Annotated in this window: 54 protein-coding genes (2 of these 54 cut by a window edge); 19 read left to right on the top strand and 35 right to left on the bottom strand. The window is 65.4% G+C overall.

The window, feature by feature from the left end:
* The 4 genes in view from ILP92_RS02505 to ILP92_RS02490 are tightly spaced (at most 2 nt apart) and all read right to left on the bottom strand, a layout consistent with a single transcriptional unit that may run on beyond the window.
* Nucleotides 1-1063: the 5' portion of a phospholipase D-like domain-containing protein gene (locus ILP92_RS02505; protein ID WP_198914768.1), read on the bottom strand. 485 nt of this gene lie to the left of the window's left edge; 1063 of the gene's 1548 nt are visible here — the first part of the coding sequence; the start codon lies at nt 1061-1063; its stop codon lies beyond the left edge, outside the window.
* Nucleotides 1060-2781, bottom strand: coding sequence for a sensor histidine kinase (locus ILP92_RS02500; RefSeq protein WP_198914767.1), 1722 nt, complete (start codon nt 2779-2781; stop codon nt 1060-1062). The genes ILP92_RS02505 and ILP92_RS02500 overlap by 4 nt, the downstream gene beginning before the upstream one ends.
* Before the next feature lie 2 nt (nt 2782-2783).
* On the bottom strand, nt 2784-3344 hold the full coding sequence (locus ILP92_RS02495) for an RNA polymerase sigma factor (RefSeq protein ID WP_198914766.1): 561 nt from the start codon (nt 3342-3344) through the stop codon (nt 2784-2786).
* Nucleotides 3337-3519, bottom strand: a complete 183-nt coding sequence (locus ILP92_RS02490; RefSeq protein ID WP_235971000.1) for a NepR family anti-sigma factor — start codon at nt 3517-3519, stop codon at nt 3337-3339. The genes ILP92_RS02495 and ILP92_RS02490 overlap by 8 nt, the downstream gene beginning before the upstream one ends.
* A 103-nt stretch (nt 3520-3622) precedes the next feature.
* Here ILP92_RS02490 and ILP92_RS02485 point away from each other — a divergent pair, with 103 nt between their 5' ends.
* Entirely contained in the window at nt 3623-4444 is an 822-nt protein-coding gene (locus ILP92_RS02485) for a response regulator (protein WP_198914765.1), read from the top strand.
* 87 nt (nt 4445-4531) lie between these two features.
* On the opposite strand, the gene ILP92_RS02480 is transcribed toward ILP92_RS02485, so the two are convergent.
* The 4 genes from ILP92_RS02480 to ILP92_RS02465 all read right to left on the bottom strand — a co-directional run bounded on the left by ILP92_RS02480 (nt 4532) and on the right by ILP92_RS02465 (nt 12352).
* Nucleotides 4532-4681, bottom strand: coding sequence for a DUF1328 domain-containing protein (locus tag ILP92_RS02480; RefSeq protein WP_438361539.1), 150 nt, complete (start codon nt 4679-4681; stop codon nt 4532-4534).
* Nucleotides 4682-4817: 136 nt separating this feature from the next.
* A complete protein-coding gene (locus tag ILP92_RS02475; RefSeq protein ID WP_198914763.1) occupies nt 4818-9569 on the bottom strand; it encodes a translocation/assembly module TamB domain-containing protein in 4752 nt (1583 codons plus the stop codon).
* Nucleotides 9570-9607: 38 nt separating this feature from the next.
* Nucleotides 9608-11401 (bottom strand): autotransporter assembly complex protein TamA, encoded by a 1794-nt coding sequence (locus ILP92_RS18815; RefSeq protein ID WP_198914762.1) that lies wholly within the window; start codon nt 11399-11401, stop codon nt 9608-9610.
* A gap of 93 nt (nt 11402-11494) precedes the next feature.
* The gene (locus tag ILP92_RS02465; protein ID WP_198914761.1) at nt 11495-12352 is read right to left on the bottom strand and encodes a formate/nitrite transporter family protein; all 858 of its coding nucleotides are present in this window, start codon (nt 12350-12352) and stop codon (nt 11495-11497) included.
* 77 nt (nt 12353-12429) lie between these two features.
* On the opposite strand from ILP92_RS02465, the gene ILP92_RS02460 reads away from it, so the two are divergent.
* From ILP92_RS02460 to ILP92_RS02430, 7 genes are all read left to right on the top strand, one after another.
* Nucleotides 12430-12693 carry a DUF7218 family protein gene (locus ILP92_RS02460; protein ID WP_198914760.1) on the top strand — a complete coding sequence of 88 codons (264 nt, stop codon included), beginning with the start codon at nt 12430-12432 and terminating at the stop codon, nt 12691-12693.
* 62 nt (nt 12694-12755) lie between these two features.
* Nucleotides 12756-13367, top strand: coding sequence for a ribonuclease D (locus ILP92_RS02455; protein WP_198914759.1), 612 nt, complete (start codon nt 12756-12758; stop codon nt 13365-13367).
* Between the two features lie 75 nt (nt 13368-13442).
* A complete protein-coding gene (locus tag ILP92_RS02450) occupies nt 13443-14051 on the top strand; it encodes a hypothetical protein (protein WP_198914758.1) in 609 nt (202 codons plus the stop codon).
* 5 nt (nt 14052-14056) lie between these two features.
* Complete coding sequence (locus ILP92_RS02445; RefSeq protein ID WP_198914757.1) at nt 14057-14554, top strand: LptA/OstA family protein; 498 nt, start codon at nt 14057-14059, stop codon at nt 14552-14554.
* Nucleotides 14555-15313 (top strand): LPS export ABC transporter ATP-binding protein, encoded by a 759-nt coding sequence (lptB, locus tag ILP92_RS02440; RefSeq protein ID WP_198914756.1) that lies wholly within the window; start codon nt 14555-14557, stop codon nt 15311-15313.
* 236 nt (nt 15314-15549) lie between these two features.
* Complete coding sequence (hpf, locus tag ILP92_RS02435; RefSeq protein WP_198914755.1) at nt 15550-16128, top strand: ribosome hibernation-promoting factor, HPF/YfiA family; 579 nt, start codon at nt 15550-15552, stop codon at nt 16126-16128.
* Between the two features lie 30 nt (nt 16129-16158).
* Entirely contained in the window at nt 16159-16623 is a 465-nt protein-coding gene (locus ILP92_RS02430; protein WP_198914754.1) for a PTS sugar transporter subunit IIA, read from the top strand.
* On the opposite strand, the gene ILP92_RS02425 is transcribed toward ILP92_RS02430, so the two are convergent.
* The 7 genes from ILP92_RS02425 to cysQ form a co-directional block, all read right to left on the bottom strand.
* Nucleotides 16620-18044 carry a nodulation protein NodH gene (locus tag ILP92_RS02425; protein WP_198914753.1) on the bottom strand — a complete coding sequence of 475 codons (1425 nt, stop codon included), beginning with the start codon at nt 18042-18044 and terminating at the stop codon, nt 16620-16622. The two genes, ILP92_RS02430 and ILP92_RS02425, sit on opposite strands and share 4 nt — an antisense overlap.
* A 4-nt stretch (nt 18045-18048) precedes the next feature.
* The gene (locus ILP92_RS02420; RefSeq protein WP_198914752.1) at nt 18049-19746 is read right to left on the bottom strand and encodes a DUF5927 domain-containing protein; all 1698 of its coding nucleotides are present in this window, start codon (nt 19744-19746) and stop codon (nt 18049-18051) included.
* Entirely contained in the window at nt 19743-20753 is a 1011-nt protein-coding gene (locus tag ILP92_RS02415) for a glycosyltransferase family 2 protein (RefSeq protein WP_198914751.1), read from the bottom strand. The genes ILP92_RS02420 and ILP92_RS02415 overlap by 4 nt, the downstream gene beginning before the upstream one ends.
* 126 nt (nt 20754-20879) lie before the next feature.
* Complete coding sequence (locus ILP92_RS02410) at nt 20880-21944, bottom strand: glycosyltransferase family 2 protein (RefSeq protein ID WP_438361543.1); 1065 nt, start codon at nt 21942-21944, stop codon at nt 20880-20882.
* Entirely contained in the window at nt 21944-22927 is a 984-nt protein-coding gene (galE, locus tag ILP92_RS02405; RefSeq protein WP_198914750.1) for a UDP-glucose 4-epimerase GalE, read from the bottom strand. The genes ILP92_RS02410 and galE overlap by 1 nt, the downstream gene beginning before the upstream one ends.
* Before the next feature lie 7 nt (nt 22928-22934).
* Entirely contained in the window at nt 22935-23816 is an 882-nt protein-coding gene (gene galU / locus ILP92_RS02400) for a UTP--glucose-1-phosphate uridylyltransferase GalU (protein ID WP_198914749.1), read from the bottom strand.
* Nucleotides 23817-23873: 57 nt separating this feature from the next.
* Nucleotides 23874-24689: a 3'(2'),5'-bisphosphate nucleotidase CysQ gene (cysQ, locus tag ILP92_RS02395; RefSeq protein WP_198914748.1), complete on the bottom strand. Its 816-nt coding sequence runs from the start codon at nt 24687-24689 to the stop codon at nt 23874-23876.
* Between the two features lie 146 nt (nt 24690-24835).
* Between cysQ and ILP92_RS02390 the strand changes: the two genes are divergently transcribed.
* Nucleotides 24836-25657 carry an ABC transporter permease gene (locus ILP92_RS02390; RefSeq protein WP_198914747.1) on the top strand — a complete coding sequence of 274 codons (822 nt, stop codon included), beginning with the start codon at nt 24836-24838 and terminating at the stop codon, nt 25655-25657.
* On the opposite strand, the gene ILP92_RS02385 is transcribed toward ILP92_RS02390, so the two are convergent.
* On the bottom strand, nt 25654-26253 hold the full coding sequence (locus ILP92_RS02385; RefSeq protein WP_198914746.1) for an alpha-ketoglutarate-dependent dioxygenase AlkB family protein: 600 nt from the start codon (nt 26251-26253) through the stop codon (nt 25654-25656). The two genes, ILP92_RS02390 and ILP92_RS02385, sit on opposite strands and share 4 nt — an antisense overlap.
* Nucleotides 26254-26449: 196 nt before the next feature.
* Between ILP92_RS02385 and dnaK the strand changes: the two genes are divergently transcribed.
* The 3 genes from dnaK (at nt 26450) to radC (ending at nt 30427) form a co-directional block, all read left to right on the top strand.
* Entirely contained in the window at nt 26450-28360 is a 1911-nt protein-coding gene (gene dnaK / locus ILP92_RS02380; RefSeq protein WP_198914745.1) for a molecular chaperone DnaK, read from the top strand.
* A 71-nt stretch (nt 28361-28431) separates the two neighbouring features.
* The gene (gene dnaJ / locus ILP92_RS02375) at nt 28432-29589 is read left to right on the top strand and encodes a molecular chaperone DnaJ (protein WP_198914744.1); all 1158 of its coding nucleotides are present in this window, start codon (nt 28432-28434) and stop codon (nt 29587-29589) included.
* A 79-nt stretch (nt 29590-29668) separates the two neighbouring features.
* Nucleotides 29669-30427: a RadC family protein gene (gene radC, locus ILP92_RS02370; RefSeq protein ID WP_198914743.1), complete on the top strand. Its 759-nt coding sequence runs from the start codon at nt 29669-29671 to the stop codon at nt 30425-30427.
* Between the two features lie 3 nt (nt 30428-30430).
* Here radC and ILP92_RS02365 read toward each other — a convergent pair whose 3' ends face one another.
* The 3 genes from ILP92_RS02365 to secA form a co-directional block, all read right to left on the bottom strand.
* On the bottom strand, nt 30431-31984 hold the full coding sequence (locus ILP92_RS02365) for a phosphate ABC transporter substrate-binding/OmpA family protein (protein WP_198914742.1): 1554 nt from the start codon (nt 31982-31984) through the stop codon (nt 30431-30433).
* Between the two features lie 19 nt (nt 31985-32003).
* Nucleotides 32004-32810 (bottom strand): hypothetical protein, encoded by an 807-nt coding sequence (locus tag ILP92_RS02360; RefSeq protein ID WP_198914741.1) that lies wholly within the window; start codon nt 32808-32810, stop codon nt 32004-32006.
* 118 nt (nt 32811-32928) lie between these two features.
* The gene (gene secA / locus ILP92_RS02355) at nt 32929-35631 is read right to left on the bottom strand and encodes a preprotein translocase subunit SecA (protein ID WP_198914740.1); all 2703 of its coding nucleotides are present in this window, start codon (nt 35629-35631) and stop codon (nt 32929-32931) included.
* Nucleotides 35632-35799: 168 nt separating this feature from the next.
* Between secA and ILP92_RS02350 the strand changes: the two genes are divergently transcribed.
* From ILP92_RS02350 to ILP92_RS02340, 3 genes are read left to right on the top strand one after another with little or no spacing between them, the layout of a single operon-like run.
* The gene (locus ILP92_RS02350) at nt 35800-36633 is read left to right on the top strand and encodes a peptidylprolyl isomerase (RefSeq protein ID WP_198914739.1); all 834 of its coding nucleotides are present in this window, start codon (nt 35800-35802) and stop codon (nt 36631-36633) included.
* Between the two features lie 3 nt (nt 36634-36636).
* Nucleotides 36637-37854, top strand: coding sequence for a bifunctional glutamate N-acetyltransferase/amino-acid acetyltransferase ArgJ (gene argJ / locus ILP92_RS02345; RefSeq protein ID WP_198914738.1), 1218 nt, complete (start codon nt 36637-36639; stop codon nt 37852-37854).
* The gene (locus ILP92_RS02340) at nt 37851-38249 is read left to right on the top strand and encodes a (deoxy)nucleoside triphosphate pyrophosphohydrolase (protein ID WP_198914737.1); all 399 of its coding nucleotides are present in this window, start codon (nt 37851-37853) and stop codon (nt 38247-38249) included. The genes argJ and ILP92_RS02340 overlap by 4 nt, the downstream gene beginning before the upstream one ends.
* Before the next feature lie 58 nt (nt 38250-38307).
* Here ILP92_RS02340 and infB read toward each other — a convergent pair whose 3' ends face one another.
* The 6 genes from infB to pip all read right to left on the bottom strand — a co-directional run bounded on the left by infB (nt 38308) and on the right by pip (nt 45449).
* Entirely contained in the window at nt 38308-40785 is a 2478-nt protein-coding gene (infB, locus tag ILP92_RS02335; protein WP_198914736.1) for a translation initiation factor IF-2, read from the bottom strand.
* Between the two features lie 8 nt (nt 40786-40793).
* Nucleotides 40794-41420 (bottom strand): RNA-binding protein, encoded by a 627-nt coding sequence (locus ILP92_RS02330; RefSeq protein ID WP_198914874.1) that lies wholly within the window; start codon nt 41418-41420, stop codon nt 40794-40796.
* Nucleotides 41417-43036, bottom strand: a complete 1620-nt coding sequence (gene nusA / locus ILP92_RS02325) for a transcription termination factor NusA (RefSeq protein ID WP_198914735.1) — start codon at nt 43034-43036, stop codon at nt 41417-41419. Before nusA ends, ILP92_RS02330 begins: the two co-directional genes overlap by 4 nt.
* Nucleotide 43037: 1 nt before the next feature.
* Nucleotides 43038-43637: a ribosome maturation factor RimP gene (gene rimP / locus ILP92_RS02320; protein WP_198914734.1), complete on the bottom strand. Its 600-nt coding sequence runs from the start codon at nt 43635-43637 to the stop codon at nt 43038-43040.
* Between the two features lie 144 nt (nt 43638-43781).
* Complete coding sequence (locus ILP92_RS02315; protein WP_198914733.1) at nt 43782-44420, bottom strand: CDGSH iron-sulfur domain-containing protein; 639 nt, start codon at nt 44418-44420, stop codon at nt 43782-43784.
* A gap of 57 nt (nt 44421-44477) precedes the next feature.
* Nucleotides 44478-45449: a prolyl aminopeptidase gene (pip, locus tag ILP92_RS02310; RefSeq protein WP_198914732.1), complete on the bottom strand. Its 972-nt coding sequence runs from the start codon at nt 45447-45449 to the stop codon at nt 44478-44480.
* Nucleotides 45450-45511: 62 nt separating this feature from the next.
* Between pip and ubiG the strand changes: the two genes are divergently transcribed.
* Nucleotides 45512-46249, top strand: a complete 738-nt coding sequence (gene ubiG, locus ILP92_RS02305) for a bifunctional 2-polyprenyl-6-hydroxyphenol methylase/3-demethylubiquinol 3-O-methyltransferase UbiG (protein ID WP_198914731.1) — start codon at nt 45512-45514, stop codon at nt 46247-46249.
* Here ubiG and ILP92_RS02300 read toward each other — a convergent pair.
* From ILP92_RS02300 to ILP92_RS02290, 3 genes are read right to left on the bottom strand one after another with little or no spacing between them, the layout of a single operon-like run.
* A complete protein-coding gene (locus ILP92_RS02300) occupies nt 46246-47076 on the bottom strand; it encodes a carbon-nitrogen hydrolase family protein (RefSeq protein ID WP_198914730.1) in 831 nt (276 codons plus the stop codon). The genes ubiG and ILP92_RS02300 overlap by 4 nt on opposite strands.
* A gap of 3 nt (nt 47077-47079) precedes the next feature.
* Entirely contained in the window at nt 47080-47337 is a 258-nt protein-coding gene (grxC, locus tag ILP92_RS02295; protein ID WP_198914729.1) for a glutaredoxin 3, read from the bottom strand.
* Nucleotides 47338-47366: 29 nt separating this feature from the next.
* On the bottom strand, nt 47367-48086 hold the full coding sequence (locus tag ILP92_RS02290) for a double zinc ribbon domain-containing protein (protein WP_198914728.1): 720 nt from the start codon (nt 48084-48086) through the stop codon (nt 47367-47369).
* A 22-nt stretch (nt 48087-48108) separates the two neighbouring features.
* On the opposite strand from ILP92_RS02290, the gene ILP92_RS02285 reads away from it, so the two are divergent.
* A complete protein-coding gene (locus ILP92_RS02285; protein ID WP_198914727.1) occupies nt 48109-48942 on the top strand; it encodes a methyltransferase domain-containing protein in 834 nt (277 codons plus the stop codon).
* Between the two features lie 57 nt (nt 48943-48999).
* Nucleotides 49000-50088 carry a ferrochelatase gene (gene hemH, locus ILP92_RS02280; RefSeq protein ID WP_438361538.1) on the top strand — a complete coding sequence of 363 codons (1089 nt, stop codon included), beginning with the start codon at nt 49000-49002 and terminating at the stop codon, nt 50086-50088.
* A 79-nt stretch (nt 50089-50167) separates the two neighbouring features.
* Here hemH and ILP92_RS02275 read toward each other — a convergent pair whose 3' ends face one another.
* Both ILP92_RS02275 and ILP92_RS02270 read right to left on the bottom strand, forming a co-directional pair.
* Nucleotides 50168-50350 (bottom strand): hypothetical protein, encoded by a 183-nt coding sequence (locus tag ILP92_RS02275; RefSeq protein ID WP_198914726.1) that lies wholly within the window; start codon nt 50348-50350, stop codon nt 50168-50170.
* 149 nt (nt 50351-50499) lie between these two features.
* Complete coding sequence (locus ILP92_RS02270; protein ID WP_198914725.1) at nt 50500-51093, bottom strand: L,D-transpeptidase; 594 nt, start codon at nt 51091-51093, stop codon at nt 50500-50502.
* Nucleotides 51094-51266: 173 nt separating this feature from the next.
* On the opposite strand from ILP92_RS02270, the gene dalA reads away from it, so the two are divergent.
* Nucleotides 51267-51806, top strand: a complete 540-nt coding sequence (gene dalA, locus ILP92_RS02265; RefSeq protein WP_198914724.1) for a divisome-associated lipoprotein DalA — start codon at nt 51267-51269, stop codon at nt 51804-51806.
* A 4-nt stretch (nt 51807-51810) separates the two neighbouring features.
* Here dalA and ILP92_RS02260 read toward each other — a convergent pair whose 3' ends face one another.
* The 5 genes from ILP92_RS02260 to ILP92_RS02240 form a co-directional block, all read right to left on the bottom strand.
* Nucleotides 51811-52311, bottom strand: coding sequence for a L,D-transpeptidase family protein (locus tag ILP92_RS02260; RefSeq protein WP_198914723.1), 501 nt, complete (start codon nt 52309-52311; stop codon nt 51811-51813).
* Nucleotides 52312-52428: 117 nt separating this feature from the next.
* Nucleotides 52429-53643 carry a class I SAM-dependent RNA methyltransferase gene (locus ILP92_RS02255; protein ID WP_198914722.1) on the bottom strand — a complete coding sequence of 405 codons (1215 nt, stop codon included), beginning with the start codon at nt 53641-53643 and terminating at the stop codon, nt 52429-52431.
* Between the two features lie 14 nt (nt 53644-53657).
* Nucleotides 53658-55493, bottom strand: coding sequence for an ABC transporter ATP-binding protein (locus tag ILP92_RS02250; RefSeq protein ID WP_198914721.1), 1836 nt, complete (start codon nt 55491-55493; stop codon nt 53658-53660).
* A 50-nt stretch (nt 55494-55543) separates the two neighbouring features.
* The gene (locus ILP92_RS02245; RefSeq protein WP_198914720.1) at nt 55544-56125 is read right to left on the bottom strand and encodes a LysE family translocator; all 582 of its coding nucleotides are present in this window, start codon (nt 56123-56125) and stop codon (nt 55544-55546) included.
* On the bottom strand, nt 56122-56401 hold the 3' end of the coding sequence (locus ILP92_RS02240) for a CCA tRNA nucleotidyltransferase (RefSeq protein ID WP_368667823.1). The gene runs 869 nt beyond the window's last position; the window shows 280 of its 1149 coding nt (coding positions 870-1149); the start codon falls outside the window, past its right edge; it ends in the stop codon at nt 56122-56124. The genes ILP92_RS02245 and ILP92_RS02240 overlap by 4 nt, the downstream gene beginning before the upstream one ends.

The raw sequence follows: 56401 nt of genomic DNA, 5'->3' as shown, positions 1-56401 counted from the left end.
GCGCATCCGCCTTGTTGCGCCGCTCGAAGGCCACGTCCTCAGGTGCGGCGGGCAGGATGAAGAGCGCCTGCAAATCGGGCTGCGCGCGCCCCGCTGCCGCCACGGCCCGGGCCAGGGCCACGTCGCGGAAGAACTGGGTTTCGAAATACAAGGTCCGGGTCGCGGCGCCGATCCGCTCGATCAGCGTGTCGTTCAGGCCCGACAGAAGACGCTGGGGCCCGAAATTGACGCGTTGCGCGGGGCGCGCGCGCGTCAGGGTCAGCCGCAGCCCGTCGCCTTCAGCTGCCGGTTCGGCCTGCCCGTGGGTGACCGCCACGAAGGCGCGCAGGTGCGCCTCGGCATGGGCCGCGACGGGGCCTTCGGCGATCAGCTGCACGTCGTGCCAGGTCTCTTCGCTGGGGCGATGATGGCGCGTCGTGTCGTAGCGGCGCGGGTTCAGGTCCAGCCCGCCGATATAGAGCGTCTTTCCGTCCACCACGGCCAGCTTCTGGTGGTGCGACACCGGGTGCAGCGGGAACGGCCCGCCCTGGGTCTGGACGATCTTTCCGCCGTCATCCTCGGTCAGCCAGCGGCGCAAACCGGGCAGATCGCGCATCCGCTGGCGGCGCATCTCGGGGTCCAGCGCGTTCAGCCCGTCGGTGATCTCGCGCAGTTCGCTGCGCACGCGGGGCCAGAGCAGCGTCCCCGTCATCCAGCCCACGCGCGCCGGATGCAGGGCCGCCCGCGCGCTCAGGCGATGCCCGGCATCGCCCGCCAGCTCGGCCACCGCGGCCATCTTGCGCAGGCTGGACCACGTCAGCCCGTGCATCTCGGGCGAGCCGATGGCGTCGAAATCGGACAGGGTCAGGTCGATCCGGACACCGCGCTTCAGAAGATGCACCAGCAGGTCCACCCAGTCGTCGCCGATCTCGCGCGCCTCGTCCGAGCGCAGACGCGTCACCGGATCGAAGACGCGGAAGCCCATGACGATGCGATCCTGCGCCGCGAGCACCGCGCGCTCGAACGCGGGATACGCTTCCTCGGCGGTGAGCAAGAGCCGAAATGTCGAGCGCGTGTCTCTCATAATTCCTGGATGAACTCGCTTGTGTCGAATTCCAGCCTGATCGCGTGGGTGGAATCGGTGGACGTTTGCTCCATGCGGCCGTCGAGCTGCATCACGAAGGCCTGCATCAGCTGCGTCCCAAGCCCCGATGCAAGACCCGCGGCGTTGTCCGATACAGACGCGCCGCGCGTGTTGCGGCATTCGAGCGTGACGCGCCCGTCGTTTTCGGCCAGCGTCAAGTCGATGGTGGCGGCGTGGCCATTGGGCTTGCCCACGTATTTCAGCGCATTGGTCAGCACTTCCGTCACCAGCAGCGACAGCGGCACCGCCTGGTCGGGATAAAGCTCGACCGGATCCACCTTGATGTTCAGCGTCACGCCGATTTCCGCCAGCTCGCGGGGATGGGCGATCTGTGACACCAGGTCCCGGATCAGCACGTCGGTTTCGACCCGCGACAGAACGCTCGACCGATACAGATTGCGATGGATCGTCGCCAGCCCCAGGATCCTGTCCTGCAACCGATGCAGCAATTCGCGCGTCTCTTCCGACTTGGTCTTGCGCATCTGCATGTTCATCATCGACGAGATCAGTTGCAGGTTGTTCTTCACCCTGTGGTGCACTTCCTTCAGAAGCACGTCCTTCTCGTGCAGGCTGTTTTCCAGGTCGGCTTCGTCGCGGACGATCCGTTCGGTCAGCTGCTCGAATGCCTCGACCACTTCGCGCAATTCGCTGGGCAGATCGCCGCTCACATCGCTGGGCAGGACGCGGCGGCTGGTGGTGAAGGCGCGGATGCGCTGGCGCAGGCGTCGGATGTGACGCACGACAAGGCGATGGACCGCGAAATAGGCGACCCCGATGCTGACCATCCACATCAGCAGCGGGAACAGGATCGCGCTGGCCGCCGTCAGACCGCCGGTCGATACCGAAGCTTCCCGCCAGATCGAGATGGCATAGACCTCGCTGGGGATGATCGGCACGACAGTGTAGATGTAATCGTTGCCGTCCGGCGCTTCGAGCGTAACGTCCCAGGTGCCGCCGCTCAGCACGACCTGTAGCGTTTCCAACGGCGGGACCAGCGGCGCGAGGTCATCGATCGCGTCCGATAGCGACACGCTCAGGATATCGCCCGCCTTGGTCAGCGTCAGGGTTCCAAGCGGTTGTGTTCCGCGCGGCTCGTTACTTTGCACGCTAAGCGGAGCCTGAGGGACCGACACGCTGAAAAAGCCGATCGACGCGCCCTCGCGGCGTACGGGCTGCACGATGACCACCACGGGCTGATTGGAGATCACGCCATGGGTGCTGGCGAAAAACTCCGAGTCCTCGCGCTGGAAGCGCTGGAACACGGACTGGTCGGAAACATCCCGCCCGACGCCGGTCGATCCGCACCGGACGATGCCGTCGAGGTCGATGAATCCCGCGAAGGCCACGGTCGGAAAGCGCCGGGTGAATTGTTCCATGTTGGACGAGCATGCCGACAGATCGCCCATCTCCGACGGCAGCAGATCGGCAGCGATCTGTGCCGCGCCCCGCATCTGGACCAGGGTCTCGCGCTCCAGAGTCACTGCGTTCAAGGTGTGCCCGACCAATGCCGACCGCGCGACCTCGTCGGAATGGTCGATGACCCGGTAGGTCTGCACCATGGCGATCACACCGATGGGCAGAAGCGCAAGACCCAGCAACGCGACGAGGCGCACGTCGAGCCTGTCAAGACCGTCTATGCCACGCCCACCCGGCAGCATCGCTAGCTCTGACGCGTGTGAGTGGTAATCACCGAATCGTTGGTATTGTCGCGGATGACCGGATCTTCGTCCGGCTCCATTCCCATCAGTTCGGCCAGCTTGCGTCTGCCGCGATTGGCGCGGCTCTTGATGGTGCCGACGGCCACGTTGCACATCTGGGCCGCTTCTTCGTAAGCAAACCCCGAGGCACCGACCAGCATCAGCGCCTCGCGCTGTTCGTCGGGCAATTTCTCGAACGCCTTGCGAAAGTCGTTCATCGCCAGGCGCCCGTCATGGTGCGGCTTTTCGGAAAGGCCCGCGGCCATCACCCCGTCCACGTCCGCAACCTCGCGCTTGGCCTTGCGACGGATCGAATAGAACGCGTTGCGCTGGATCGTGAAGAGCCACGCCCGCAGGTTGGTGCCGGGCTGGAACTTGTCCATGTTCTTCCACGCCTTTTCGATGGTGTCCTGCACCAGATCGTCGGCCGCAGCCGAATTGCGTGTCAGCGACATGGCGAACGCGCGCAGCGCGCCAAGGTGTTCGACCAGCTCGTCGCGCGGGTCACGAATTGCATCATTCATCTGCAGAATCCTGCTCCCGGTCTTCGGCCTCGCCTTTGGCCTCACGCTCTTTCAACTGCTGCAAGAGTTTCTGGAAGCGGTCGGGAACGTCTGCTTCTTCGTCCTGCCGATACACACGCCGCAGATTCTCGTCTATCTGCCGCATGAGATTGGCCGATTTGTCATTCGATGCCATGGATGTAAAGGCTGCCTGTTGGACGAAGGAAAGTTAAGCTTGAAGTGGAACCAACGCCCGGTCCCGAATGTTGTTCCTGACAAATTCAGGGGCACAATCTAATATGACTACGAAGAACGCGGCACTTGATCTGTCGGACGCCATCGGCACCGAACTGCCATATCTGCGCAGGTATGCACGTGCGTTGACCGGATCACAACGGACCGGCGACAACTACGCGGCTGCCACGCTTGAAGCGATCCTGCAGGAGCCTTCGATCTTCCAACGCGACTGCAGCCCGAAGGTTGCGCTGTTCAACGCGTTTCACAAGATTTGGTCGACCGCCGGGGCACCCACCGCCGATACCGAAGATCCGCGCACCCGCATGGAAAGCGCCGCCTTCGATCACATGGCGGGCCTGACCAACAACACCCGCGAAGCGCTGTTGCTGTCGACCATCGAAGGCTTCGCCTTCGACGAGATCGGCAAGATCATGGGCGTCGACGCCTCGGAAGCGTCGAGCCTGATCGACATCGCCATTTCCGAGATGGAGAAATCCATGTCGGGCAAGATCATGATCATCGAGGACGAGGCGATCATCGCCATGGATATCCATTCGATCGTCTCCGAAATGGGCCACCAGATCACCGGTATCGCGCGCACCCGCGCCTCGGCGGTCGAGCTTGGCGCGAAGGACAAGCCGGACCTGATCCTGGCCGACATCCAGCTGGCGGACAATTCCAGCGGCATCGACGCGGTCAACGATCTGCTGGATCAGTTCGGCAACATCCCGACGATCTTCATCACCGCATTTCCCGAACGCCTTCTGACCGGGGACAAGCCCGAGCCCGCGTTCCTGATCGCCAAGCCCTATTCGGAAGAACAGGTCCGCTCGGCCGTGAGCCAGGCGATGTTCTTTTCGAGCACGGATTCGCTGAAGGCCTGACCGTTCAGCGCGCAAGTTCAGCTGCAAGAACGACGAAGGGGAGCCATCGAGGCTCCCCTTTCATCTTCCGCAACGGTCAACGTCTGGCTACCGATCGCTGGAGATATCGATCGCGACGATGATCCCCGATAGCAGCAACAGCAGGAAGAACATGAGCTGAGCGGGCCCAGCCATGGCACTGGCAAGACCGCCGAACCCCAGCAGTCCCGCGGCCAGCGCCGCAGTGAATGTTGTCAACGCCCAATAAAGCATCTCAATACCTCGACTTTAGTCGAACCCTTACCGGTCCCTGCGGGCTCAACTGCGATCGAGGCAGAGCGTTCCAAGTAAATTTGATTGACTAATTCAAGGTGTCCCGAACGGGACCTGCCGATCAGTAGTCTTTCTCGAAGAAGATCCCCAGCGTGGTCTCACCTGAATTCGAGGCACCCCCGCGGACGGTGATCGTGTTCGTCAGGTCCAGGTTCAGATTGATCTCGGCTTCGCCATCGGCCCCCACGGTCACGTCCGTGTAGAGGTTTTCGGACAGGTATTTTCCGGCCCGCAGGCCCACATTTCCGTCCTCGTCGGTGGTCACGTCCAGGTCGTCCAGGCCGGTCTTCTGGCGCAGGTTGGCGATCACGCCGTCGCCTCCCCGCCCGGCAAGGGTGGCCACGGCCGACGCCAGCTGCGCGGCCTGCAACGGCGAGATGTCGTCGATGGACCGTCCGAACAGCAGCCGCGACAGAACCTCGTCCTCGGGCAGGTCGGGGTCGGACAGGAAGTTGATGTCGGGGCTGAGCGCGTCGCCCTCGATCACGATCCGCACCGTGACGTCGCCCGCGTCGGTCTCGGCCACCAGGCGGATGAAGGGCGAGAAATTGCCCTGCAGGCTGACCCGCCCGTCGGTCAGGACCAATCGCTTGCCCAGCAGATCCAGACGCCCGCGGATCAGGTCGAACTGACCCGACGGGATGACGTTGGCGGTCGTGCCGCCAAGCTGCAACCGCCCGCCAAGCTCGGCGTCCAGACCGCGCCCGCGCACGAAGATCCGGTTGGGCGCGCTGATCAACAGGTCCAGCGGATAGGCGGCGCCGCCCCCGCCACCACCGCCCGACCCCGGCTCTTCGATCAATCCCGCACGCGCGCGGGTGCGCCGCACATCGGCCGGTTCGTTCACATGCACCAGCCCTTCCGGGATCGGTCCGGTCGCCCCCAACCCGGTCGAGGGGATGCGCAGCTCGGTCTCGTCCAGGTCGATCCGGCCGCTAACGGTCGCGCCGCCGGTCAGCGGACCGTTCACCGTGATGCGGCCGTCCAGCTGGGTCTTGTAGAGGCGGGGATCCTCCAGATCCAGGTTGTTCAGCTCGATCGTCAGGTCCGCGTTGAAACCGCCGCTCAGGGCGATCGGGCCCGACACGCGGACCTCGCCGCCCTGCTGGTTTCGCGCCGTGGCCGTCAGTTGCAGGTTCTGGCCGTCCAGGCGCGCCGTGGCGTTCAGGTCCTCAAGGACCAGCGGCAGCGACGGCTCGACGAAGCGGCCGTTCTGCACGGTGACCGTGCCGCTGACCGACGACAATTGCAGCGGGCCGTTGATCGCCACGTTGAAATCGGCCTGGCCCACGACCGAGCGCGGCTCGATGAACGGGTTGGCCAGGCGCAGCGGCGTCGATCCGTCGATCCGCAGATTGGCACGATCGAAACTTTCGGCCACCTGCCCGGAAATCTCGGCCTGGATCCCCTGCGGACCCGTCACATCGACGTCGACCGTGAAGTTGGACCCCGCCTGACCGGCCCGGCCGGTCACGGTGACCGGCCCGTTGATGCCTTCGACGAAGGCGCCCAGATTGGCCAGTCGCGCATCCAGCGACAGGTTGGAACTGCCACCCAGCAGCGTTCCGTTCGCCGTGGCGTCCAGACCGGGCGAATCCAGTGTGAACGTGCGCACCCGGATCGGGGCATCCGCCCCGTCGCGGCTGGCGGAAAGATCCAGCGTGGTGGTCCCGTTCAGCAGCTGGTCGACCTGGGCGATGCCCACCGCCAGCCCGTTCGCGTTCACGTCCGCGGTCACGTCGAAGCGGCTGCCGTCGATCCGCGCCTGGCCCTGGGCATCCAGCGACAGCGAGCCGCGGAGCGGTCGGTTCGCAAGGCGGCGGAAGCGCGACAGGTCGCTAGCCTGAAGCTCGATCGTGCCATCGACCAGCGGCGTCGCGTCAAGATCGGACACGGATGCCATGACCGACAGCATGACGCCCGCGCCATCGCCATCGACCGACACCTGCCACAGCTCACCCACTTCCTCGGCGAACAGCGCGACGGTGCCGGGGCCCGACATCTCGGGCACGATCTGGCCCAGCTCGGGGAAGGACAGGTTGGCCTGGATCGCGTTCTGGCCGGGCCCGTATTGCCCATTGGCGCTCAGATCCACCTGCGGGTTCTGCAGGCTGAGCTGCGGCACGCTGATCTGGTCGCCGTCCTTGGCGACATTCGCCACGATTTGCGTGAGACCCGCGAAGAGCCGGTTCAGCTCGGGCTGGCCGAGGGCCAAATCGCGGGTCTGGCCGTTCAGGTCCAGCTCGGCCAGGGACAGATCGAACCGCGCGCGGCCTTCCGCGCTCAGATCGACGCTGCCGCCCAGCTCGCGCCGCGCGATTTCAGAGAACGCGCCCAGATCGTCGGCCCGGATCGTGACGGTGCCGGTGCCCAGTGGCGCCAATGCGTTGTCGAGTTCGGTCACGCGGCCATCGGCGGTGATGCGGGCGCCCGCCCCGTCCACGTCCAGATCGACTTCCCAGCCATCGGCGTCTTCGGCCGCGTCCAGCACCAGCGTTGCGGGACCGCGCATGGACGGCACGACCTGCGACAGGTCCGGCAGGCGGACATCGAGATCCACGAGGCTGTTCTGGGCCTGCACCCGGGCATTGCCCGCGACCGAGAGCTGATCGTTCTGCACCGAAAGCCGGGGCAGCGAGATGCTGTCGCCCACCTTCACCAGGTTGGTCGACAGCTCGGTGAGACCCGCCAGAAGACGATCCACCTCAGGGATGCCGACGGCCACGTCGCGCACCTGCCCGGCCACGTCGGCCAAGACCGACGACGCGTCGGCCCGCGCGACGACCTGGGTCGTCAGGTTGACGGCACCGCCCAGGTCGCGCCCGGCGAAACTGGAGAAATTGGAAAGATCCTGCGCGTCCACACGGATATCGCCCGCGATCTGCGGCACGTCGGCCCCCAGATCGGACACCGTGGCATCGACCGAGACGTCCGCCTCGGCGCCTTCGGCTTCAAGCGCCACGGACCACGCGACGCCCTGCGGGCTGTCGGCCTGCAGCGACAGGGTGGCGGGGCCGCTCAGCTCGGGGTCGACACGCGACAGGTCGTTGACCCGGGCCGACAGCGTCGCCTCGCCCCCATTCGACGCGATCCGCGCGGTGCCGTCCAGGGCAAGCTCGTCGTTGTCCAGTGCCAGGCGGCTGACCCGCAGCCCTTCCGCGTCGCGCTGCGCGGCAAGTGCCAGCGTCGTGCCGCCCGCCAGAAGCGGGTCGAGCTGGGCGATGCCCACGGCCAGATCCTGCCCGCTGCCGTCCAGCGTCACCGAAAAGGCCTGGTCCTGCACGGTCGCGTCCAGCCCCAGATCGACCGACACGCCACCCGCAAGCGACCGCCCGGCCAGCGAGGAAAAGACGGCAAGATCGTCGGCGTCCAGCTGCGCCTGCAGGCTGACGGGGATGCGTTCGCCATCGGGATCGACGCGGCCATCGCCGGTCAGCCGGAAGCCCGCCCCAGCGAGGCGCAGCACCTCCATCACGATATCCTGGCCCGCGGCGTAATCGACCTCCAGCCGCCCGTCGATGCTGTCGCCCACCGCTTCGGCCACGCCGCCATCGTCGAAGGACAGCCCGGTCGCGGCGAAGTCGAAATTCGTCTCGACCGCCAGCGTGTCGCCCGACCCCGCGATCACGCCGCCGCCATCCAAGGCGATGCGCGCGATGTCGAGACCCGGCTGTTCGACCTGCTCGACCACGATGTCGCCGGTCCACGCGTCGCCTTGCGCCGAATCGAACTGCACGTCCAGGCCGACCCGGCCCACGCGCAGGTCGCTGCCGACCGGAAGGACCACGGGGCTTCCGCCCTGGCCCGCGATCTGGCCCGTCACGTCGATCAGGTCCGGCACCCCGTCGGGGCCGATCGACACCTGGCCCTGCAGCGTCAGGGACTGGGCCGACAGATCGAAACTGCTCAACCGGATCGCACCGTCATCCGAGCGCGCGCCTTCGGCGATCAACTGGATATCGGGGCCGAAGAAGGGGCGGTATTGCGGCGTGAAGACGGGCGCGATGTCGCCGCCCAGATCCACCGCGAAGCCCTGTGCGCCGTCCACTTCGCGCAGGCTGACCGTGCCGCTCAGGCGCGGCTCGCCCGCGGTGGCCAGCGCGATCTCGGCGGTGAAGGCCGACAGCGGTCCGTCGCCCTGCACGCTCAACTCAAGGCTGGGGCGTCCGGGCAGGTCGATCAGCGTCCCGACGATGCCGCTTGCGCCTTCGTTCACCTGCAAATCCAGCGCCAGCGCACGGCTGCCGCTTTCGTAGCTGCCCGCGACCCGGTAGGTGCCGGTGTCGCGATCCAGGCGGCTGGCGTCGATATTCACCTCGCCGTCGCCGTCGGCAAGCGATGCGCTGCCTTCCAGGGTCAGCTCGACCTCCTGGCCCAGAACGGGTTGGCCAAGCGCCACGCGCTCGGCGGCGATGCGCCCGATCTGGATCGACACCGGCAGGTCCGGCAGCGAGAACGGCTGCGCCTCGGGCGACGGCACGTCGACGCTGTCGTCGCCCTGGGGCAGGCGTGGCAAAAGGATCTCGGCGGCGGTGAATTCGTCGACCGACAGGCGCCCGCGCAGCAGTGCGGCGCGGTTCCAGTCCAGCACCACGTCGTTGACGGTCAGCCACGGGCCGTCGTCATCCGAGATGATCAGCTGTTCCAGCGTCGCGCGCGACGACAGTGCGCCTTCGAAGCCGCGCACCTGCACCTCGAAACCCGGCCCAGAGAGCCGGTCTTCGATCAGGCTCTCAAGGAACCCGCCGCCATCGTCGTCGGCATCGTCCTGCGCGGCCACCGGCCAGGCCATCAAGGCACCGACCAGGGCCATTCGGGTGATCCACGGAGTCATCTTAGCCCTGCCCATCGTCAAAACGCTTGCCCGATACCGACATAGATCTCGTACCCCGACGGATTGCCCGGACCGCTGATCGGCGTGGCCACGTCCAGACGGATGGGGCCGATCGGCGTCAGGTAGCGCAGGCCCAGCCCCGCGCCCGAGTGACTGTCGCTGTCGCTGCCGGGAAAGGAATCGCGGCCAACGATGCCGAAATCGGCAAAGGCCACGACGCCGATACTGTCAGTCAGGCCCGCCCGCAATTCCGCCTGTAGCCCCAGGAAAGACGCGCCCCCGGATTCGACGCCGTCAAGCTCGATATCCAGCGCCTGGTACTCCTGTCCGCGCACCGTGCCGCCCCCGCCGGAATAGAAGCGATAATCGTTGGGAACGTCGCGCAGATCGGCGCCGACGATGCTGCCGCCCTGCACGCGGGCCGCGACGGTGAAGCGGTCCTCGGCCCCGAAGCTCAGATAGCTGCGCGCGTCGAATGTCAGTCGCCCGCCATCGCCGGATTCCTCGTTCAGCCCCAGGAACGGCGTCGCGGTCACGTCGACATAGAAGCCCCGCTTGGCGTCCAGCGGCTGTTCGCGGGTGTCGTATGTCGCGGACAGGGGCGCAGTCAGCAGGGAATAATTCCGCTCGCCCGCGTCGTCGCGCACGTTCGAATAGCGATAGGCCAGTCCGTAGGAAATGGTGATCTGGTCGTTGACGCGCCGCTCGATCCCGAAGCCCAGCGCGGCGGTGTCCGAGGTGAAATCCGGCTCTTCCAGGTGCGACAGCTCGGTGTCTATGAAGAAGGTGTTGTTGGGCGAAAACGTCGCCGGGCGCTGGAAGCGGGCCCTCAGCGAATAGTCGATGCCGCCGGTGGCGCCGCCCAGGCCTGCCACCTCGCCATCGACGCGGAAGCGTTCGGCGCCGCCGAGCAGGTTGCGGTGCAGCCAATAGGCCGACAGCGTCGTCCCGTCGACCGAGCTGAGCTCGGCACCGAAGCCGATCCGTCGCGGCCTTTGCGTGGCCAACTGCGCGGTGATGTCCATCTGGTTGTTCGGCCCGAGCGTTTCGGATTCGATCAGCGCGACGCTGGAAAAGACCTGCGTGCGGCGCAGACGGTCGGCCGATTGCTGCAACTCGGCCGGGCTGAACACCTCGCCCGTGGGCAGGCCCGCAATGGCGCGCAGCCGCTCGGGGCGCACCGCGTCGCCGCCGTTCAGGATCAGGTCGCCGAAGGTGACGCGCGGGCCGGGCACCACGTCGATATCGACGGCAAGCGTGTTCTGCCCGTGCTGGGCGACGACGCGCTGATCGCCGATTTCGGCCTTGGCATTGCCGACATCGCGCCAGCCCGAAACAGCAGCGGCCGCCGCGTCGGCCACCACCGGCGACCGCGCGGTCTGGCCGATCGCGAAGCCCTCGGGCAGTTCGGTCCCTTCGGCAAGCGGCGCGATATCGGCCCGCGAGAAGTCATAGGCGGGCCCGGGTTCCACCATGACCTCGATCCGGTCGATGGCGCCGAGCCGGGTCAGGGGCGAGATCTGCGTCGCCTCGGTGCCGTCCACCAGGATGTTGATGACGCCCGCGTAATGGCCCTGGTTGTAAAGCGCGCCGATCAGCCGCCCGTAATCCGCCCGCGCCGCGGCCAGCAATTCCTGCGGATCGGTCACGTCTTCGGCTTCGGCGGCCACCAGCAGCGACGCGTTGCGCAGGTTGTCGGTCAGATCCTCGTCGCCGCTGACCCGGAAAACCAGGTCGTTCAGGGCGGAGGCGGGGGAGGAAAGGCCAAGGATGGCGAAGCCCAACACGGCAACGACACGAATTGCGATCACGACTGCACCCCCGACATATCCTTTTGGAGTGACGTTAGAGCCTTGCGCGGCCGCTGGCCAGCAGACCTTGGTCACAAATTGGAAGCGGTGCGCTCACTCCTCGACTTCTTCCTTGACCTGCCCCCAGGTGATCAGGGTGAAGACCGCCGTCCCGCCGAAGACGTTGCCCAGAAAGACCGGCACGAAGAAGCCGAACGCAGCCTGGCTTAGCCACATGTCCTGGTGCAGCAGCATGTACGCCATCTCGACCGAGCCCGCGATGATATGCGTGAAGCCGCCCGCTGCGATCAGCCACGTGAAGAACAGGATGATGAAGAACGGGTTGTGCGGCTGGGTCGGGATCATCCAGACCACGGCCGCGATCAGGACGCCCGCGGGCACGGCCTTGGCGAAGCCTTCCATGGGCGGCATCGTGGTCGCGTGTTCGCTGATCTCGTGGATCGCGGTCAGCACCTCTTCGCTGAACGCGCCGGAATAGCCGATGAACGCCGCCGCGATGAACGCACCCACCACGTTGGCGGCCAGCACGATCAGCCACAATCGCACCGTCAGCCAGACATATTCCTTGCAGGGCTTGGCCATCAGCGGCAGCACGGTGGTAATCGTGTTTTCGGTGAACAGCTGCATCCGGCCCAAGATCACCAGCAGGAAGCCAGTGGTGTAGCCGAAGCTTTCGACCAACGGCACCCATTGGGCACCGGCGGGCAGATGCGCGCGAAGCACGCCTTCGGTGATGATCGAGAACGAGATCAGGATGCCCGCCGCAAGCCCGGAATAGACCAGCGACGATTTCGGCCGGGTCATTTCCTCGGCGCCGTCGCGGCGCACGACTTCGTAGATCAGCGGGGCGGTCAGCCGCGTGGCGTTGCTGATCGACTTCTCTTCCTGCCGGTCGGTCTGCGCTTTCGCGGTGTCGTTGTCGCGTTCGAACTGCTCTTCGGCTTCGCCCATGGGTTTCCAGTCTCCATAGCCGCACGGAACCGCCGACGGCTGCAATCGTTTCGATGCGAACTAGCGCGAGGATGACGATGACCAAGGACCACGGACCGTCGATCAAGAACGACGAAGTGTACCAGTCGCTGCGCGAGGATGGCGCGTCGAAGGAAAAAGCGGCGCGGATCGCGAACGCGCAGGCCAGCGACGATATGAACCCCGGCGAAAAGGGCGGCAGCGCGCCCCCTTACGAGGACTGGACCAAGGACGAGCTCTACGAGCGTGCGCAGGAAATCGGCATCGAAGGCCGCTCGGACATGACCAAGGACGAGCTGATCGACGCGCTGCGCAACCACTGATTGCCCCCCAGCCGATGGCGCGCTAACAGGTGCGTCCGAGCCCTTTGCCGCAAGGACGCCCCATGGCCAACCACCTTTACCAGAACGACCTGCCCGACGGGCTGAAGCTTGGCCCCGTCGTGGCAATCGACTGCGAGACGATGGGCCTGAACCCGCATCGCGACCGGTTGTGCGTGGTCCAGCTCTCGGACGGTGACGGCAATGCGCACTTGGTGCAGGTGGCCAAGGGCCAGACCAACGCGCCCAACCTGGAACGGCTTCTGACGGATAAGAGCGTGCTGAAGCTCTTTCACTTCGGCCGCTTCGACATCGCCGCGATGTACCACGCGTTCGGCGCGCTGGCCGCACCCGTCTATTGCACCAAGATCGCCAGCAAGATGACCCGCACTTATACCGACCGGCACGGGCTGAAGCAGTTGCTGCAGGAACTGGTCGACGTGGATGTCTCGAAGTTCCAGCAGCAAAGCGACTGGGGTGCCGAGCAGCTGACCGACCCGCAGATCGCCTATGCCGCGTCGGACGTGCTGTACCTGCACAAGCTGCGCGAAAAGCTGGACGAACGGCTGGCGCGCGAAGGCCGGACCGACCTGGCCCAGGCCTGTTTCGACTTCCTGCCGACCCGCGCCCTTCTGGATCTGCAGGGTTGGCCGGAAATCGACATCTTCTCGCACTGACGGACCCACCCTTAAAATCGGGGGGCCGACGCGCTATGTCTTCGGACATGAAACGCCGTCAGCCCAAGGGCCGCCATGGCTGTCTATGACAACCGACACTCGCGTCGCGTCGCCCTTCTGAAGGTCGTGCTTCCGCTGATCGCGCTGGCGATCCTGTCGACGGTCTTCCTGGCCGCCGACCGCCGCGGATCGGGCCAGTCCGTGCCGTTTTCGACGGTCGAGCTGGATCGCATCGCCGCCGATCCGCGCGTCGAAGGCCCGAATTTCACCACCGTCACCGACGATGGCAGCGCGTTGACCATCGCGGCCAGCGACGTGATCCCCGGCCAGGACGGCGCCGATGCGGTCGCGGCGGACCTGATCGCCGTCGTTGAATATCCCGGTGGGTCCCGGCTGAACCTGTCGTCACAAACCGGCAGCTTGGACACCGGCGACGGAACCGCCCGGCTTCAGGGCGGTGTGTCGCTGATCAGCACGGCCGGATACCGTCTGCAGGGGTCGGCGTTCGACATCGACCGCAGCGCCGCGACCCTCACATCGCGCGGCGCGGTGGAAGGAATGGGACCACCCGGCACGCTGGAAGCCGGACAATTGACTGTCCAGCGCAGCGGCGACGACTACGTTCTGAATTTCACAGGTGGTGTGAAACTGGTATACGATCCCAAGAGTGGGGACGGAAATTGAGAGCCATGATGAAGTCCGCAAGCGCCGCGACGCTGTTTGTCCTGCTGATGCAAGGACCGGCGCTGTCCCAGGACACGTCGATCCAGTTCGGCGGCCTGGCGCAGGACACTTCGCTTCCGGTCGAGGTCGCGTCCGACGAACTTCAGGTCAGCCAGACCGACGGATCGGCCGTGTTCCTGGGCAACGTGCTGGTGACCCAGGGCGAAATGAAATTGTCGGCCGATCGGCTGGAAGTGATCTACGGCAGCGGCGAAGGCGGCTCGGGCGATATCGAAGAGCTGCGCGCCTCGGGCGGCGTGACGCTGGTGAACGGGGCCGAGGCCGCCGAAAGCCGCGACGCGATCTACAACATCGACGCGGGCAGCGTGGTGATGACCGGTGACGTGGTGTTGACCCAGGGGCCCAACGCCTTGTCGTCGAACCAGCTGACCATCGACCTGAAATCGGGCACCGGCACCTTGCAGGGCCGGGTCCGCACCATATTCCAGACCGGCACGCGCTAGATGGACGCGCAAACGCTCAGCGTGACCGACGGCGATGGCGGGCTGGTCGTGTCGAACCTGCGCAAGAGCTACAAGAAGCGCCCCGTCATCCGCGACGTGAGCCTGCGCCTTCGGCGCGGTGAAGTGGTGGCCTTGCTGGGGCCGAACGGCTCGGGCAAGACGACCTGCTTTTACGCGATCGCGGGTCTCGTGGTGCCGGAAGGCGGGCACGTCAACATCGACGGGCGCGAGATCACGTCGCTGCCCATGTATCGCCGCGCGCGTATGGGGATCGGCTACCTGCCGCAGGAAATGTCGATCTTCCGCGGCCTGTCGGTCGAGGACAACATCCTGTCGATCCTGGAGCTGACCGAAAAGGATCGCCGCAAGCGGGAACAGAAGCTGGAACAGCTGCTGGCCGAGTTTTCCATCGAGCATCTTCGCCACACGCCCTCGGTCGCGCTGTCCGGCGGCGAGCGGCGGCGCGTCGAAATCGCCCGCTGCCTGGCCACCGAGCCGAAATACCTGCTGCTGGACGAACCCTTCGCCGGGGTCGATCCCATCGCCGTGGGGGATATCCGCACGCTGGTGGCCAGCCTGACCGAGCGCGGCATCGGCGTCCTGATCACCGATCACAACGTCCGCGAAACCCTGTCCATCGTGGACCGCGCCTATATCCTGCATGACGGCACGGTCCTGATGAGCGGCACGGCCGACGAGGTGGTGCAGGACGAAAACGTGCAGCGGGTCTATCTGGGACAGGGCTTCCGGCTGCGCTGATCCCGCGGCCGCCGGACGCCCGCAATTTGCCGGACTCACTTGACACCAGGGGTCATTCCGGCGCCAAATGGGGTCGATGAAGACAGGACCAAATATTGGCAATCTTCGCAGAATTTCCTGCATTATCAGTATTTTGACCGCAGCGCGAATTGGCATCCGCGCGATGGGTCGGCCCGTTTTCATCACCGGACCGGCCCCCGGTCCCGCCACCCCGGCCCAACACGAAAGGAGCCACCATGCGTTACCAGATCAGCGGCAAGCAAATCGACATCGGCGAAGCGCTGCAGTCCCACTGCAAGTCCGAGATCGACGAAGTGATCTCGAAGTATCCCGGTCGTCCCACCGATGCGCTGGTCGTCTTTTCCAAGGATGCGCATGAATACGCCTGCGAAGCCGTGGTCCACCTGTCCACCGGCCTCAGCGTGTCGGCCAAGGGTAAAGCCGTTGAAATCTATGGGGCTTTCGACGCGGCGAACGCAAAGATGGAAAAGCAGTTGCGCCGATACAAGCGGCGGCTGAAGAACCATCACCAGGATCGCGCGCAACCCGTTGAACTTTCCGGTGCGTCCTCGTATATCCTCGCCGCGAGCGGGGAGGATGAGGACAACGAGCCCGACACCCTGACGCCGATGATCGTGGCCGAGATGGAAACCAGCGTTCCGTCGCTGACGGTCGGTGAAGCGGTGATGCAAATGGAATTGGCCGGGGTCCCGGTTCTTGTTTTCCGGAACGAGAAGCAGGCAAACGGTGTGAACGTGGTCTATCGCCGCGAAGATGGCAACATCGGGTGGATCGACCCCAACACAGCGCCCTGATCCAGGTCAGGCCAGCTAAGACAGGCTTTCATGATCATTTCGGAACTGCTCACGCTCGATTCCATCCGGGTGACGCCTGCTATCAGTAGCAAGAAGCGTCTATTCAACACCCTGGGTGAGTTCGCCCACGACGTCTACAAGCTGGACGCCGAGCGGGTCAGCGACGCGCTGATGGAGCGGGAAAAGCTGGGACCGACCGGCGTGGGCCATGGGGTCGCGCTGCCGCATGCCCGGCTGGACGAGGTGAAGCGCGTGCGCGGGCTGTTCCTGAAGCTCGAGCGTCCGATCGACTTCGGCTCGGTCGATCGCCAGCCGGTGGATCTGATCTTCTGCCTGCTGGCCGCGTCCGACGCGGGTGTCGACCATTTGAAGGCGCTGGCCGCCGTGTCGCGCACGCTGCGCGATCCCGACCTCTGCGCCAAGCTGCGCGCCAACGATCAGCCGCAGACGCTGCACGCGGTGCTGACCGACCGCTCGATCACCAACGCCGCCTAGGCCGGGTCTTCGAAACCGAACATCATGTAATCGCGCTTATAGACGTCGCGGACCGCCTGCGTGACCGCGTCGTTCAGGATGGCACCCAAGGGAAGTGGCGTGCCCTGTTCGGACGGGATGTAGTCCGGCGGCTCGACTCCGACCAGCTCGGCAAGGGCGGGCAAGGCCGACGGCAGCTCGTCCTCGCGCAGCAGCCGATCGGGCAGGATAAACTGCCCCATGCCCTGCACCAGCGTGGCTTGCGTGGCCCAGGCGGGCGCGACGCGCAGGCTGGTCTGGCCGCCAAGATTGCCCTTCACGAAGTCGAGATAGGCCAGGAACGCGGCGCGATGGGCGTCCGCACCCCAGTCTTCGGGGATCCGTTCGGCCGGGATCGGCAGCTTGTAATGGGTGCGCAGCATCTCGCGGATATCGTCCAGGCAGTCGGGGCCCGGGACAAGGATGTGTCGGCAAAACACCGCGTGGGCCCGCGCCACCGGGTGCCGCAGCACGGTGAAGCTGCGGTGGCCCGGATGCGTGCGCTTCCACTTGCGCAGATCCTTCTGGGTCATGCCCCGGCCCAAGGCCTCGGCATCTGCCCCGTCCAAAGCCGCCAGCCACGCCGCGACGGCATCGGTCGGCCCGCCCTTCAGCGGCATGAACAGCAAGGGCGCCTTGGCCGCCACCAGGTATGTCGGGATGTTCGGACCCCGCCGCGGCTCGAAATTCGGCGTGCGGCCCAGTGCGAAATGGTCGATATCGCCCAGCGCGGCGACCATCTCGTCGTAATTAATGACCTTCTCGCTGAGCGGCGCGGGGTTCTGCACTTTCGTCTTTTCCGACAGCGCCTCGATCCGGCCGTCGATCCCCAGCCACCGCGCCAGGCCGTTCAGGACGTCGATGTCGCCCACGTCCTCGTAGCCGATATGGAACGCCGTCTGCCCGCTGGTCTGCAGCGCGTGCATCAGCTGCAGCTGGAAGCCCCGGACTTCGTCCAGATGCGTGCGGAACGCGTCCGCGTCGAAAGTGATGGCAGCGTGCTTGGCGTTCTTCATGTCGCTCAGGCGCCATTGGTTCGTCTGGCGCGCGATCTGCAGGCTCACGAAACTTTCCAGCGGATTGCGGTTCAGCACGATCTTGGCGCATTTGCGGTCCTTCAGCGCCAGCTCCAGCACGCGCGGATCGTGGTCGTGGAAGAAGCGGAAGCCCGCCAGCCCGTCGGTCTGCGCCCGCATCGCCGCCAGAAGTGCGGCCGGGTCCGCCTCGCGCTCGGCCATCGTGACGCCCGCCATCTCGGTCTTGCCCGCGTGGCCGATGAAATGCGGGTTGAACGCCTCGCCCCAGCAGCGCAGGCCGGGGATCTGGTTCAAGTTCTCTTCCAGGAAGTTCGAGCCCGTGCGCATTTCGGCCAGAAGGATGAAGCTGTCGAAACGCGGCGCCATGGCGTCATCTCACGATATAGGGTTTCCGAATGTCGGGTTTTTCCACATCCGGCCCGTCGCCGGAAGGAAAATCGCCCATCATGTAGGGGTTCATGCCCTCGTTCTTCAGGTTTTGCAGGAATTGTCCGAAGCCCGTGAGCTCTTTCATCCGCGGCGCTTCGGTCAGCTTGCGCGCGTTCCACGTGCCGGTGTCCTCGACAAGGCCCTGCAACGGCTCGAGCGGGGCTTCCACGAAATCGGCCATCGACCAGATGCTGACGCGCGCCTTCACATGCGGGCCGCGCAACAGGTTCAGATGCGCGCTTTCGATCTTCTGAAGTCGCGCGGCCTCGCGTCGGATTTCGCTGAAAGGGGCGTCGGACTGGAACAGCGGCACCGCCCAGGCCCCGGTGACGACCTTGATCTCGGCATTGGGATCGAAGGCGAAGAACCCGGCGATGTCCTGTGTATCGCGTGGGCCGAACAGGAACGCCTGACGCTCGCCTCGGGTGTTCCACAGAAGGTTGGTCAGGAACGCGTTGCAATTGTAGTCGCGCAGGCGCGGGTTGTCCGACAGCGCACCGGAATAGACCCGCTGACCGTCGGCGAACTCGGCCCGGTCCGGGCCGAAGAGATGCCCGTGCGCGCGCACGCCCGTGGCGCGGTGCAGCCAGTTCGGGAAGTCGTGGAAGAGGTCCCCGAAACCTTCGAAGATCGAGTAGCGCGCGCAGGTGCGGCCGTTGTCATACTCCGCCCGCGGAAAGCGGCTGACCATGTAAAGCCCCGCCCGCCCGCGCGTGCGCCGCTCGATCGCCTTGGCGAAGATGCGGTCGATCTTGCCGGGGTTCGGCTCGGCCAGGTTGGTCGAGTTGTCGTCGCCGCTGAGGAAATGGGTGTAAAGCCGATCGGCCTGCGGCCAGATCTTGCGCGCGACGAAGCAGTCCGACCGCCGGAGCAATTGCAGGTGATCGTCGTAGAAGATGTGCGGCTTGCCCTGGAAATCGAACTTCGACAGCGTGAGCGATCGGGACTCGACCCGGCCCGGATGCAGCCTGACCAGGGTCTGGAAATAGGATTCGTCGGGGATCCAGACGCGCTGGAAATACCGCTCGAACTCGCGGCGGCGCGGGTCCTCCAGGATCGCCTTCAGCGACCGGCGCGTCAGGCACCACCATTGCGATCCCATATGCGGCCGGATGCCGTAGGGGATGCGCCGCTTGAATTTCAGCCGCCGCTGCAGCTGCACGTAGGCGTCGAACAGGAACCGCTGCTTTTTCCACGAGAACGGGAAGCGCAGGGTGAAGCGCTCGCTGTCCAGACCACCCTTGGTCCAGGGAACATCGGCGGTCGTGACGCTTTCGATGAAGCTGGTATCGGCGCGCTCGGCCAGATAGGTCTTCAGCTCGGACACCGAGCGCAGGGGCAGGCACGTCCCGGACGCGAGGTAGATGTGATGGGCCTGCGGGAATTCGCGCAGCATGATCTCGGACGCCTTCAACGTCGCGCTGACCAGCGACCAGCCCCCCCATTCGCACTTCACGCGCGGCGAGAAGGCGACATTGTCGAGATCCTTCACCGCGTCCCGGAACTTGCGGAATCGCGCCGCCGACACCCGGCTGTCCACGTGGATCACCATGGGGCAATCGCGCTCGGCCCAATGGCGGGCGATCTGCGCGGCGCGCTCCAACGCGTCGTGGCACAGCATGATGAAGCCGACAGTCACGCCCAGTTGCCTTTCGACATCAATCCCAGGATCTCGAGTTGGCGCCAGTTGATGTATTGCTCGGACCATTTGCACCAGAGTTCGGGATCTTCGCGCAGTTTTTCCGCGTAGGTGCGGTATTCGCGCCCCGCCTTGTAATGCTCGGCGCGGTGCATCTCGTCTTCCGAGCGGTTCAGGAAAGCATCCAGGAACTTCACGTGCAGCAGGCAGCCGCAGGCCTTTTCGCCACCTTGGTCATCGAAGACCAGGTTCAGCCCGCGCGGCAGCAGGGTATGGGTCGAGCTGACGAAGACGTTGCCGCGGCCCCATTTGACCAGCGGGATCTTGTTGAGCGCGGGCGCCTCGTAGGGTTTGTCGGCGAAGAACTTGCGCGCGCGCGGCCCGCCCTGCACCCAGAGCGACGCGTATTCCCAGTTGCGCGAGATGGTGTAATTGCCCGCGTCGAACCACGAACAGATCTCGACCGGGTCCTGGCCGGGGGTGTAGCTGACATCGGATGCCGCCCCCTTGGGATACATGTCCAGCATCAGCGTGCCGAAGGACCGGATTTCGGACGCGTCCAGCCAGTCTGTCAGCGCGCGGATCGGACGGGTATCGCAGAACGGGTAGATGAAGAATTCGTCCACGTCGACGCACAGGATCCACTTGCCCAGCCCGTAGCGGCGCGCCAGCCAGTTGACCCAATCGACGCCGAACCGGGACTTCGCGTAGCTTTCGGACGTGGTCCAGAGCGACACGTCGCCCTGCTGGGCCAGGTATTCGCGCGATCCGTCGGTCGATCCGTTGTCGACGATCAGGAAGTGGCCGATGCCCAGATCGCGGTAGTAGTCCAGGAAGAACGGCAGGCGCTTCAGCTCGTTGCGCAGGGTGCAGATGAGCAGGATATCGTTCGGCCGGATCTGCCTGGTGCGGTTCTGCACGGCGGTCAGGTCGCGCCGCTTGCGGATCGCGCGAAGATACAGTCGGCGACGCCTCGCACCACGCCGATAGGCCCTCAAGATGCTCACGCACGGCTCCTCAACTCGATCCGGCAGTGGCCGGTCGTGCCGCTACCGAATAGTGTCCCGCTCTGAACGCCGGGTTAACCAACTTCGCTTCTAGCGAAACAATGGGCAAAAATCTAATGGCATTGTTCATATCCACCCCCCGCGCGACATCAGTCCCAGCGCTTCCAGGTGACGCCAGCCCCGATACCGGGTCGACTGCGGCGTCCAGAGCGTCGGGTTTTCGGTCAGCGCCTCGTAGTAGCGGTCGTAAAGCGCGGAGTTGGCGAAATGCTCGCCGCGCAGACGCTCTTCGCCCGAGCGGGTGACGATCTGGTCAAGGAACTTGGTGTGCAGCAGCGCGCCCGAAAGCTGCTCGCCCCCGTCGTCGTCATAGGCCCGGTTCAGCCGCGGCGGCAGCGCGGCGTGGGTCGAATTCAGATAGACGTGGCGGCGGTTCCAGAACACCAGCGGCAGCTTGTTCAAGGTCGGCGCCCGCCGTGGCGCGTCGGCGAAGAAACACCGCGCGCGCGGACCGCCCTGCACCCACAGGCTGTCCTGTCCCGGCTGGCGGCGGATCGTGTAATTGCCCGCGTCGAACCAGTCGATCCTGTCCAATGGGTCGTCCCCCGCGCGGTAGGGCGTATCCCCGACGCGGCCCTTGGGATAGAGATCGAGCATCAGCGCCGCCATGCTGGACCGCCCGCGCCGCGCCAGCTCGTGGCAAAGCGCAGGCAGCGGGCGGGTCTGCCAAAAGGGATAGACCAGCAATTCGTCGGCATCGACGGTCAGGCACCAATGCCCGTGGCCGTGCCTGATCTGCAGCCACGTCACCCAGTCCAGCCCGAAGCGCGCCAGGCGATAGCTGGCATCGGTGCGCCAAAGCGATATGTCCGGCTCACCCGACAAAAGCGCGTCCGAGCCGTCGTCGCTGCCGTTATCGACCACCAGGAAATGATCGACGCCAAGTCCGCGATAGTGCTGCAGAAGATAGGGCAGACGCTGCGCTTCGTTGCGCAGGCACAGGAAGGCCAGCACGGCGCCGGGGGCGATGGAGCTTGTGCGATCGGCCACGACGCGCAATTGCCGCCGCTTTGCCAGCGCGCGGGCCAGCAGGCGACGCCGTCCCCAACGCCAGCGATAGGCTTGCCACAGCGCGCGGGCAGACCGGTCCTGGGGCGTCGCGGGGCGCGCGCCCGCGTCCCGCCGGGCGATCACTGGGTGTACTGGCCGGTCTGGTGCCAGCGCCAGGCGTCCTTGATCATCGTCTCGAGCGTCGAGTTGACGGGCCGCCAGCCCAGCTCGATCTCGGCGCGAGTGCTGCCGGAGATCAACGCCGTGGCATCGCCCGGTCGGCGCGGCCCCTTGTTGATGGGCACGTGCCGGTTGGTGACGATGGCCGAGTATTCGACCACCTGCTTGACCGAAAAGCCCTTGCCGGTGCCCAGGTTGAAGACCCGGCTGTCCTTGCCGTCCTGAAGCCATTTCAGCCCGCGGACATGCGCCTCGACCAGGTCCATGACGTGCACGTAGTCGCGGATGCAGGTGCCGTCTGGCGTGTCGTAATCGTCGCCGAAAATGGTCAGCGCGGGGCGCTTGCCGTCGATCGCGTCCAGCATCAACGGGATCAGGTGCGTCTCGGGGCGGTGATGCTCGCCGATATCGCCATCGGGCGATGCGCCAGCGACGTTGAAATAGCGAAAGATCACCGATTTCAGGCCATGCACGGTGCCGAAATTTTCCAGCATCGCCTCGACCGCGCGTTTCGATGCGCCGTAGGCGTTGATCGGGTGCTGTTCGCTGTTCTCGTCCAGCATCACCCCGTCCTGCTCGCCGTAGGTCGCGCAGGTCGACGAGAAGACGAAGCGCTTGCAATCCGCGGCCACCGCGGCCTCGATCAGGTTGAGCGATCCGCCTACATTCACGCGCCAGTATCGGCCGGGGTCGCGCATGGACTCGCCCACGTCCGACAGCGCCGCGAAATGCATCACGGCGGCGGGCTTGTGCTTGGCGAAGATGCGGTCCAGCAGGTTGCGGTTCAGCAGATCCGCCTGCTCGAACGGACCGAACTGCACGGCATCGCGCCATCCCAGCGACAGGTCGTCCACGGCGACGGGCGTGTAACCTGCCCGCGCCAGGATCTTGCAGGCATGCGAGCCGATATAGCCCGCGCCCCCCGTCACCAGGATGGTGGTCATCCGGCCGTCACTTGCCCAGGTCCAGTCCGCGCAGGAATTCGCGGAATTCGGGTCCAAGGTCGTCACGCGCCATGCCGAAGGCGACGGTCGCCTGCAGGAAGCCGCCCTTGTTGCCGCAATCGTAGCGCTCGCCGTCGAAGATCAGGCCCGAGACGCCCGGATCCTTGCCGATCTGAGCGGCGATCGCATCGGTCAGCTGGATCTCGCCGCCCGCACCGCGATCGGTCTGGTGCAATTCGTCCAGCACCGCGGGCGTCAGGATGTAGCGTCCGATGACGGCCATGTTGGACGGCTGGGTGCCGGGCTTGGGCTTTTCCACCATGCCCTTCACGTGCACCACGTCCCCGTCGCGCCCGTCGATGTCGAGGATGCCGTAGGCGCTGGCCTCGTCCGGCTCGACCTCCATCGCGGCGATCATGCAGCCGCCGATCTCGTTATGCGCCTCGATCATCTGGGCCAGGACAGGCTCGTCCGCGGCCAGCACGTCGTCGGGCAGCAGCACGGCGAAGGGCTCGTCGCCGATCAGGCGGCGGGCGCACCAGACGGCATGTCCAAGACCCATGGCCTGTTGCTGGCGCACGTACGAAATCGCACCGGACGGCATGTTGGTGCTTTCCAGGACCTTCTGCAGCTCGTGCTTGCCCTTTTCTTCCAGCGCGTTTTCCAGCTCGGGCGCGAGGTCAAAGTAATCCTCGAGCGCGGATTTCCCGCGCGAGGTGACGAAGATGAAATCCGTGATGCCCGCGGCGCGGGCCTCGTCGATGGCGTATTGAATCAACGGCCGGTCGACGAGCGTCATGATCTCTTTCGGGATCGACTTGGTCGCGGGAAGAAAACGCGTTCCCAGTCCTGCGACCGGAAAAACGGCCTTTGTGACGGGTTTGACCATATCCTGTTCCTTGTTTTTCTTGACGCGCTCCACGAATACGCGGGGCTGGGTTGTGTATCAATCGAACCGGGGGGCCGAGGGTTCCTGCAAATCGAAGCCGGGCGCGTAGGCGATGAAGAACGGGTTCTCGAAGCCGGGCTTGCCATAGGTCAGATCCGCGTGGTCGTCGAAGCGCACGACGCGACCGCCCGCGCCCGCCAAGACCGCGTGACCGGCGGCGGTATCCCATTCCATCGTGCGGCCCAGTCGCGGATAAAGATCGGCCTCGCCCGTGGCGACCAGGCAGAATTTCAGCGACGAGCCCGCGCTCTTGGTGTCTGCGACCGCGTAGTTCGCGATGTAGTCGTCGGTCGCCTGGTCGCGGTGGGATTTCGACGCGACGACCCGCAGGGCATGTGCGTCGGGGGTCGCGACGCGAAGCGCGGTCGTCTCGCCGATGCGGTCCTTGTCGAAGGCGCCGCTTTCCTCGACGGACGTGCCGTCGGCGCGGGTGTAGAACAGCCGACCCTTCGCAGGCGCGTAAACGATCCCGCGAATGGGGGCGCCGTCTTCCACGTAGGCAATGTTGACGGTGAAGTCGCCGCGACGCTTGACGAATTCCTTGGTGCCATCCAGCGGATCCACGATCAGGAAGCGGCCCGCATCCTGCTCGTGCGACGCCGACTGCTCTTCGGTCACGAGCGCCATGTCCGGGAACGCCGCGCGCAGTCCGGCCGAGATCAGGTCGTCGGCCGCCTGGTCTGCCGCGGTCACAGGGCTGTCGTCCGCCTTGGTGTGAACTGCGAAATCGTCCTGTCCGTAGATCTCGAGGATGGCGTCGCCGGCCTGAAGCGCCAGCTTTCGCATCACCCGAACCAACTTGTCGTGATCCATGCCGCTCCCCGAACCCAGCCACTTGCGCGGACGTTGATCGCCGTTATCAAGCCGCTTATGGTCGACCGTCAAGAAAACAACAAGATTTCTGTGTAAGGACCGTCGCAGCACGGCGGAACGGAAACAAATCCGGCAAGGCGGACAGGATGTTTCAGCAATCGGCGAACGATACCGGGATCAAGTCCGCCGCCACCGTGGCCGAGCTGATCTATCACAACACGGTCCGCGCCGTGCGCAAGACCCACGCCAATGCCTTCATGGCGATCACCATGAACATCGTGCAGACGGTCATTTTCGTGATGGCGTTCTACCTGATGTTTTCCGTGCTCGGTCTGCGCGGCTCGGCCATCCGGGGCGATTTCCTGCTGTATATCATGACCGGCATCTTCCTTTACATGGTCAACACCCGCACGGTCACCGCGGTGCTGGGCTCGGAAGGGCCGTCCTCGGCCATGATGAAGCACCGCCCGATGACCACGGCCATCGCCATCGCGGCATCGGCGCTCAGCACGCTCTACGTCCAGATCCTGTCGATGCTGGTCGTCACCTATGTCTATCACGTCATCTGGGGCCCGATCGCGATCCACTACTGGCCGGGCGCCCTGGTGATGGTGATCCTGACCTGGTTCTACGGGGTGGCGGTCGGCATCTGCTTCCTGGCGCTGAAGCCGTGGTTTCCGCAATTCACCAGCACGCTGGCGATGATCTATACCCGCGCCAACATGATCGCGTCGGGCAAGATGTTCGTGGCCAACCAGCTTCCGGGCTACATGCTGGCCTGGTTCAGCTGGAACCCGCTGTTCCACACCATCGACCAGTCGCGCGGCTTCGCGTTCGTGAATTACTTCCCGCATTATTCAAGCTGGGAATTCGCGCTGAAATGGTCGTTCATCCTGCTGCTGATCGGTCTGATGGGCGAGTTCTACACGCGCCGCCACGCGTCTCTCAGCTGGGATGCACGGCGCTAGCGTCCCGCCACCCTGAGCGTCACGTTGATCCGGCCGCCCTGCGGCAAGAGATCGCTCGACCCGAAGCGGATCCGGTCGATCCCGTGATAGACCAGTCGCGCCGCCCCGCCCATCACGGCCACGTCGCCCGAACTCAGCCACAGCGATTGCGTCTTGCCGCCGCGCGCGGTGCCGCCCACGCGAAACAGCGCCTGGTCGCCCAGCGACAGCGACACCACCGGGTGCTCCAGCGACGCCTCGTCGCGGTCCTGGTGCATCCCCATCCGCGCGCCCTCGCCGTAGAAATTCACAAGGCAGGTGTCGGGCTGGACATCGCTTCCCGACACGTCCCGCCAGATATCTAGCAAGGCCGCCGGGATCGTCGGCCAGTCCCCGCCCGCCGGATGCCGCGGCTCGTAGCGATAGCCGCGCCGGTCGCTGATCCAACCCAGATCCCCAGCAGACGTCATTCGCACGCTCATCTTCGCGCCCCGCTGCGTTTCGGGCTGGAACAGGGGCGCGGCCCGGATGACGTCGCGCAGGTCGTCGAGCAGCGCCGCCTGCGCGTCGCGCGCAAGATGGCTTGGATGAACCTTGATGCCCCCCAGATCAATCATCGCGGCAACACCTGCGAAATTTTGCCCAAAAGACCGGCATATCGTTCCCATCCATCGCTTGCAGGCCCCAAACCCCATTCCTATATACCCGATCAACGCCGCCCCACGGCGCTAAACCCGGGGATTGGGATCGCCGGTCAGGTGCCGCACCGGGCCTGACCGCACATATATCGCCTGAACGGAAGGATTTAACATCATGGCCAAAGTCATCGGTATCGACCTTGGAACCACCAACAGCTGCGTCGCCATCATGGACGGCAGCCAGCCCCGCGTCATCGAAAACGCCGAGGGCGCCCGCACCACCCCGTCGATCGTCGCCTTCACCGAAGAAGAGCGGCTGGTCGGCCAATCCGCCAAGCGCCAGGCGGTCACCAATGCCGACAACACGATCTTCGCGGTCAAGCGCCTGATCGGCCGCCGCGCCGACGATGCGGACCTGGCGAAGGACAAGAAGAATCTGTCCTACACCGTGGTCGAAGGCCCGAATGGCGATGCGTGGGTCGAAGCCCGCGGCGAGAAGTATTCTCCCAGCCAGATCTCGGCCTTCATTCTGCAGAAGATGAAGGAAACCGCCGAATCGTATCTCGGCGAAGAGGTGACGCAGGCCGTCATCACCGTTCCCGCCTATTTCAACGACGCCCAGCGTCAGGCCACCAAGGACGCGGGCAAGATCGCGGGCCTGGAAGTTCTGCGCATCATCAACGAGCCGACCGCGGCCGCGCTGGCCTATGGCCTGGACAAGAAAGAGACGAAGACGATCGCCGTCTATGACCTTGGTGGCGGTACCTTCGACATCACGATCCTGGAAATCGACGACGGCCTGTTCGAGGTGAAGTCGACCAACGGCGACACCTTCCTGGGTGGCGAAGACTTCGACATGCGGATCGTCAACTACCTGGCCGACGAGTTCAAGAAAGAGCACGGCGCCGACCTGACCAAGGACAAGATGGCGCTTCAGCGTCTGAAGGAAGCCGCCGAGAAGGCCAAGATCGAGCTGTCGTCGTCGTCCCAGACCGAGATCAACCAGCCGTTCATTTCGATGGGCAGCAACGGCCAGCCGCTGCACATGGTCATGAAGCTGACCCGCGCCAAGCTGGAATCGCTGGTGGGTGATCTGATCAAGGCATCCATCGCGCCCTGCAAGGCCGCGCTGAAGGATGCGGGCCTGTCGGTCGGCGACATCGACGAGGTCGTGATGGTTGGCGGCATGACCCGGATGCCCCGCGTCGTGGAAGAAGTGACCAAGTTCTTCGGCAAGGAGCCGCACAAGGGTGTGAACCCCGACGAAGTCGTGGCGCTGGGCGCGGCCATCCAGGCCGGCGTTCTGCAGGGCGACGTGAAGGACGTGGTTCTGCTCGACGTGACCCCGCTGAGCCTGGGGATCGAGACGCTGGGTGGCGTGTTCACCCGCCTCATCGACCGCAACACCACGATCCCGACGAAGAAAAGCCAGATCTTCTCGACCGCCGAGGACAACCAGAACGCGGTCACGATCCGGGTCTTCCAGGGCGAGCGTGAAATGGCGTCCGACAACAAGATGCTCGGCCAGTTCAACCTGGAAGACATCCCGCCCGCTCCGCGCGGCCTGCCCCAGATCGAGGTGACGTTCGACATCGACGCCAACGGCATCGTGTCGGTCAGCGCCAAGGACAAGGGCACCGGCAAAGAGCAGAACATCACGATCCAGGCGTCGGGCGGTCTGTCCGACGAAGAGATCGAGAAGATGGTGCGCGACGCCGAGGAAAACGCCGAAGCCGACAAGGGCCGCAAGGAACTGGTCGAGGCGAAGAACCAGGCCGAAAGCCTGATCCACTCGACCGAGAAGTCGCTGGAAGAGCACAAGGACAAGGTCGACCCGACCACCGTCGAGGCCATCGAACTGGCCATCTCGAACCTGCAGGAGCAGCTCGAGACGGAAGACGCGGGCAAGATCAAGTCCGGCATCCAGAACGTGACCGAAGCGTCGATGAAGCTGGGCGAAGCCATCTACAAGGCGACGCAGGCCGAAGCCGAAGGCGAGACCGGCGAAGACGAGCCGGGCGAAGTCGATGACGACATCGTCGATGCCGACTTCGAAGATCTCGACGACGACAAGCGCGCCTCGTAAGGCCCTTTGTTCCTCTGACTGGGGCCGGTCTGATCCGTCGGACCGGCCCTTTCGCGTAAAGGACGAAATACATGGCAAAACGCGACTTCTACGATGTGCTGGGCGTGTCAAAGGGGGCGTCCGCCGACGAGATAAAGAAGGCGTATCGCCAGAAGGCGAAAGAGCTTCACCCCGACCGCAACTCTGACAATCCCAAGGCCGAAGCGCAGTTCAAGGAAGCCAACGCGGCTTACGAGGTTCTGAAGGACGCCGACAAGAAGGCGGCCTATGACCGGTTCGGTCATGCCGCGTTCGAAGGCGGCATGGGCGGCGGTGGCGGGCGGCCGGGCGGCGGCTTCGGTGGCGGCGGTCAGGGCGATTTCGCCAGCGCCTTCTCGGACGTGTTCGACGACCTGTTCGGCGACATCATGGGCGGCCAGCGTCGTGGCGGCGGTCAGCGCGCCACGCGGGGTTCGGACCTGCGCTACAATCTTAGGGTATCACTGGAAGAGGCGCATCAGGGCCTGCAGAAGACCATCACCGTTCCGACCGCCGTGATGTGCGAGGTGTGCAACGGCTCGGGCGCCGAAGGCGGTGCCGAGCCCACGTCCTGCCCCACCTGTTCGGGCATGGGCAAGGTGCGCGCGCAGCAGGGCTTCTTCACGGTCGAGCGGACCTGCCCCACCTGTTCCGGCGCGGGCCAGATCGTCAAGAACCCGTGCAACGCCTGCGGTGGCGCGGGCCGGGTCGAAAAGGACCGCGCGCTCAGCGTCAACATCCCCAAGGGGGTCGAGACCGGCACCCGCATCCGCCTGGGCGGCAACGGCGAGGCCGGCTTGCGCGGCGGTCCGGCGGGCGATCTCTATATCTTCATCGACGTCGAGCAGCATCCGCTGTTCCAGCGCGAGGCCGAGCATCTGTTCTGCCGCGTGCCCGTCAGCATGGCCGACGCGGCGCTGGGCGGCGACATCGAGGTCCCGACCATCGACGGCGGCCGCAGCCGCGTGAAGATCCCCTCGGGCAGTCAATCCGGCAAGCAGATGCGCCTGCGTGGCAAGGGGATGCCGCACCTGCGCGGCGGTGGCTACGGCGACATGTATATCGAGCTGGCGGTCGAGACCCCGGTGAACCTGACGAGCAAGCAGAAGGAACTTCTGCGCGAATTCGACAAGCTGGCCGACGACAACAACCCCGAAAGCTCGGGCTTCTTCAAGAAGGTGAAGACCTTCTGGGACGGGTTGAACCAGTAAAGACCATTTCGTGAACATGGCCCGGCGAGTCTCGGGCTATGTTCACCCTTTGTTTACTGTAATATCTCTAGGTAGACTCATGAGTCTGCCGAATACCAACCTTGTCGACGCGGATCTGCCGCTGTTCGCCCCGGACGACACCCCCCCGGTCGAGCCGGGGCGCACCCTGTCCTATCTGCGCGATCACCGCGAACGACTGCGCGAACGGTTCGTGCGGGGCGGGGCGGCGTCGATGCCGGATTACGAGCTGCTCGAACTGATCCTGTTCCGCGCCATCCCCCGGCGGGACGTGAAACCCCTGGCCCACCGCCTGATCGAAACCTTCGGCGATCTGGGCCGCATCCTTGCCGCGTCCCAGGTGCAGCTTCTGAAAGTGCCCGATATCGGCCCCGCCGTGGTGCTCGAGCTGAAGCTGTTCGAAACCGTCGCGCACCGCATCGCGCGCTCGAAAGTCATGCACCGCCCTGTGGTCAGCGATTGGGCGGCGCTGCTGGATTACTGCCACGTCACGATGACCAATCGCGAGACCGAGCAGTTCCGGGTGCCTTTCCTCGACACCAAAAACGCCGTCATCGCCGACGAAGACCTTGGCCACGGCACCGTCGATCACGTCCCGGTCTATCCGCGCGAGGTCGTGAAGCGCGCGCTCGAGGTCAACGCCAAGGCGCTGATCCTGGTCCACAATCACCCGTCCGGCGACCCCACGCCGTCGCAATCGGATATCGACATGACCGCGCAGATCGGAAACGCCTGTGCCGTGCTCGGGCTGACGTTGCACGATCACCTGATCATCGGGCGCGGCGCGCAGCTCAGTTTCCGGGCCGAGGGCTATCTTTAGCGATCACCGCAACCAGACTTCGACGCGGCGGTTGATGCGGCTGCCCCACTCGGTCTCGTCACAGGCCATGGGCAACACCTCGCCGAAGGCTTCGGTCCGCAGCGTGATCCGGGACGGATCAATCGTCCGTGCCGCCGCGCGCACCGCATCGTGGATCACCACCGCGCGCTGCTCGGACAACCGCAGATTGGCCGCAGCACTTCCCGCCCCGTCCGAAAACCCCGCGAAGGTCAACGTGCGATCGTCGAAGACGCCCCGCTCCAAAGCCTCGGCCAGAAGGGCCACGTTCGAGCGGCTTTGCGCGTCCAGGATCGTCGATCCCCCTTCGAAGCGGAACGACAGCGACAACCGCACCTGCCCTTTCATCGCCGCGACCAGCGCCTTCAGGTCCGACAGGGTCACCTCGCCCCCCGCGCGCGTGATGGCGTTGGCCAAGCGCTGGCCTTGCGCGTCCAGCGGTATGGCTTGCGGGAACTGGTCGACGAAGCCCGCGCGCCGAATGACGGGCTGCGCCGCGGGCGAGTTGGCATAGGCCAGGAAATCGCGGGCCAGTCGCGGCAGGCGGCGCACGGGCGAATACAGGAAGATCGGGGTCGTCAGCGCGTAATCTTCGCTTTTCAGGCTCAAGACCGTGGCCGCGATCCGGTCACCGCACGGCCCCTCCAGCGCCAGATCCTGCGCGTTGCCAAGCTCGGAAAACGCGGCCAGGCCCAGCGCAAACGGATTTTCCGCGACCGCGTCCGCCAGCGACGCATCGTCATCGTGCACCACCGTGCCCGCGGGCAAGGTCAGCTCCGAGCGTCGCATGACCTTGCGCAGGAAGGCCTGGAACAGGCCCGAGCCCGGATCCGTGATGTGCAGCTCGATCGGACCGGCTTCCTGGTCCAGGGCCGACCAATCGTCGATTTCACCCGCCACGACGCGCCGCAGGTCCTGGATCGAAATCGCTTCGGCCGGGTTCTGGATCGCGACCGCGGGGACGATCCCGTCGAGGGCAAGGATCCGGCTGCGCCGTGGATCGGTCAACTGACCGCGACCCGCCTGCCGCGCCAGGACCGCCTCGTCGCGGCTGATCTCGCGGCGCGAGATCACCAGGTCCGCCTCGTCGGCGATCAGATCCGCGAAGCCCTCGTCCGAGGTCGACAGCGAAAAGGTGAAGGCGCCGCGCAACTGGTCTTCGCCCGCCTCGCGCAGCTCGTAGGTGAATTCCCTGTCGCTTGTCACTTCGCGCTGCACGTCAAAGCCGTTCCGCACCGCGAAGGTTTCCAGCAAGGCGGGCAACAGCGCCGTGCCCACCGATGCGCTGCCCGACACGCGCAGCTTCGCCACGAACGCGGTCAGGTCCGGGCAGCCCGGCCCGTCGCAATCCACGCCCGACCCGTCGAGCGTCAGCTCGCCGAACTCGGTGTCCACGCGATAGAATTCCCCGTCAAAGCTCAGAAGCGTGCCGTCCAGCGAAAGCGACCCGTCGCGCGACGTCAGCGTGACGTCGTCGGCCAGTGCCGGGACGCCAGAAAAGAAAAACGCGACGATGATCGCCGCGCGGAAAGAAGACATGGGGGATCCTGTTTGCGCCTCACTTCAAAGCGAGTTTCAGGTCTCGCAGCAGATTTTTCAACACGAGAGTTTCGCCCACCGCCTGGCATCCCGGAAGCCGCAGCATCATCGGCATCGCCCGCGGCTGCCCGGCGAAATCGGCCTGGATCGTCTCGCCCCTGATCTCGCGCCCGCAGGTGTGCGCGGTGACTTCGGTTTCGACCGACAGGCGCACGACACCGGAGCCGGTGGGATCGGCGGGGAACGAATAGACCTGCGCCTGCCAGCCCGATCCTTGGGGCGTTCCCAGTTCGGTCAGGAAGCCACCCTTGTCGCGCACGGCCCGCAACGGGGCCTTGCTGTCGCCCAGCCAGATGTGGCCCGCGCCCCCGTATGCCGATGCAAGCTCGAGCGCGTGGATCTGCAACGGCGCATCCCCCTGCCATTGCAGGGCGACACGGGTGAAGCGCGACGCGTCGGGGGCGGTGATGCGACCGGACAGGACCGTGGTCCCAGTCGAAAGCCGCACCTCGGCGGTGTCGGTCAGGGCCGGAAGGATCGCGGACACCCGGCCTTGCCCATCGGTCAGCGCCGAGAAGCGCATCGGGCCATGCGTCACCTCGACCCGCGCGTTGGTCTGGCACGGCATCACGGCGTCGAGCTGGATCATCGCACCGGGTTGCGCCGACAGGCGCAGCTGCGGCGCGCAATGGCGCGCGTCGGGATTGATCAGCGTGTTCTGCGCGTGGGCCGAAGGCTGCGTCAGATACGACATGGCCGAGACGGCCAACGTCATCAGCGACAGGCTTAGAATGCGCTTTCGCGCCGTGTCCGAAAAGAGCCGCATGCAAGACCTCCCTGTTCCCCGAGAGGATAAAGGCCCCTTAAATGCGGCGCATTTAGGGCGATTTGTGCACAATCATGGCCCGAGCGCATGGCTTGTTGCGCTCAGGCCCAGCGGCGCATCAGGTCAGCTGGCCGTGGCAATGCTTGAACTTCTTGCCCGACCCGCAGGGGCATTTGTCGTTCCGACCGGGATTTCCCCAGGTCTCGGGGTCGGTCTCGACGAAGCCCGGCGCCGCGGCTTCGGCCTGCGCTTCGCCCTGGGGCGGACTGGCCGAGGCGTCCTTCTGCAAGGCCGCGCGCTGCGCCTGCATCTGCGCGATCATCTGCTGCTGCTCTTCCTCGGACAGCGGCCGAATCTGCGACAGCTTCTGGGTCACGTCCTCGCGCAGGCTGTCGAGCATCGTCTCGAACAGCTGGAACGCTTCGTTCTTGTATTCGTTCAGCGGGTCGCGTTGCGCATATCCACGGAAGCCCACGACCGAGCGCAGATGCTCCAGCGTCAGCAGATGCTCGCGCCACTTGGCGTCGATGGTCTGCAGCAGGATCTGCTTTTCGATCATGCGCATGTTTTCGGGGCCGAATTGCTTGGTCTTGGCCTGCATGAACTCGTCCGACGCATCGCAAAGCCGCTCGCGGATCACCTCGTCGTCGACGCCGTCCTCTTCGGTCCAGGCCAGCACCGGCACGTCGATGCCGACCTTTTCAAGGATGGCGACATACAGCCCCTCGCCGTCCCACTGGTCGGCATAGGTCTTCGGCGGAATATACTGGTCGACCAGGTCGTCGATGACCTGGTGACGCATGTCCTGCGCGATCTCACCCAGGTCGTCGGCTTCCATGATCTCGCGGCGCTGGGCGAAGATCACCTTGCGCTGGTCGTTCATCACGTCGTCGAACTTCAGAAGCTGCTTGCGGATGTCGAAATTGCGCCCTTCGACCTTCGCCTGCGCCTTTTCCAGCGACTTGTTGACCCACGGGTGCACGATGGCTTCGCCCTCCTGCATCCCCAGCTTCGACAGCACGTTTTCCAGGCGCTCGGACCCGAAGATCCGCATCAGGTCGTCTTCGAGCGACAGGAAGAAGGATGACTTGCCCGGATCGCCCTGGCGGCCCGAACGGCCGCGCAGCTGGTTGTCGATCCGGCGCGATTCGTGGCGCTCGGTGGCCAGCACGTAAAGGCCGCCCACCTCCTTGACCTTTTCTTTCTCGTCGGCGGTTTCGCTTTCGATCCGCTTGCGGACCACCTCGGGGTCGGCGTCGGGCTCGGCGTCCAGCGCCTGCATCACCTTCATGTCGACATTGCCGCCCAGCTGGATGTCCGTGCCGCGACCGGCCATGTTGGTGGCGATGGTGATCGCGCCCAGCTTGCCCGCATCGGCGACGATCTGGGCTTCCTGCTCGTGCTGTCGCGCGTTCAGCACGTTGTGCGGCAGACCGGCATCTTTCAGCAGTTTCGACAGGGCTTCGGATTTCTCGATGGACGTAGTGCCGACCAGGACGGGCTGCCGCTTTTCGTGCGACTTCTCGATGGACTTGACGATCGCCTCGTATTTCTCGCGCGCGGTGCGATAGACCGCGTCGTGGTCGTCGACACGGGCGATGGGCTTGTTGGTTGGCACCTCGATCACGCCAAGACCGTAGATTTCCTGGAATTCCTCGGCCTCGGTCAGCGCGGTGCCGGTCATGCCCGCCAGCTTGTCGTAAAGCCGGAAGTAATTCTGGAACGTCACCTGCGCCAGCGTCACGTTCTCGGGCTGGATGTCGCAGCCTTCCTTGGCCTCGATCGCCTGGTGCAGCCCGTCCGACAGGCGGCGACCCGCCATCATGCGGCCGGTGAATTCGTCGATCAGCACCACGTCGCCGTCGCGGATGATGTAATCCTTGTCCTTCGTGAACAGCTTGTGGGCGCGCAGGCCCTGGTTCACGTGGTGGACGATGGTCGTGCTTTCGGGATCGTAGAGCGACTGCCCTTCGGGCAGGATGCCTGCCTCGTGCAGGTGCTGCTCCAGGAATTCGTTGCCCTCGTCCGTGTAGGTCACGTTGCGGGTCTTTTCGTCCAGCGAATAGTGCTCGTCGCTCAGATGCGGGATCACCTGGTCGATGGTCTTGTAAAGCTCGGACCGATCCTGCGCGGGACCCGAAATGATCAGGGGCGTGCGCGCTTCGTCGATCAGGATGCTGTCCACCTCGTCCACGATGGCGAAGTAGTGGTCGCGCTGATACATATCCTTCAGCTCGGCCTTCATGTTGTCGCGCAGGTAATCGAAGCCCAGCTCGTTGTTCGTGGCATAGGTCACGTCGCAGCGATAGGCGCTGCGCTTTTCCTCGTCGGGCTGCTGGGGATAGACGACGCCGCAGGTCATGCCCAGGGCGTTGTAAACCTTGGCCATCCATTCACTGTCGCGCTTGGCCAGGTAGTCGTTGACCGTGACGATGTGAACGCCCCTGCCCAGAAGCGCGTTGAGATAAGCCGGGAAGGTGGCGACCAGCGTCTTGCCCTCGCCCGTCTTCATTTCCGAGATGTTGCCTTCGTGCAGGAAGATCCCGCCCATCAGCTGCACGTCGAAGGCGCGCAGGCCAAGCGCGCGCTTCGCGGCCTCGCGGCAATTGGCAAAGGCTTCGGGCAGCAGCGAATCCAGGCTTTCGCCCCCGGTGGCGCGCATGGCCAGGGCTTCGGTCTTCGCCTTGATCTCGTCGTCGCTCATCGCCTCGTATTCTGCTTCGAGCGCGTTGATCTGGTCGACCACGGGGCGCGTGGCCTTGATCTTCCGGTCGTTCGGCGTGCCGAAGACCTTCTTCGCGACAGTTCCAAGACCCAGCATAATTTCTCCTGACGGCATCGTGTAAGGGGGACGTGCTTGCCCGTGCGGGTCGGCGCGCGTATTCAGGCCGCCAAGCGCCCCCTTTTTCAAGGCTTCAAGCGATGTAAGGGGCACCCGATACAGTGTCAACGGCGGCTCCGCGCCGCCCCGTGAATCAAGGAAGATCCCATGTCGAAACTTTCCGGACTTACCGCCGCCTGCGCCCTGGCCGTGGGCCTGTCGGGCGCCGCCGCCGCGCAGGATGCCGACACCGTGGTCGCGACCGTGAACGGCAACGACATCACCCTGGGCCACATGATCGCCTATCGCCAGTCGATCGGCGACCGGGCCGGCGACGTCCCCGCGCCCCAGCTGTTCGACGGGATCCTGGACCAGCTGATTTCGATGACGGTGCTGGCCGATGGGCGGGAATTGTCCGACACCGCGCGCCTGATCCTGGAGAACGAAGAGCGGTCGCTGAAGGCGCGCACGGTCATCGACGAAGCGTCGGCCACCGAAGCGACCAACGAAGAAATCACCGAGGTCTATAACGAGATCTTCGCCGATTTCGAAAGCGAGCCCGAATTCGACGCCTCGCACATCCTGGTCGAGACCGAGGAAGAAGCCCAGGCCATCATCGAAGAGCTCGACGGCGGCGCCGATTTCGCCGATCTGGCGAAAGCGAGATCCACCGGCCCGTCCGGCCCGTCGGGCGGTGCGCTGGGTTGGTTCAAGCCGGGGCAGATGGTGCCCACCTTCGACGAAGCCGTGCAGGCCATGGCCGTGGGCGATATCGCGGGACCGGTTCAGACGCAGTTCGGCTGGCACGTCATCAAGCTGAACGACACGCGCACGACCGAGGCGCCTTCGCTGGACGAAGTGCGCGAGCAGGTCGCCGAGGAAGTCGTCAACCGCCGCATCGCCGCGCTGATCGACGAGCGCCGCGCCGCCGCCGAGATCGAGCAGCCCGAGACGGATATCGACCCCTCGGCGATCAACGACGCCTCGCTGATCGGACAATAAAAGATGCCGACCCTGTCGCCGCTGGCGCCCGAGCGGTTTCCGGAACTGCCGGAAATCGCGGGACTTCGCATCTCCACCGCCCAGGCGGGCGTGCGCTACAAGGACCGCACCGACGTGATGCTGGCGGTCCTGGATCCCGGCGCCAGCGTGGCGGGTGTCTTCACGCGCTCGGCCACCCGTTCGGCCCCGGTGCTGGATTGCCAGGCCAAGCTGGGCGGCGATGGCAGCGCGGGTGCGGCCATCCTGGTGAATTCCGGCAATTCGAACGCCTTCACGGGCCGCGCAGGCGAAGCGTCGGTCGCACGGATCTGTGCGTCGGTCGCCGCGGCTTGCGACGTGCCCGGGTCGCGGGTCTTCACGTCGTCGACCGGTGTGATCGGCGAGCGGCTGCCGGACGACCGGATCACCGCCGCGCTGGACGGGCTGGTGGCCGGTCTGGCCCCGGGCGGGCTGCCGGACGCCGCGCGCGCGATCATGACGACCGATACCTTCCCCAAGGGCGCGGTCCGCACGGTCGACGTCGCGGGCGAAACCGTGACCATCGCCGGAATCGCCAAGGGATCGGGCATGATCGCGCCCGATATGGCGACAATGCTGGTCTATATCTTCACCGACGCGACCATCGCCCAGCCGCTGTTGCAGGACATGGTCGCGGCCCGGGCGGATGCCACGTTCAACTGCATCACCGTTGACAGCGACACGTCGACCTCGGACACGCTGCTGATGGCGGCCACCAATGTCGGCCCCGAAGTGACCGAGCGCGGCGGCGCGTTCGAGGACGCGTTGGGCGATTTGATGCTGGATCTCGCGCACCAGGTCGTCCGGGACGGGGAAGGCGCGACCAAGTTCATCGAAGTCGCCGTGACGGGGGCCGCCAGCGACGCGGACGCGCGCAAGGTCGCCATGTCCATCGCCAATTCGCCGCTGGTCAAGACCGCCATCGCCGGTGAAGACCCAAACTGGGGCCGCATCGTCATGGCGGTCGGCAAGTCCGGCGCGGCGGCGGACAGGGACCAGTTGTCGATCCGCTTCGGGGACGTGCTGGTGGCCGAAAAAGGCTGGGTCGCCGAAAGCTACACCGAAGAAGCAGGCGCCGCCCACATGAAGGGCGACGAGATCGAGATCGACGTCGATCTGGGGCTGGGTGACGGCAAGGCCACGGTGTGGACCTGCGACCTGACCCACGGATACATCACGATCAACGCGGATTACCGTTCGTGAAAACCGTTCTGGTGTCGGCCGTCGCGCTGATCGACGTGGACGGGCGGGTGCTTTTGGCCCAGCGTCCGCCCGGCAAGTCCATGGCGGGCCTTTGGGAATTTCCGGGCGGCAAGGTCGAGCCGGGCGAGACTCCGGAAGCCGCGCTGATCCGCGAGCTGCACGAAGAGCTGGGCATCGACACCTGGCAGTCGTGCCTTGCGCCGCTGACCTTCGCGTCGCACGGGTACGACGATTTCCACCTGATCATGCCGCTGTTTGCCTGCCGCAAATGGGACGGGCAGCCGCGGGCGCGCGAGGGCCAGACCCTGAAATGGGTGCGCCCGCACGACATGCGCGACTTTCCCATGCCGCCCGCCGATCTGCCGCTGATCCCGATCCTGCGCGACTGGCTCTAGCCCACGCAAAAGGCCCGCAGATCGCTCTGCGGGCCTTTTTGTTGGTCTGCCGGTCGGCTTAAAGGTTCCGCTCGACTTCTTCGCGCTCGAAGATCTCGATGATGTCGCCGGGGCGGATGTCTTCGTAGTTCTCGAAGGCCATGCCGCATTCCTGGCCCGACTGGACCTCGGCCACCTCGTCCTTGAAGCGCTTCAGCGTCTTCAGCGTGCCTTCGTGGATCACCACGTTGTCGCGCAGCAGGCGGACGCCTGCCGACCGACGCGCCACGCCTTCGGTGACCAGGCAGCCGGCGACATTGCCGACCTTCGACACCTTGAAGACTTCGCGGATCTCGGCGTAACCGATGAACTTCTCGCGCACTTCCGCGGACAGAAGGCCGCTGGCCGCCTGTTTCACGTCGTCCACCAGGTCGTAGATCACCGAGTAGTACCGGATCTCGACGCCCTTCTGGTTGGCGACGTTCCGCGCGGTCGCATTGGCACGGACGTTGAAGCCGATGACCGGCGCCCCCGACGCTTCGGCCAGGCCGATGTCGGATTCGGTGATCGCGCCGACACCCGAATGCAGCACGCGCACGCGCACTTCTTCGTTGCCGATCTTTTCCATGGCCTGGGTGATCGCCTCGGCCGAGCCCTGCACGTCGGCTTTCACCAGGATGGGCAGTTCGGCCACGCTTTCGTCGGCCTTCGCGTTCGCCATCAGCTGGTCCAGCGTCACGGCGGCACCGGCGGCGGCGCGTTTGTCCTTGGCGGCCTTTTCGCGGTATTCCGCGATCTCGCGCGCCTGGGCTTCGGTTTCGACCACGTTCAGCACATCGCCCGCTTCGGGCGTGCCGTTCAGGCCCAGAACCTCGACCGGGACCGACGGGCCGGCTTCGTCGACCCGGTCGCCCTGGTCGTTTTCCATGGCGCGGACCTTGCCCCACTGCTCGCCGACGACGAAGATGTCGCCCTTGCGCAGGGTGCCGTGCTGGACCAACACGGTGGCCACGGGACCGCGGCCCACGTCCAGCTGCGCCTCGATCACGGCGCCCTGGGCGGCGCGATTGGGGTTGGCCTTCAGCTCAAGAACCTCGGACTGCAGCGCGATGGCTTCCAGCAGTTCGTCCAGGCCCTGGCCCGTGGTGGCCGAAACCTCGACGTCCTGCACGTCGCCCGACATCTGTTCGACGATGACTTCGTGCTGCAGAAGATCGGTGCGCACCTTGTTGGGATCGGCCGCGGGGCGGTCGATCTTGTTGATGGCGACGATCATGGGCACACCGGCGGCCTTGGCGTGACTGATCGCCTCGATCGTCTGCGGCATGACTGCGTCGTCGGCGGCGACCACGAGGATGACGATATCCGTCACCTGCGCGCCGCGGGCCCGCATGGACGTGAACGCGGCGTGGCCGGGCGTGTCCAGGAAGGTCAGCTTGGTGCCGTTGGTTTCCACCTGGTAGGCGCCGATATGCTGGGTGATGCCACCGGCCTCGCCCTGCACGACGCGGGCGTTGCGGATGGCGTCCAGCAGCGACGTCTTGCCGTGGTCCACGTGGCCCATGACGGTGATGATCGGGGCGCGCGGCTCCAGGTCTTCTTCCTTGTCCTCGACCTGGTCGATGACCTGTTCCACGTCCGAATCGGATACGCGGACGACGTTATGGCCGAATTCTTCGATGATCAGTTCCGCCGTATCTGCGTCGATGGTTTGTGTCTGCGTGGCCATGATGCCGTTCTGCATCAGCGCCTTGACGACATCGGCGACCTTTTCGCTCATCCGGTTGGACAGCTCGCTGACGGTGATGGCTTCGGGCAGGTTGACGTTGCGCGTGACCTTTTCGCGGTCCTGCTGCTGGCCCATGGCCTTCTTGCGGGCACGATCCTGCTGGCGCTTCATCGACGCCATCGACCGCTGACGTCCACCTTCGCCGCCGCGTAGCGCCTGGTTCACGGTCAGCTTGCCCGAGCGGCGCTTGTCCTCGGCACCGCGGGACGGCTTGGCCTTCTCGCGCTCGCGCTCGGGTGTCTTCGTCGGGGCGGCCTTCATCGGCTTGGCCGCGCGGGCCTCGGCCTCGGCCGGATCGGCGGCGGGCGCGTTGGCGCGGGCCTTCGCGTCAGCCTCGTCCTGAAGACGGCGCGCGTCTTCGTCGGCCTTCGCCTTCAGCGCGTCCTCGCGCTCTTTTTCTTCGCGTTCCTTGGCTTCCTGATCGGCGCGGCGGCGTTCGCGCTCTTCGGCGCGGGCCTTTTCCTCGGCCTCGCGCTCGGCGGCTTCTTCGCCTTCGCGGGCCTTCGCGGCCGCAAGGGCCTTCATCCGGCGCTCGAGTTCGGCATCCGAAATACCCGCGGGGCGCTTCTTGGGATCGCCACCGGCGGGCGCTGGCTTGGCCGCGCCGCTATCGGGCTTGGGAGCCGCCGGTTTCGGCATCACCACGCGCTTGCGCTTCGTCTCGACCACGACGTTCTTGGTCCGGCCGTGGCTGAAGCTTTGCTTTACCTGACCCGAACGCGGTCCACCGCGTACACCAAGCGTCTTTTTGCCGTCATTCTCACTCATCGAGTCTTCTATACCTTTCCGGGAACCGGATCGTTCCCGTCATCTTGCGTTTCGATTGTCCGAACGCCGGAAAGCCGCACGGCGTCGTCCCTGAACAAGTCAGCGAGTCTGCCTGCGGCAAGCGCTGCATGTATCACACGTTCGCGTCCGAAGGACAAACCCAATTCCTGCGCGGTCAGGATGTCGAAAAACGATCCGCGCCCGCCCGGTTTATACAGCTTCGACTTGCCCCGTTCGGACCCGTCGCTGGCTTGCAAAAGGATCGTGGCGGTGCCCTTTTCAAGCCAGTCTTTCACCTTCTCGAAGCCGGTCACCGCGCGCCCCGCCTTTCGGGACATGCTGATCCGGTCAAGCACACGTCGCACAAGGGCGGCTTCGACCTCGGCCACAAGCCCGTCGGGCACCGTGACCTGACGTTTCGCGCCTTTCGAGAACAACTTCTTCTTCACGGCCATCTCGAGCGCGTCCCGCTCGGCCGACACGTACATTCCCCGACCCGGCAACTTGCCGGCCACATCGGGATATATGGTGTCGTCGGGGCCCAATACAAACCGGATCAGGCCCCTTTTTGGCGACACCTCGCCCGTGACCAGGCACTTGCGTTCCGGGTCGCTTATGTGGGCGGCGCGGCTCAGGCCTGCGCCTCCTCTGTCTCTCCCGCTGTCTCTTCGGGCTCTTCGTCGGACACCAGGTCATCGGGATCGACCCAGCCCAGCTGGATCCGCGCGGTCATCACCATGGCCTGCGCTTCTTCCAGGTCCACGCCGAAGGGCTCGAGCACGCCGTCATCCTTGTGACGCGCGCCGTCCACGACGGTCCAGCCGCCGGCCAGTTCCCAGTCGGCGCAGGTGGCGAAGTCTTCCAGCGTCTTGACGCCGTCATTGGCCAGCGCCTCGATCATCTGGGGCGTCAGCCCGTCGAACCCGACAAGGCTGTCCTCGACACCCAGCGCGCGGGCATTTTCCAGCGCCTTTGCGTTCTGCGCGTCGATGTAGTCGCGCGCACGGGCCTGAAGTTCGGCCGCCGTATCCTCGTCCACGCCGTCGATGACGGTCAGCTCGTCCAGCTCGACATAGGCGACTTCTTCCAGCGACGTGAAACCTTCGGCCACCAGCAACTGGGCAAAGAATTCGTCCAGGTCCAGCGTGTCGACGAACAGCTTGGTGCGCTCTTCGAACTCGGCCTGGCGGCGGGCGGATTCCTCTTCCTCGGTCATGATGTCGATATCCAGACCGGTCAGCTGCGACGCCAGGCGCACGTTCTGGCCGCGACGGCCGATCGCCAGCGAAAGCTGTTCCTCGGGCACGACGACCTCGATCCGCTCGGCATCCTCGTCCAGAACGACCTTGCTGACCTCGGCGGGCTGCAGCGCATTCACCAGGAAGGTCGGCATGTCCTCGTTCCAGGGGATGATGTCGATCTTTTCGCCCTGAAGCTCGTTCACCACGGCCTGCACGCGGCTGCCGCGCATACCGACGCAGGCGCCCACGGGGTCGATGGACGAGTCGTACGAGATCACGCCGATCTTGGCGCGGCTGCCGGGGTCGCGGGCGACGGCTTTGATCTCGATGATGCCTTCGTAGATCTCGGGCACTTCCATCTTGAAGAGCTCGGCCATGAACTCGGGCGCGGTGCGGCTGAGGAAGATCTGGGGCCCGCGCACTTCGCGGCGCACGTCCTTGATATAGACGCGGATGCGGTCGTTCGGGCGATAGCTTTCGCGGCCGATCTTCTCGTTGCGGCGCAGCACGGCTTCGCCCGCGCCGATATCGACGATGACGTTGCCGTATTCCTCGCGCTTGACGATCCCGTTGATGATGGTGCCCGCGCGGTCCTTGAATTCTTCGTACTGGCGGTCACGCTCGGCTTCGCGCACCTTCTGCAGGATCACCTGCTTGGCGGATTGCGCGGCGATGCGGCCCATTTCCACGGGCGGCACTTCTTCCACGAAGGTGTCGCCGATCTTGGGGTCGTCCAGGTATTGCTTCGCCGTCTCGACCGTCATTTCGGCCTGGTAATTCTCGAGCTCGTCGTCCGCGACCACCGTGCGGACCCGCGTGAAGGTGGCGCGACCGGTCTTGCGGTCGATGGAAACACGGATGTCCATCTCGGAGCCGTAACGGGACTTCGCGGCCCGGGCGAGGCTCTCTTCCATGGCCTCGACCACAAGACCGGGGTCGATCATCTTCTCGCGCGCGACCGCTTCGGCGGTCTGCAGCAACTCAAGCTGGTTGGCGGATGTAATGGCCATGTCAGTGGTCCTTCTGATCGGGAAGACGCGCATCGTCTTCGCTGTCGATGATGGTTTCGATTTCGTCGAATTGGGTTTCGTCGATTGCGCCCGCGTCCTTGCGGGACTTCAGCACGTCGCGGATCAGGTCGTCGGTCAGCACCAGTTTCGCGTCGCTCAGCCAGTCGAACTGCAGACCGATGGTGCCTTCGTCGATTTCCAGCAGAACCTCGCTGCCGTCGACCCCCGCCAGCGTGCCCTTGAAGCGGCGGCGGCCTTCGATCATCTCGTCGGTCTCGATCTTGGCGACGTAGCCTTCCCAGGCCGCGAAATCCTTCAGCCGGGTCAGGGGCCGGTCGATGCCGGGGGACGACACTTCCAGCGTGTAGGCGTCTTCGATCGGGTCCTCGACATCCAGGTGGGCCGACACGGCGGTCGAGATGTCACCGCAATCGTCCACTTCGATGCCGCCCTCGGGCTTGTCGGCCATGATCTGCACAGTGGGCGTCTTGCCGCCCATGTACCGCACGCGCACCAACTCGTACCCCATGCCTTCGATCACCGGGGTGATGATCTCGGCCAGGCGGCGGTCAATGCTGGCTTTCGCAATCAGGTCGGACATGACTTCCTTCACAAGCACAAAAAAAACGGGCGCGCGGCCCGTTACGTGGTTCCGGTGGGCTTCGGGTGTGGACCCCGACGCGCCGCTGTTGGAGGGGATGTAGACGCTCGCGGTCCCCATTGCAAGGGCCGCGAGCGTGTCGGTTTACGAGTTGTCGTCCTTCCAGTTGGCCCCCGCATGCGAGCCATCGCAATAGGGCTTGTTGCCCGACAGCCCGCAACGGCAGAGCACGTATTTGTCGCGCGTCGCGCCTTCGCCGGGAAGGTCCACGTCGATGGAAGCGCCTTCCACCCAGTAGGGGCCGTTCTTTTCCACCGTGATCTGGGCGCGGCCGGGCAGAAGCTGCTGCGCGTCGCCCTTCGTCTCGAGCATCAGCGCGCCCGACGGACAGGCCCGCACCGCAGCCTCGATCACCGCGGGATCGGCGTTCTCGGGCTTGATCCAGGGGCGGCGGTCGGGATCGAACGCGTCGGGTGCCCGCGCGATGCACTGCGCGGCGTGGCTGCAGACGCGCGGATTGTAGTGCACGGTCACGCCGTTGCCTTCGAACTGATACAGCTTGTCCTTGCCGCTGGGCTCTTTTTCGGACCGGCTCAGGAAGCCCGCCTCGCGGTGGGTGCCGTCGCAGAAGGGCTTGTCCTTCGAGCGGCCGCAGCGGCACAGCGACATATTCGGCTTGGTGTCGATCTCGGCGCCGTCGCTGCCGACCATCGTGTCGATGTGGCGCGCGGACAGCGGTCCGTTCTCGTTTTCAACAATGTGGGGTGATTTTTCGTCGGACATCATCGCACTCCTTCAAGTTGAAGAACGACCTAGCCCCGCTTGGCGAAGGGTCGAGTGTCAGCGCGCGCGCAACTCGTCCATGATCCCGACCAGCGCGGCGCTGATGCCCGGCTCGGACAGCGCGTGGCCCGCGCGCGGCACGATCTTGAGGGTCGAGCCGGGCCATGCCTTGTGGATCGCGTGGGCCGAGGTCGGCGGGCAGATCATGTCGTAGCGGCCCTGCACGATATGGCCGGGAAGATGGGCGATCTTGTTCATCTCGGCCAAAATCTGGCCGTCGTAATCCAGCCAGCCCGCATGGGTGAAGTAGTGGTTTTCAAGCCGGGCGAACGCGCGGGCGTAATCCGCCGGGCTGTCGCCGCCGGGCCCGTCATTGTCGATCGACGCCAGCGTGTTTTCCCAGCTCGACCAGGCGCGGGCGTATTTCGTTTCGGTCAGCATGTCGCCCGAAAAAAGCCTGCGGTTGTAGGCCGCGATCAGGTCGCCGCGCTCGTCCTCGGGGATCAGGCTGACGAATCGCTGCCACACGTCCGGCCAGAACCGTCCCGCGCCGCCCGCATAGAACCAGTCGAGCTCGGCCTGGGTCATCAGGAAGACGCCGCGCAGGATGATATGGCGCACCGCGTCCGGATGCGCCTGCGCGTAGATCAGCGCCAGCGTCGCCCCCCACGAGCCGCCGAAGATCATCCAGCGGTCGATACCCAGCGCCTCGCGGATCAGCTCGATATCCGCGACCAGGTCCCAGGTCGTGTTGTTCTTCACGCTGGCGTGGGGGCGCGACCGTCCGCAGCCGCGCTGGTCGAACAGGACCACCCGATAGACCTGTGGGTCGAAATAGCGGCGCATGGAAGGCGAACAGCCCCCGCCGGGCCCGCCGTGGAAGACCACTACCGGGATGCCTTCGGGATTGCCGCATTGCTCGACATAGACGCGGTGGCCATCGCCCACGGCCAACATTCGCTGATCGAACGGGTCGATCCGCGGATAAAGATACGCCGCCGCGCTTTTTTGTCCTGCCGCCCTATCCATCACGCACCTATATAACGCGGAAGTCCGGCGCTACATCGGCCAATGCAAGAAAAAGAGTCCAGATGCCCGTAAACACCATCGACCCCGGCGAAATCGACAAGTTCAGTGCCATGGCCGCCGAATGGTGGGATCCGAACGGCAAGTTCAAGCCGCTGCACATGATGAACCCGGTGCGCCTGGATTACATCTGCCGCCAGATCGCCGCGGAATTCGGTCGTGATCTCACCGCGTCGCGCCCCTTCGACGGGCTGCGCCTTCTGGATATCGGCTGCGGCGGCGGCCTTCTGTCCGAGCCGATGGCGCGCCTGGGGGCGACGGTCGTCGGCGCCGACGCGGCCGAGCGCAACATCCCCGTCGCGCGGGTCCATGCCGAAGCCCAGGGGCTGCAGATCGACTATCGCCATACCACCGCCGAGGCGCTGGCCGCGGCGGGCGAGCGCTTCGACGTGGTGCTGAACATGGAGGTGATCGAGCATGTCGCAGACCCCGCCGCCTACCTGGCCGCCTGCCACGCGTTGCTGAAACCAGGCGGGCTGATGATCTGTTCGACCCTGAACCGCACCACGAAAAGCTTCGGCGCGGCCATCCTGGGGGCCGAATGGATCATGCGCTGGCTGCCGAAAGGCACCCATGACTGGAACAAGTTCATCACGCCCGACGAGCTTTACGCCCTGCTGCGCCGCGCCGGACTGGACCCGGTGGACCGCAGCGGGTTCGTGTTCAACCCGCTGACGTGGCAATGGAAGATCTCGGACCGCGATCTGGCGGTCAATTACGTCACCACCAGCCTGCGCCGCTAGGGTCCGTCGAAGGCGCGGTCATGGCTCAGGCTGGGCACCTTGCCCCGCGCCTGCGCGACCCTGTCGAGATCCAGCGTCACCATCGACACGCCCGGCTCGGTGCCCGCATCGAGCAGCACCTGCCCCCACGGATCGACCGCCAGGCTGTGACCGTGGCTGCTGCGCGCGCGCCCAACGGACGCCTGATGCCGACCGGTCTGGGCGGCGGCCAGCACGAAGCACCCCGTCTCGATCGCGCGGGCCTGCAGAAGCGGCTGCCAATGGGCGGGACCGGTGCCGGGGGAAAAGGCGGCGGGCGACAACAGGACCTGCGCACCCGCCTGCGCCAGCGCGCGGTGCAGGGACGGAAAGCGCAGATCGTAGCAGATGGTCAGCCCGATCTTGGCCAGCGGCGTGTCGACGGTGACCGCGCGGGCGCCGGGGCGGTAGGTGCCGGATTCGCGATAGGTCTCGGTCTCGCTCACCTGCACGTCGAACATGTGGATCTTGTCGTAGCGCGCCGCGATGGCGCCGTCGGGTCCGATCAGGAAACCGCGATTGGCCAGGCGCCCGTCCGCATCGCCCATTTGCACCCCGAGCGAGCCGATATGCAGCCAGAGGCCCAGCCGCGCCGCGTCGTCGCGCAGCGCGGCCAGCGTCCGGTCGTCATTCTCGGGTCGGGCGACGCGCTGCTGATGCGCCCGGTCGGCGGACACGCAGGACGTGACCTCGGGCGTCGTGACAAGCTGCGCCCCTTCGGCGGCGGCGCGCGCCACCATGTCGCGGGTGACCGGCAGGTTCGCGTCCGGATCGTCGCTTGCGTTCAGCTGGACCAATCCGACCCGCATGGCTCAGCCCGCCAGCATCTGGTCCAGCTTGCCCTGCCGCTCGAGCGCGGCCAGGTCGTCGAAACCGCCCACATGGGTGCCGTCGATGAAGATCTGCGGCACCGTCGTGCGGCCATTGGCCCGCTTCGTCATGTCCTGGCGCTTGTCGCCGCTGCCCGAGACATCGGTTTCGATGAAGGCGGCGTCCTTGCTTTTCAGCAGGCGCTTGGCGGCGTGGCAGAAACCGCAGAGCGGCGTTGTGTAGATCTCGATCTGGGGCATCGGTCGTTCCTTGGTGAGTTACGCGCTATCTAGGCATCCTTCACCACCCGCGCCAGTGTCACCACGTCGACACGCGACGCCCCCGCCCGCATCGCCGCTTCCGTCGCCGCCGCAAGCGTCGCACCCGACGTCATCACGTCATCGACCAGCAGGGCCGGTCGCCCCCTGAGGATCCCGGAAAACCGCGGGTTCGGCACCATGCTGTCGCGCAGATCGGCAAAGCGGGCGTCGACCGTCTTGCCGTCCTGCACGGTGGTCTGCTTCACCCGCAGCAGCGCGCGCGGGGCGTGCTCGAGCCCGAGATTGCGCGCCATCGCCGCCGACAGCATCGCGGCCTGGTTGAAGCGACGCCGCAGCAGCCGCGTCCAGTGCACCGGCACGGGCACGACGACGCTGTCGGGCGCGCAAAGCGGCAGCGCCTTCTTCGCCATCCATCCGGCGGCCGCGGGCACCATGTCCAGCCGGTCCGCGTGCTTGATCTGAAGTACCAGTTTCCGGGCGTTGTCGCGATAGATCGTGGCCGCCAATCCCCGGGACCAAGGACGCGCGATCCGCATGCAATCGTCGCAATGCAGGGCCTGATCGTCCTCGCCCGGCAGCGGCGCGCCGCACTTGTTGCAGGCCAATCCGTGAATGAAGGGCGTGTCGCGCCAGCACGGACCACACAGGCCTCCGTGCTGGTCGACGGCCGTGTCGCAGGTCGCGCAATGGTGGGGATAGATCATCGCGATGGCCGATTGCATCCGCATGAGAGCCTCCTATCTGACGGGTATGACACAACCGCCAAAACTGACCGACCGCGCCCGGCTGGCGCAGAATCGCGCGCGCACCCGGCCGGACGGGCTGTTCCTGCACGACATCGCGGCCGACCAGATCAAGGAAAGACTGGAAGAGGTTAACAGAACCTTTACGGATATCGCGATCGTGACCGGCCAGCCCGATTTCTGGGCCACCCGCTTCCCGGGTGCCACGATCGTTGCGGATGACGACGCGCTTGCGCTGCCGCCCGAGCGGTTCGATCTGGTCCTGCACGCGCTGGCGCTGCATTGGGCGGACGACCCGGTGGGACAGCTTGTCCAGTGCCGCCGCGCCCTGCGCCCCGACGGGTTGTTCATGGCCGTCACGTTCGGGGGACAGACCCTGTCCGAATTGCGCACGATCCTGGCCGAAGTCGAGACGCGCCAGACCGGCGGCCTGGCCCCGCGGGTCGCCCCCATGGCCGAAATCCGCGATCTGGGCGGGCTGATCCAGCGGGCGGGACTCGCGCAACCGGTGGCCGATTCCGACACGCTGCGTGTCAGCTATCCCGCGTTGACCGCGCTTCTGAAGGACCTGCGCGCCATGGGCGAAGGCAATGCGCTGGCCGCGCGCCACCCCAAGCCGCTGTCCCGGGCGTTGCTGGACTCCGCCACCCGCCTTTACGCCGACAGCTTTCCCCATCCGGACGATCCCGCACGCATCCGCGCCACGTTCGACATGATCTTCCTGTCGGGCTGGGCGCCCCACGAAAGCCAGCAGCAGCCGCTACGACCCGGCTCGGCGCAGACCCGTCTGGCCGACGCGCTGGCGGCCGCGCGCGACGATTCGCCCCAGAGCGGTGATTGACCCTTCCCGCAAACCCGTTATTGCACCGCAATCGCTGAGTGAAAGGACCGAACCGCCATGCTGGATGCCAAATCACCGGACGGAACGCCCATGTTCACCGACAAGGCCGCGGTCTGCCCCGTCCACGCCAGCGCGGATCACCCGAAAATTCCACCCGCCAAGATCGGCGTGCTCTTGGCCAACCTGGGCACGCCCGACGGCTACGATTACTGGAACATGCGCCGCTACCTGAACGAGTTCCTGTCCGACAAGCGCGTCGTCGACTACTCGGCCTGGATCTGGCAGCCGCTTCTGCAGGGCATCATCCTGACCAAGCGCCCGTTTTCGTCGGGCGCCGCCTACAAGTCGATCTGGAACGAAGACGCCGGGGAAAGCCCGCTTTTGACCATCACCAAGGCGCAGACCGCCAAGATGCGCGAGCTCATCACCGAAACCCACGGGGATCGCGTGATGGTCGATTTCTGCATGCGCTACGGCAATCCGTCGACCCGGTCGAAGGTGCGCGAGATGATCCAGGCGGGATGTCAGAAGATCCTGTTCTTCCCGCTCTACCCGCAATACGCGGGCGCGACGTCGGCCACGGCCTGCGACCAGTTCTTCCGCGTCCTGATGAAGGAAAAGTGGCAACCGTCGATCCGCACCGTGCCCCCTTATTTCGAGCATACCGCCTATATCGACGCGCTGGCGAAGTCGGTCGAGCGGGCTTACGGGCTGGTGGATCAGAAGCCGGATGTGCTGGTGGCGTCCTATCACGGTGTGCCGCAGCGCTACCTGATGGAGGGCGATCCCTATCACTGCCAGTGCCAGAAAACGTCGCGCCTGCTGAAAGAGCGGCTGGGTTGGGGCGACGAGGATATCGTGACGACCTTCCAGTCGCGTTTCGGCCCCGAGGAATGGCTGAAGCCCTACACCGTGGAAGAGGTCGCGCGGCAGGCCGAAAAGGGCCGCAAGCGCATCGCCGTGATCGCACCGGCCTTTTCAGCCGATTGCATCGAGACGCTGGAAGAGATCAACGAAGAGATCCGCGAAAGCTTCGAGGAAGCGGGCGGCGAGCACTTCACCTACATCCCCTGCCTGAACGACGACGACCTGCACATGCGCGCGCTGACCCAGGTCGTCAGCGAGAACCTTCAGGGTTGGGTCTAGGCGCAGCCGCGCTGCGGAAACGAAAAAACGGCCGATGCATCGCTGCACCGGCCGTTCACTCTTGGTAAACTGAACTGAATCAGCTGGACGCAGCGGCCGCGATAACCGCGAGCAGCAGCAGGGGGACAACGATCCCGCCCGACGAGCCCGACGATTCTTCGACGATAACGGCCGGCTCCATCATGGGTTCGACGACCATACCACCAGCGAACGCGCCGGTCGCAGCGACCGAAAGAGCGGCAGCAAGTGCAAGTTTCTTCATGGTGTATCTCCAGTATTAGCCCGGTGCCAATTCGAATTTGAGGCGGCAGCAGGCACCTCAGACTGTACCTCGCTGATGGTTTAATCAGCAAAGTGAACAGTTTGCAAAGATTCGAAACGGGGACTTGGTTCCAACGAGAAACCAAATTGTCAAATAAGCAACACCTGGCAACCGGTCTTCGACAGGGAATAAAGCTCGCTGATATGGTTATTATAAAGGCCGATGCAGCCGTTCGACGAGCGGCGCCCGATCTTGCGCGTGTCCTGCGTTCCATGGATCCGGTAATATTGCCAGGACAGATACAATGCGTGCGTTCCAAGCGGATTGTCCGGGCCCGGGCCTATGAAGTCGGGCCATTCGGGATTGCGCTCTTTCATGGCGGGGGTCGGCGCCCAGCTGGGGCCTTCGACCTTGCGGATCACCTCGGTCCGGCCCTTGCGGGTCAGGTCGTCGGTCTGCGGCACCGATGTCGGATAGAGCTTGTAGATCGATTCGTCTTCGTTCCAGTAATGCAGCGCGCGCGACGTGATATCGACCAAGATCGCGCCGTTCGTCAGCGAGTCGAAATAGGGACGCCAGTCGAGCATCCGGAAGCTCGATGCGTTGCGGCGGGTGATGTTGTTCACCGGCGCGCGGAACTCGGTGCTGTTTTCGGTCTGCGCCAGCGCAGGCGCCGCAAGCGTCGCACCGGTGGCGGCCACGCCCGAAAGGAACAGGCGGCGGTTGAAGGTCGAATCGGTCATGGGCAACCTCGTATCCTAGGAAAACTGCTTTGTTTTGGGCCGTACCTAAGGGCTCGGCCCGGGTGGTGCAAATCAAACAAGCGTCATTTTGCCTATCTTTTCGGGCGGTTTAAATTGAACACCGACGAGCGACGCTTTATGCCCCGACGCCAGACCTAATCAGGATAAATGTCATGTATCGCAACGCCGCCCTGCTCGGTTTCGCGGCTTTCGCCGTTCTGGCCTGCGCCACCCCCGCGCCAGTCCTCGGGCCGGATGGCAAGCCCTTGCCGCAGCTCTACCAGATCAGCGCCGAGGATTCGGACCGGATCCAGCTGCGTTTTCTCGACGGTGTGAACGCCGTGCGGCAAGCGGCGGGCGCGCCGGCGGTGCAGCTGAATTCCGAACTCACCGCCGCTGCCGCCACCCACAGCCGCGACATGTCGGTGCAGAACCGGCCCTGGCATTTCGGCTCGGACGGGTCGTCGCCGCTGGAACGCGCCCGCCGCGTCGGCTATCGCGGCGACCTGCTGGGGGAAAACATCTCGGAGACCTACGAGACCGAGCTCGAGACCCTGTCGGCCTGGATGGAAACCCCCGACCAGCGCGAGATCGTGCTCGACCCCCGGGCCCGCGACCTGGGCTTTTCGTGGTTCCAAGAGCCCAACGGCAAGATCTGGTGGACGATGGTCACGGGCCAGCCCCAGACCTTCGCGCAAGCCCGGGGCTTCTAGGCGCTCAGGGATAGATGGTGATCGGCGTGCCGTCGCGCACCATGGCGTAGATCTCTTCCATTTCGCGGTCCTTCACGGCGATGCAGCCCCACGTCCAGTCGCCCTTGGCCTTGCTCGCGGACACGTTCTTGCCGCGGCCATGGATGAAGATGTCGCCACCGGGCGACTTCCCCAGCTCGTAGGCCTTGGCGCGATCCATTTCGTTGGGATACGAGATGCCGATGGACAGGTGGAACGCCGAATTGGGATTGCGCCGGTCCACGTAGTAATGCCCTTCGGGGGTCCGGCCGTCGCCTTCCACTTCCTTGTGCCCTTCGGGCGCGAAGCCAAGGCCGACATTATAGCTTCTCAGGACCTGTCCCTTGTGAAACAGCTGAAGCGTCCGATGCTCTTTGAAGAGCACGACGCGCGTGACCTCGGGGCCCGTATAGGTTTGGAACTTCGACCCACAGCCTGCCAGGAACGTCAGGGCCAGAAGGGTGACGGCAACTCGAAAAAACGACATTTAGCTCTGCTCGCGCAATGATGGATGCGTTCTTTGGCACCCCTGATATCGAATGATCTGCCACGTCCCCAGCCGAGATTCCCCTCACAACCGCGTGAGCTGGCAAGCGTGGCAAAACTACCGCGCCAGGTGGGCCACGATTTCCACATGCGGCGACCAGCGGAATTGGTCCACGACCAGAAGCTGACGGATCTCGAAGCCCGCCTTCACCGCGATGGCCGCGTCGCGGGCGAAACTGACGGGATTGCAGGACACCGACGCGATGGTGGCGATAGGGCTGTCAGCCAGCGCCTGCATCTGCGCTTCGGCGCCCGCGCGCGGCGGGTCGATGACGGCGGCATCGAAGGACTTCAGCTCGATCGGCAGGACCGGGCGTTCGAACAGATCGCGCGTCTCGACGGTCAGCTTGTGCAACCCGCCCGCCTTGCGCCAGCCCGCCAGCGTGGCGTCGGATAGCGCGCGCAGCCCTTCGACCGCGTGGATGTCGCTGCCGCGACTGAGCGGCAGCGCGAAGGTTCCGCACCCCGCAAACAGGTCGATCACGCGATCGGCGCCGCGCACGATGCTGCCGACCGCATCCAGCAAAGCCGCCTCGCCCGCTTTCGTCGCCTGCAGAAAGGCGCCGGGCGGCGGGATCACCTGAACGCCGCCCATGTCCTGCAGCGGGGGGCGCTCTTGCGCCACCAGCTCGTCCCCCCAGCTCAGGCGCGCCAGGTCTGCCTGTCCGGCGATCTGCGACAGCGTTTCGCGCAGCTCGCGGTCCAGCGGCTTGCCGCCCGCCACGGCCACGTCCAGCCCGGCGGGCCCGTGGGTGACGGCCAGCGACAGCTCGGCCTTGCGCGACCCGCCGACCACGACCAGGGCTTCCAGTACCGGGAGCGCGGCACGGATCTGCGGCATCAGGACCCGACAGGCAGGCACCGCCGTGATCGTGTCGGACGCCCGCGCGTGGAAGCCAACCAACGCGCCCTTCTTCGTCCGCCGCCCGGACAGCACCGCGCGCCTGCGGGTTTCGGGCGGGGACGTGGCGATGCCCGTGACCTTCGCGCCGATCCCGTGCGCGGCCAGCGCCTGCACGACCACCGAGGTCTTGAAGCCTGCCATGAAGCTGTCCGAGGCATGCATCAGGGCGCAGCCGCCGCACGCGGCGTAATGGGGACAGCCGGCCGTCACGCGGTCGGCGCTGGGGGTCACGATCTTGGGCGCGGCGATGCGGTTGCCGTCGCGCACGCCGCTCACGACCTCGCCCGGCAAGGTGCGCGCCGCATAGACCGGACCGGCCGCGATGCCGTCGCCCAGGTGGCCCAGTTTCTCGATCTTGATGGTGTCCATGGCCGTCGCTTACCTTACTCGGCGGCGTCGGAATAGCCCATGAACCCCCCCGATTGCCGATGCCAGTAGCGGGCATAGACTCCGTCCAGCGCCAAAAGCTCGTCATGGGTGCCCTGCTCGACGATGCGTCCCTCTTCCAGCACCACGATGCGGTCCATCCGGGCGATCGTGCTCAGCCTGTGGGCGATCGCCAGGACCGTCTTGCCGTCCATCACCCGCTCGAGCGCGCCCTGGATCGCGGCTTCCACTTCACTGTCCAAAGCACTTGTCGCCTCGTCCAGCACCAAGATCGGCGCGTCTTTTAGGATGGCGCGCGCCAGTGCGATACGCTGGCGCTGCCCGCCACTGAGCTTCACGCCCCGTTCGCCCAGATGCGCGTCGTACCCCTTCCGACCCTTGAAGTCCTGCAGGTCCAGGATGAAGTCGTGCGCCTCGGCCCGCTTCGCCGCCTCGATCATCTCGGCCTCGCTGGCGTCGGGGCGGCCGTAAAGGATGTTCTCGCGCGCCGAGCGGTTGAACATCGCGGTTTCCTGCGTGACCATGCCGATGCGACGGCGCAGGCTTTCCTGCGTGACCTGCTCGACATCCTGTCCGGCCACCAGAACCCTGCCCTTTTCGGCGGAATAGAGCCGCAACAGCAGCGCGACCAGCGTCGATTTCCCGGCGCCGGACGCACCCACTAAGCCCACGCGCTCGCCCTCGTGGATGGTCAGATCCACGCCCTGGATGCCGCCGGTGGCACGACCGTAGGAAAAACTCACTCCGTCGAAGCGGATGTCGCCGCCGCCCGCCAGGTGCGGCGCGTCCGTCGCATCCGTCAGGTCGTGGGGCGGGGTCAACGTCTTCATGCCATCCTCGACCTCGCCCACATTCGCGTAGATGCCCATCAGCGTGAACGACACCCACCCTGTCATCTGGGCGATGCGGATCGACACGGATCCTGCCGCGGCGATGTCGCCCGGGGACGCGCCGCCGCGAGACCACAGCCACAAGGTCCCGCCGATCAGCAGCACCGGCAGAATGCCGGCCACGGCCATCAGCGCGAAGCGGAAGCCCCCCGACAGGATGCCAAAGTCGATCACGCGCTCGCGGAAGGTGGCGATCGCGCCCAGCGCCGCGCGATCCTCGTGGTCTGCATGGGCGAACAGCTTCACGGTCTTGATGTTCGTGATCGTGTCCACCACCTGTCCCGACACCATCGCGCGCGCCGCCGCGCGACCCATGGAACGGCGGCGAATGCGGGGCATGAACCAGCGGATCAGTCCCAGATAGCCCACCAGCCAGACCGCAAGGCCCAGCGCCACCCAGACATTGATGGTGGTCAGCAGCAGGACCGAGCCCACCAGCGTCGCCAGCGCGAAGAACACCACGTTGATGACTTCGGACACGACATCGGTGATCGCGCGGCTGGTCTGCATCTGCTTTTGCGCGATCCGACCGGCGAAATCGTCGTCGAAGAACGTCACCGCCTGGCCCAGGGTCCATCGGTGCAGACGGCTCAGGACCAGCGGGTTCACGTTCGGGTTCACCAGCACCGCGTTGACCATGGCGCTGCTGCCGAAAAGAACCGGGCGCAGGATCACGAAGAAGGCCAGCGCGCCGAGCAGCATGAGCAGGTTATCGCTGAAATAGGCACTGCTTTCCGCGCCCACGACGGAATCCACGATCCAACCCAGGATCAGCGCGGTGACCACTTCGGCCGTTCCTGCGAGGGCCGAAATCAGCGCCGCCACCATGAGCCACGGCCACGACCCCTTCAGCGCCCAGCCCATGAAGGCGGCAAGGCTGCGCGGCGGCGGGCCATCGGCGGGCGCGAAGGCGTCGATTAAGCTGGCTAGTCGGCGGAACATTGATCTTACCTGTGATGACGGGCGGCGGTTCGCAACGACTACCTAGCGCATCAGGCGAAGATCGCCCCCGCGGATAGCGCAAGTGCCGCAGCCATGACGCGCAGGAACAACCGCCAGGCGCGGGCCGATTGCAGCAAAAGGGCCAGCAGGTGCCCCGCCCAGGTCCAGAACAGGCAGACGGCCAGGTTGATGCCTGCGAAGGCCAGCGCCAGGCGCGCGCCCTCGCCCATCGGGCCCAGCCCCGCCGCATAACCGCTGGCCGCCGCCAAGGCCACGGCCCAGACCTTTGGATTGACCCACTGGAACAAGATCGCCTCGACCAGTGTGAAGGGCCGGTCGCGTGCCCCGTCCCGTGGGCGCGACGCGCGGCGGGCCAAGGTCCACGCCATCCACAGGATCCAACCTGCGGCCACGATTTTCAGGGACCATTCCAGCGCAGGAAGCTCCTCCAGGATCGCTCCGATCCCCGCCCCGGTCAGTCCCGCCGTGATCCCGACGCCCAGCGCGACACCCAGGATGTGGGGCACAGTGCGCCGGAAGCCGAAGCGCGCGCCCGAGGCGGTCAGAAGGATCACGTTCGGTCCCGGCGAAAACAGACCGGCGAAGACGAACAGGTAAAGCGGGTCGATCATCCCAGCAGGTCGTCACGGCTCAACGTGAAATCCGACGCGATCCAGCGCTGCTCCATGTCGCGCAAGGCCGCGCCCAGCGCGGGGCCTTCGTAGCGGTCCGTCAGGTCGGACCCGCGGACCGGGAATCGGGCCGCCGCCCCCAACGCGATGCGCGCGTCCAGATCGGCGGGCAGGGGCGCCGCGAAGCTGGCGGCGCGCAGCAACTCGATATCGCGCGCGAACTCGGCGCCGTGGCGCCACGCCAGTTCGGCCACGCCCTGCGGCCCCGCGATGCCG

The sequence above is a fragment of the Palleronia pontilimi genome (assembly GCF_016412875.1).
GTDB lineage: Bacteria > Pseudomonadota > Alphaproteobacteria > Rhodobacterales > Rhodobacteraceae > Palleronia > Palleronia pontilimi.
Note: the sequence above shows the minus strand (reverse complement) of the source record. Positions and strands in the feature narration are given on the sequence as shown.

Excerpts from the sequence above, each read along its gene's own strand:
- ILP92_RS02425 (WP_198914753.1), bottom strand. The coding sequence starts at position 18,044 with ATGGCGCCGCGTTTCGACAGCTTCATCCTTCTGGCCGAAATGCGCACG.
- pip (WP_198914732.1), bottom strand. The coding sequence starts at position 45,449 with ATGGATAGGGCGGCAGGACAAAAAAGCGCGGCGGCGTATCTTTATCCG.
- ILP92_RS02465 (WP_198914761.1), bottom strand. The coding sequence starts at position 12,352 with ATGGGCGAAGCCGAAGAGCAGTTCGAACGCGACAACGACACCGCGAAA.
- ILP92_RS02245 (WP_198914720.1), bottom strand. The coding sequence starts at position 56,125 with ATGATCGACCCGCTTTACCTGTTCGTCTTCGCCGGTCTGTTTTCGCCG.
- ILP92_RS02350 (WP_198914739.1), top strand. The coding sequence starts at position 35,800 with ATGTCGAAACTTTCCGGACTTACCGCCGCCTGCGCCCTGGCCGTGGGC.
- ILP92_RS02290 (WP_198914728.1), bottom strand. The coding sequence starts at position 48,086 with ATGCGGATGCAATCGGCCATCGCGATGATCTATCCCCACCATTGCGCG.
- secA (WP_198914740.1), bottom strand. The coding sequence starts at position 35,631 with ATGCTGGGTCTTGGAACTGTCGCGAAGAAGGTCTTCGGCACGCCGAAC.
- ILP92_RS02460 (WP_198914760.1), top strand. The coding sequence starts at position 12,430 with ATGACCAAGGACCACGGACCGTCGATCAAGAACGACGAAGTGTACCAG.
- dalA (WP_198914724.1), top strand. The coding sequence starts at position 51,267 with ATGTATCGCAACGCCGCCCTGCTCGGTTTCGCGGCTTTCGCCGTTCTG.
- ILP92_RS02500 (WP_198914767.1), bottom strand. The coding sequence starts at position 2,781 with ATGCTGCCGGGTGGGCGTGGCATAGACGGTCTTGACAGGCTCGACGTG.
- galE (WP_198914750.1), bottom strand. The coding sequence starts at position 22,927 with ATGACCACCATCCTGGTGACGGGGGGCGCGGGCTATATCGGCTCGCAT.
- ILP92_RS02495 (WP_198914766.1), bottom strand. The coding sequence starts at position 3,344 with ATGAATGATGCAATTCGTGACCCGCGCGACGAGCTGGTCGAACACCTT.
- dnaJ (WP_198914744.1), top strand. The coding sequence starts at position 28,432 with ATGGCAAAACGCGACTTCTACGATGTGCTGGGCGTGTCAAAGGGGGCG.
- argJ (WP_198914738.1), top strand. The coding sequence starts at position 36,637 with ATGCCGACCCTGTCGCCGCTGGCGCCCGAGCGGTTTCCGGAACTGCCG.
- lptB (WP_198914756.1), top strand. The coding sequence starts at position 14,555 with ATGGACGCGCAAACGCTCAGCGTGACCGACGGCGATGGCGGGCTGGTC.
- ILP92_RS02270 (WP_198914725.1), bottom strand. The coding sequence starts at position 51,093 with ATGACCGATTCGACCTTCAACCGCCGCCTGTTCCTTTCGGGCGTGGCC.
- ILP92_RS02430 (WP_198914754.1), top strand. The coding sequence starts at position 16,159 with ATGATCATTTCGGAACTGCTCACGCTCGATTCCATCCGGGTGACGCCT.
- ILP92_RS02475 (WP_198914763.1), bottom strand. The coding sequence starts at position 9,569 with ATGGCCCTGGTCGGTGCCTTGATGGCCTGGCCGGTGGCCGCGCAGGAC.
- dnaK (WP_198914745.1), top strand. The coding sequence starts at position 26,450 with ATGGCCAAAGTCATCGGTATCGACCTTGGAACCACCAACAGCTGCGTC.
- ILP92_RS02315 (WP_198914733.1), bottom strand. The coding sequence starts at position 44,420 with ATGTCCGACGAAAAATCACCCCACATTGTTGAAAACGAGAACGGACCG.
- ILP92_RS02260 (WP_198914723.1), bottom strand. The coding sequence starts at position 52,311 with ATGTCGTTTTTTCGAGTTGCCGTCACCCTTCTGGCCCTGACGTTCCTG.
- radC (WP_198914743.1), top strand. The coding sequence starts at position 29,669 with ATGAGTCTGCCGAATACCAACCTTGTCGACGCGGATCTGCCGCTGTTC.
- hemH (WP_438361538.1), top strand. The coding sequence starts at position 49,000 with ATGCTGGATGCCAAATCACCGGACGGAACGCCCATGTTCACCGACAAG.
- galU (WP_198914749.1), bottom strand. The coding sequence starts at position 23,816 with ATGGTCAAACCCGTCACAAAGGCCGTTTTTCCGGTCGCAGGACTGGGA.
- infB (WP_198914736.1), bottom strand. The coding sequence starts at position 40,785 with ATGAGTGAGAATGACGGCAAAAAGACGCTTGGTGTACGCGGTGGACCG.
- ILP92_RS02365 (WP_198914742.1), bottom strand. The coding sequence starts at position 31,984 with ATGTCTTCTTTCCGCGCGGCGATCATCGTCGCGTTTTTCTTTTCTGGC.
- ILP92_RS02450 (WP_198914758.1), top strand. The coding sequence starts at position 13,443 with ATGGCTGTCTATGACAACCGACACTCGCGTCGCGTCGCCCTTCTGAAG.
- ILP92_RS02360 (WP_198914741.1), bottom strand. The coding sequence starts at position 32,810 with ATGCGGCTCTTTTCGGACACGGCGCGAAAGCGCATTCTAAGCCTGTCG.
- nusA (WP_198914735.1), bottom strand. The coding sequence starts at position 43,036 with ATGGCCATTACATCCGCCAACCAGCTTGAGTTGCTGCAGACCGCCGAA.
- ILP92_RS02390 (WP_198914747.1), top strand. The coding sequence starts at position 24,836 with ATGTTTCAGCAATCGGCGAACGATACCGGGATCAAGTCCGCCGCCACC.
- ILP92_RS02250 (WP_198914721.1), bottom strand. The coding sequence starts at position 55,493 with ATGTTCCGCCGACTAGCCAGCTTAATCGACGCCTTCGCGCCCGCCGAT.
- grxC (WP_198914729.1), bottom strand. The coding sequence starts at position 47,337 with ATGCCCCAGATCGAGATCTACACAACGCCGCTCTGCGGTTTCTGCCAC.
- ILP92_RS02255 (WP_198914722.1), bottom strand. The coding sequence starts at position 53,643 with ATGGACACCATCAAGATCGAGAAACTGGGCCACCTGGGCGACGGCATC.
- ILP92_RS02275 (WP_198914726.1), bottom strand. The coding sequence starts at position 50,350 with ATGAAGAAACTTGCACTTGCTGCCGCTCTTTCGGTCGCTGCGACCGGC.
- ILP92_RS02485 (WP_198914765.1), top strand. The coding sequence starts at position 3,623 with ATGACTACGAAGAACGCGGCACTTGATCTGTCGGACGCCATCGGCACC.
- hpf (WP_198914755.1), top strand. The coding sequence starts at position 15,550 with ATGCGTTACCAGATCAGCGGCAAGCAAATCGACATCGGCGAAGCGCTG.
- ILP92_RS02445 (WP_198914757.1), top strand. The coding sequence starts at position 14,057 with ATGATGAAGTCCGCAAGCGCCGCGACGCTGTTTGTCCTGCTGATGCAA.
- ILP92_RS02490 (WP_235971000.1), bottom strand. The coding sequence starts at position 3,519 with ATGGCATCGAATGACAAATCGGCCAATCTCATGCGGCAGATAGACGAG.
- ILP92_RS02455 (WP_198914759.1), top strand. The coding sequence starts at position 12,756 with ATGGCCAACCACCTTTACCAGAACGACCTGCCCGACGGGCTGAAGCTT.
- cysQ (WP_198914748.1), bottom strand. The coding sequence starts at position 24,689 with ATGGATCACGACAAGTTGGTTCGGGTGATGCGAAAGCTGGCGCTTCAG.
- ILP92_RS02285 (WP_198914727.1), top strand. The coding sequence starts at position 48,109 with ATGACACAACCGCCAAAACTGACCGACCGCGCCCGGCTGGCGCAGAAT.
- ILP92_RS02385 (WP_198914746.1), bottom strand. The coding sequence starts at position 26,253 with ATGATTGATCTGGGGGGCATCAAGGTTCATCCAAGCCATCTTGCGCGC.
- ILP92_RS02300 (WP_198914730.1), bottom strand. The coding sequence starts at position 47,076 with ATGCGGGTCGGATTGGTCCAGCTGAACGCAAGCGACGATCCGGACGCG.
- ubiG (WP_198914731.1), top strand. The coding sequence starts at position 45,512 with ATGCCCGTAAACACCATCGACCCCGGCGAAATCGACAAGTTCAGTGCC.
- rimP (WP_198914734.1), bottom strand. The coding sequence starts at position 43,637 with ATGTCCGACCTGATTGCGAAAGCCAGCATTGACCGCCGCCTGGCCGAG.